At 61.6% G+C, this 57671-nt stretch carries 51 protein-coding genes and 4 pseudogenes (2 of these 55 cut by a window edge); 21 read left to right on the plus strand and 34 right to left on the minus strand.

Translation table 11 applies throughout. The features are described 5' to 3' along the window. From AC5V87_RS28485 to AC5V87_RS28530, 10 genes and pseudogenes are all read right to left on the minus strand, one after another. Positions 1 to 25, minus strand: the beginning of a protein-coding gene (locus tag AC5V87_RS28485) for a DUF7146 domain-containing protein (protein WP_495368464.1). The gene continues 1037 nt to the left of window position 1, outside the view; 25 of the gene's 1062 nt are visible here — the first part of the coding sequence; its start codon is at positions 23 to 25; its stop codon lies off the left edge, out of view. A 146-nt stretch (positions 26 to 171) separates the two neighbouring features. Then, a pseudogene (locus AC5V87_RS28490) lies at positions 172 to 1335 on the minus strand (strawberry notch-like NTP hydrolase domain-containing protein); the annotation flags it as partial. A gap of 183 nt (positions 1336 to 1518) precedes the next feature. Further along, a pseudogene (locus AC5V87_RS28495) lies at positions 1519 to 1668 on the minus strand (ArdC-like ssDNA-binding domain-containing protein); the annotation flags it as partial. A 537-nt stretch (positions 1669 to 2205) separates the two neighbouring features. After that, positions 2206 to 2388 carry a hypothetical protein gene (locus AC5V87_RS28500; RefSeq protein WP_456837106.1) on the minus strand — a complete coding sequence of 61 codons (183 nt, stop codon included), beginning with the start codon at positions 2386 to 2388 and terminating at the stop codon, positions 2206 to 2208. A gap of 134 nt (positions 2389 to 2522) precedes the next feature. Then, complete coding sequence (locus AC5V87_RS28505; protein ID WP_495371961.1) at positions 2523 to 2861, minus strand: thermonuclease family protein; 339 nt, start codon at positions 2859 to 2861, stop codon at positions 2523 to 2525. A 1533-nt stretch (positions 2862 to 4394) separates the two neighbouring features. Further along, a complete protein-coding gene (locus AC5V87_RS28510) occupies positions 4395 to 4547 on the minus strand; it encodes a hypothetical protein (protein WP_456837104.1) in 153 nt (50 codons plus the stop codon). Positions 4548 to 5142: 595 nt separating this feature from the next. Further along, positions 5143 to 5373, minus strand: coding sequence for a response regulator (locus tag AC5V87_RS28515; RefSeq protein ID WP_456837103.1), 231 nt, complete (start codon positions 5371 to 5373; stop codon positions 5143 to 5145). A 596-nt stretch (positions 5374 to 5969) separates the two neighbouring features. Further along, entirely contained in the window at positions 5970 to 6146 is a 177-nt protein-coding gene (locus AC5V87_RS28520; RefSeq protein WP_456837102.1) for an ATP-binding cassette domain-containing protein, read from the minus strand. 86 nt (positions 6147 to 6232) lie between these two features. Beyond that, positions 6233 to 6997 carry a Crp/Fnr family transcriptional regulator gene (locus tag AC5V87_RS28525; RefSeq protein ID WP_495368465.1) on the minus strand — a complete coding sequence of 255 codons (765 nt, stop codon included), beginning with the start codon at positions 6995 to 6997 and terminating at the stop codon, positions 6233 to 6235. 1370 nt (positions 6998 to 8367) lie between these two features. Continuing rightward, entirely contained in the window at positions 8368 to 10344 is a 1977-nt protein-coding gene (locus AC5V87_RS28530) for a peptidase domain-containing ABC transporter (protein WP_495368466.1), read from the minus strand. A 624-nt stretch (positions 10345 to 10968) separates the two neighbouring features. Here AC5V87_RS28530 and AC5V87_RS28535 point away from each other — a divergent pair. Beyond that, positions 10969 to 12207: a hypothetical protein gene (locus AC5V87_RS28535; protein WP_495368467.1), complete on the plus strand. Its 1239-nt coding sequence runs from the start codon at positions 10969 to 10971 to the stop codon at positions 12205 to 12207. A gap of 46 nt (positions 12208 to 12253) precedes the next feature. On the opposite strand, the gene AC5V87_RS28540 is transcribed toward AC5V87_RS28535, so the two are convergent. Continuing rightward, the gene (locus tag AC5V87_RS28540) at positions 12254 to 13036 is read right to left on the minus strand and encodes an enoyl-CoA hydratase/isomerase family protein (RefSeq protein WP_456837097.1); all 783 of its coding nucleotides are present in this window, start codon (positions 13034 to 13036) and stop codon (positions 12254 to 12256) included. A gap of 127 nt (positions 13037 to 13163) precedes the next feature. Continuing rightward, positions 13164 to 15254 carry a molybdopterin oxidoreductase family protein gene (locus AC5V87_RS28545; RefSeq protein ID WP_495368468.1) on the minus strand — a complete coding sequence of 697 codons (2091 nt, stop codon included), beginning with the start codon at positions 15252 to 15254 and terminating at the stop codon, positions 13164 to 13166. A gap of 252 nt (positions 15255 to 15506) precedes the next feature. On the opposite strand from AC5V87_RS28545, the gene AC5V87_RS28550 reads away from it, so the two are divergent. Genes AC5V87_RS28550 through AC5V87_RS28565 form a run of 4 tightly spaced genes read left to right on the plus strand, consistent with a single transcriptional unit; the run spans position 15507 to position 19765 of the window. Continuing rightward, the gene (locus tag AC5V87_RS28550; protein ID WP_456843272.1) at positions 15507 to 16463 is read left to right on the plus strand and encodes a tripartite tricarboxylate transporter substrate binding protein; all 957 of its coding nucleotides are present in this window, start codon (positions 15507 to 15509) and stop codon (positions 16461 to 16463) included. A gap of 13 nt (positions 16464 to 16476) precedes the next feature. Continuing rightward, the gene (locus AC5V87_RS28555; protein WP_456837095.1) at positions 16477 to 16947 is read left to right on the plus strand and encodes a (2Fe-2S)-binding protein; all 471 of its coding nucleotides are present in this window, start codon (positions 16477 to 16479) and stop codon (positions 16945 to 16947) included. Next, positions 16944 to 19070, plus strand: coding sequence for a xanthine dehydrogenase family protein molybdopterin-binding subunit (locus AC5V87_RS28560; protein ID WP_495368469.1), 2127 nt, complete (start codon positions 16944 to 16946; stop codon positions 19068 to 19070). The genes AC5V87_RS28555 and AC5V87_RS28560 overlap by 4 nt, the downstream gene beginning before the upstream one ends. Beyond that, complete coding sequence (locus tag AC5V87_RS28565; RefSeq protein ID WP_495368470.1) at positions 19067 to 19765, plus strand: molybdate ABC transporter substrate-binding protein; 699 nt, start codon at positions 19067 to 19069, stop codon at positions 19763 to 19765. The genes AC5V87_RS28560 and AC5V87_RS28565 overlap by 4 nt, the downstream gene beginning before the upstream one ends. 220 nt (positions 19766 to 19985) lie before the next feature. Here the strand turns inward: AC5V87_RS28565 and AC5V87_RS28570 are convergent, their stop codons facing one another. The 4 genes from AC5V87_RS28570 to AC5V87_RS28585 form a co-directional block, all read right to left on the minus strand. Next, complete coding sequence (locus AC5V87_RS28570) at positions 19986 to 20792, minus strand: SDR family NAD(P)-dependent oxidoreductase (protein WP_456837092.1); 807 nt, start codon at positions 20790 to 20792, stop codon at positions 19986 to 19988. Positions 20793 to 20870: 78 nt separating this feature from the next. After that, positions 20871 to 22163 carry a TRAP transporter large permease gene (locus AC5V87_RS28575; RefSeq protein WP_456837091.1) on the minus strand — a complete coding sequence of 431 codons (1293 nt, stop codon included), beginning with the start codon at positions 22161 to 22163 and terminating at the stop codon, positions 20871 to 20873. Next, positions 22154 to 22702, minus strand: coding sequence for a TRAP transporter small permease (locus tag AC5V87_RS28580; protein ID WP_027562513.1), 549 nt, complete (start codon positions 22700 to 22702; stop codon positions 22154 to 22156). Before AC5V87_RS28580 ends, AC5V87_RS28575 begins: the two co-directional genes overlap by 10 nt. 78 nt (positions 22703 to 22780) lie before the next feature. Next, positions 22781 to 23752 (minus strand): TRAP transporter substrate-binding protein, encoded by a 972-nt coding sequence (locus AC5V87_RS28585; RefSeq protein WP_456837090.1) that lies wholly within the window; start codon positions 23750 to 23752, stop codon positions 22781 to 22783. Positions 23753 to 24059: 307 nt separating this feature from the next. On the opposite strand from AC5V87_RS28585, the gene AC5V87_RS28590 reads away from it, so the two are divergent. Continuing rightward, the gene (locus tag AC5V87_RS28590) at positions 24060 to 24836 is read left to right on the plus strand and encodes a cyclase family protein (RefSeq protein ID WP_495368471.1); all 777 of its coding nucleotides are present in this window, start codon (positions 24060 to 24062) and stop codon (positions 24834 to 24836) included. Positions 24837 to 24846: 10 nt separating this feature from the next. Here AC5V87_RS28590 and AC5V87_RS28595 read toward each other — a convergent pair whose 3' ends face one another. From AC5V87_RS28595 to AC5V87_RS28605, 3 genes and pseudogenes are all read right to left on the minus strand, one after another. Further along, a complete protein-coding gene (locus tag AC5V87_RS28595) occupies positions 24847 to 25575 on the minus strand; it encodes a Crp/Fnr family transcriptional regulator (protein WP_495368472.1) in 729 nt (242 codons plus the stop codon). A 195-nt stretch (positions 25576 to 25770) separates the two neighbouring features. Further along, the gene (locus tag AC5V87_RS28600) at positions 25771 to 25974 is read right to left on the minus strand and encodes a hypothetical protein (protein ID WP_495368473.1); all 204 of its coding nucleotides are present in this window, start codon (positions 25972 to 25974) and stop codon (positions 25771 to 25773) included. 92 nt (positions 25975 to 26066) lie between these two features. Further along, positions 26067 to 26762 (minus strand): annotated as a pseudogene (locus tag AC5V87_RS28605) (Crp/Fnr family transcriptional regulator). 159 nt (positions 26763 to 26921) lie between these two features. Here AC5V87_RS28605 and AC5V87_RS28610 point away from each other — a divergent pair. From AC5V87_RS28610 to AC5V87_RS28625, 4 genes are all read left to right on the plus strand, one after another. After that, the gene (locus AC5V87_RS28610) at positions 26922 to 27371 is read left to right on the plus strand and encodes a hypothetical protein (RefSeq protein ID WP_495368474.1); all 450 of its coding nucleotides are present in this window, start codon (positions 26922 to 26924) and stop codon (positions 27369 to 27371) included. Beyond that, a complete protein-coding gene (locus AC5V87_RS28615) occupies positions 27372 to 28094 on the plus strand; it encodes an SOS response-associated peptidase (RefSeq protein WP_495371962.1) in 723 nt (240 codons plus the stop codon). Between the two features lie 115 nt (positions 28095 to 28209). Further along, a complete protein-coding gene (locus tag AC5V87_RS28620; protein WP_456837085.1) occupies positions 28210 to 28425 on the plus strand; it encodes a hypothetical protein in 216 nt (71 codons plus the stop codon). A gap of 69 nt (positions 28426 to 28494) precedes the next feature. Beyond that, positions 28495 to 28629, plus strand: a complete 135-nt coding sequence (locus tag AC5V87_RS28625) for a hypothetical protein (RefSeq protein ID WP_456837084.1) — start codon at positions 28495 to 28497, stop codon at positions 28627 to 28629. Between the two features lie 130 nt (positions 28630 to 28759). Here the strand turns inward: AC5V87_RS28625 and AC5V87_RS28630 are convergent, their stop codons facing one another. Then, on the minus strand, positions 28760 to 28933 hold the full coding sequence (locus tag AC5V87_RS28630) for a hypothetical protein (protein WP_456837083.1): 174 nt from the start codon (positions 28931 to 28933) through the stop codon (positions 28760 to 28762). A 574-nt stretch (positions 28934 to 29507) separates the two neighbouring features. Here AC5V87_RS28630 and AC5V87_RS28635 point away from each other — a divergent pair. Continuing rightward, positions 29508 to 30392, plus strand: a complete 885-nt coding sequence (locus AC5V87_RS28635) for an NmrA family NAD(P)-binding protein (protein ID WP_495368475.1) — start codon at positions 29508 to 29510, stop codon at positions 30390 to 30392. A gap of 133 nt (positions 30393 to 30525) precedes the next feature. On the opposite strand, the gene AC5V87_RS28640 is transcribed toward AC5V87_RS28635, so the two are convergent. The 3 genes from AC5V87_RS28640 to AC5V87_RS28650 all read right to left on the minus strand — a co-directional run bounded on the left by AC5V87_RS28640 (position 30526) and on the right by AC5V87_RS28650 (position 32678). Next, a complete protein-coding gene (locus tag AC5V87_RS28640; RefSeq protein ID WP_456837081.1) occupies positions 30526 to 30897 on the minus strand; it encodes a response regulator in 372 nt (123 codons plus the stop codon). Positions 30898 to 31086: 189 nt separating this feature from the next. Beyond that, positions 31087 to 31344, minus strand: a complete 258-nt coding sequence (locus tag AC5V87_RS28645; RefSeq protein WP_495368476.1) for a hypothetical protein — start codon at positions 31342 to 31344, stop codon at positions 31087 to 31089. 179 nt (positions 31345 to 31523) lie between these two features. Continuing rightward, positions 31524 to 32678: an adenylate/guanylate cyclase domain-containing protein gene (locus AC5V87_RS28650; protein ID WP_495368477.1), complete on the minus strand. Its 1155-nt coding sequence runs from the start codon at positions 32676 to 32678 to the stop codon at positions 31524 to 31526. Positions 32679 to 32885: 207 nt separating this feature from the next. On the opposite strand from AC5V87_RS28650, the gene AC5V87_RS28655 reads away from it, so the two are divergent. Together AC5V87_RS28655 and AC5V87_RS28660 are read left to right on the plus strand one after the other, a co-directional pair. After that, positions 32886 to 33646, plus strand: a protein-coding gene (locus tag AC5V87_RS28655) for an IS5 family transposase (protein WP_456837070.1) whose coding sequence is annotated in 2 segments (ribosomal slippage) — positions 32886 to 33105 and positions 33105 to 33646 — 762 coding nt in all. Because the reading frame shifts where the segments join, the coding sequence is not laid out codon by codon here. An 828-nt stretch (positions 33647 to 34474) separates the two neighbouring features. Then, complete coding sequence (locus AC5V87_RS28660; RefSeq protein WP_456837069.1) at positions 34475 to 34930, plus strand: YybH family protein; 456 nt, start codon at positions 34475 to 34477, stop codon at positions 34928 to 34930. 236 nt (positions 34931 to 35166) lie between these two features. Here the strand turns inward: AC5V87_RS28660 and AC5V87_RS28665 are convergent, their stop codons facing one another. The 3 genes from AC5V87_RS28665 to AC5V87_RS28675 form a co-directional block, all read right to left on the minus strand. Continuing rightward, the gene (locus AC5V87_RS28665) at positions 35167 to 35529 is read right to left on the minus strand and encodes a PRC-barrel domain-containing protein (RefSeq protein WP_495368478.1); all 363 of its coding nucleotides are present in this window, start codon (positions 35527 to 35529) and stop codon (positions 35167 to 35169) included. Positions 35530 to 36158: 629 nt separating this feature from the next. After that, positions 36159 to 36620 (minus strand): MaoC/PaaZ C-terminal domain-containing protein, encoded by a 462-nt coding sequence (locus AC5V87_RS28670; protein ID WP_456837067.1) that lies wholly within the window; start codon positions 36618 to 36620, stop codon positions 36159 to 36161. A 321-nt stretch (positions 36621 to 36941) separates the two neighbouring features. Then, positions 36942 to 37505, minus strand: coding sequence for a hypothetical protein (locus AC5V87_RS28675; protein WP_495368479.1), 564 nt, complete (start codon positions 37503 to 37505; stop codon positions 36942 to 36944). A gap of 305 nt (positions 37506 to 37810) precedes the next feature. Between AC5V87_RS28675 and AC5V87_RS28680 the strand changes: the two genes are divergently transcribed. Beyond that, complete coding sequence (locus AC5V87_RS28680) at positions 37811 to 43117, plus strand: GAF domain-containing protein (RefSeq protein WP_495368480.1); 5307 nt, start codon at positions 37811 to 37813, stop codon at positions 43115 to 43117. Positions 43118 to 43431: 314 nt separating this feature from the next. Continuing rightward, complete coding sequence (locus AC5V87_RS28685) at positions 43432 to 44376, plus strand: DUF5996 family protein (RefSeq protein WP_495368481.1); 945 nt, start codon at positions 43432 to 43434, stop codon at positions 44374 to 44376. A gap of 133 nt (positions 44377 to 44509) precedes the next feature. Here the strand turns inward: AC5V87_RS28685 and AC5V87_RS28690 are convergent, their stop codons facing one another. The 5 genes and pseudogenes from AC5V87_RS28690 to AC5V87_RS28710 form a co-directional block, all read right to left on the minus strand. Further along, positions 44510 to 46039, minus strand: coding sequence for an MFS transporter (locus AC5V87_RS28690; RefSeq protein ID WP_495368482.1), 1530 nt, complete (start codon positions 46037 to 46039; stop codon positions 44510 to 44512). Between the two features lie 474 nt (positions 46040 to 46513). Further along, positions 46514 to 47725 (minus strand): annotated as a pseudogene (locus AC5V87_RS28695) (IS91 family transposase). An 11-nt stretch (positions 47726 to 47736) separates the two neighbouring features. Continuing rightward, a complete protein-coding gene (locus tag AC5V87_RS28700; protein ID WP_495371963.1) occupies positions 47737 to 47976 on the minus strand; it encodes a tyrosine-type recombinase/integrase in 240 nt (79 codons plus the stop codon). Next, positions 47895 to 48656, minus strand: coding sequence for a tyrosine-type recombinase/integrase (locus AC5V87_RS28705; RefSeq protein ID WP_495368483.1), 762 nt, complete (start codon positions 48654 to 48656; stop codon positions 47895 to 47897). Before AC5V87_RS28705 ends, AC5V87_RS28700 begins: the two co-directional genes overlap by 82 nt. A 254-nt stretch (positions 48657 to 48910) precedes the next feature. Further along, positions 48911 to 49657: a C13 family peptidase gene (locus AC5V87_RS28710; RefSeq protein ID WP_456837063.1), complete on the minus strand. Its 747-nt coding sequence runs from the start codon at positions 49655 to 49657 to the stop codon at positions 48911 to 48913. Between the two features lie 300 nt (positions 49658 to 49957). Between AC5V87_RS28710 and AC5V87_RS28715 the strand changes: the two genes are divergently transcribed. Next, positions 49958 to 50755, plus strand: a complete 798-nt coding sequence (locus tag AC5V87_RS28715) for an aldolase/citrate lyase family protein (protein ID WP_495368484.1) — start codon at positions 49958 to 49960, stop codon at positions 50753 to 50755. Positions 50756 to 51157: 402 nt separating this feature from the next. Here AC5V87_RS28715 and AC5V87_RS28720 read toward each other — a convergent pair whose 3' ends face one another. The 3 genes from AC5V87_RS28720 to AC5V87_RS28730 all read right to left on the minus strand — a co-directional run bounded on the left by AC5V87_RS28720 (position 51158) and on the right by AC5V87_RS28730 (position 53514). Then, positions 51158 to 51421: a helix-turn-helix domain-containing protein gene (locus AC5V87_RS28720; RefSeq protein ID WP_495368485.1), complete on the minus strand. Its 264-nt coding sequence runs from the start codon at positions 51419 to 51421 to the stop codon at positions 51158 to 51160. A gap of 189 nt (positions 51422 to 51610) precedes the next feature. Then, the gene (locus AC5V87_RS28725) at positions 51611 to 52582 is read right to left on the minus strand and encodes an MBL fold metallo-hydrolase (RefSeq protein ID WP_495368486.1); all 972 of its coding nucleotides are present in this window, start codon (positions 52580 to 52582) and stop codon (positions 51611 to 51613) included. A gap of 107 nt (positions 52583 to 52689) precedes the next feature. Continuing rightward, the gene (locus AC5V87_RS28730; RefSeq protein WP_495368487.1) at positions 52690 to 53514 is read right to left on the minus strand and encodes an alpha/beta fold hydrolase; all 825 of its coding nucleotides are present in this window, start codon (positions 53512 to 53514) and stop codon (positions 52690 to 52692) included. Positions 53515 to 54451: 937 nt separating this feature from the next. Here AC5V87_RS28730 and AC5V87_RS28735 point away from each other — a divergent pair. The 5 genes from AC5V87_RS28735 to AC5V87_RS28755 form a co-directional block, all read left to right on the plus strand. Next, positions 54452 to 55441 carry an NADP-dependent oxidoreductase gene (locus tag AC5V87_RS28735; RefSeq protein ID WP_495368488.1) on the plus strand — a complete coding sequence of 330 codons (990 nt, stop codon included), beginning with the start codon at positions 54452 to 54454 and terminating at the stop codon, positions 55439 to 55441. A gap of 70 nt (positions 55442 to 55511) precedes the next feature. Next, positions 55512 to 56183 carry an HD domain-containing protein gene (locus tag AC5V87_RS28740; RefSeq protein WP_495368489.1) on the plus strand — a complete coding sequence of 224 codons (672 nt, stop codon included), beginning with the start codon at positions 55512 to 55514 and terminating at the stop codon, positions 56181 to 56183. A 10-nt stretch (positions 56184 to 56193) separates the two neighbouring features. After that, the gene (locus AC5V87_RS28745) at positions 56194 to 56859 is read left to right on the plus strand and encodes an MFS transporter (RefSeq protein WP_495368490.1); all 666 of its coding nucleotides are present in this window, start codon (positions 56194 to 56196) and stop codon (positions 56857 to 56859) included. Next, entirely contained in the window at positions 56805 to 57383 is a 579-nt protein-coding gene (locus AC5V87_RS28750) for an MFS transporter (RefSeq protein ID WP_495368491.1), read from the plus strand. Before AC5V87_RS28745 ends, AC5V87_RS28750 begins: the two co-directional genes overlap by 55 nt. A gap of 190 nt (positions 57384 to 57573) precedes the next feature. Next, positions 57574 to 57671, plus strand: the 5' end (the start) of a protein-coding gene (locus AC5V87_RS28755) for a cupin domain-containing protein (RefSeq protein WP_495371964.1). It continues 316 nt past the right edge of the window; 98 of the gene's 414 nt are visible here — the first part of the coding sequence; it begins with the start codon at positions 57574 to 57576; its stop codon lies off the right edge, out of view.

A 57671-nucleotide genomic window follows, 5' to 3' on the forward strand; every position in this document is an offset into this window, starting at 1 on the left:
CCAGTTCGGGAGGCTCGCGGGACATCACGCCGCCTCCCGCTCACTGATGCGGGCGACGGATAAGTGTCGAGCACCTTCGAAAGGGTCTCGACGCCGCCGGCATCCGTGGCCACGAACATGCGCAGTGATCTCCCCGAAGAGGCCGTAAGGCCGGAGACGGTCGCGCATCGTGAGGTCGCGCGCCAGCACCTCCATGGCCGCGACGCCGCCCTGCTCGATCGCTTCGACGAACTCGACGCCTGTGGCGAACGGGAAGTCGGCGCCGCCCCAAAGACCGAGGCGTTGGGTATAAGCGAGGTTATAAACCGTGTTGAGCCCCGTCGCCGACACATAAACCACGCGTGCATTCGGCAAGCCGTGCTGAAGCCTCAAGCCCGCGCGCCCCTGCTGAGAGGCCGCTTGGTCGCCGCGCTCGCCCCCGCCTCCGACCGCATTCTGCATGGCGTGGCTCTCGTCGAAGACGATCACTCCGCCGAAGTCCGAGCCCAACCATTCAACGATCTGTCTGACACGCGAAAGCGTTTCGCCACGCTCGTCGGTCCGTAGCGTGGCGTAGGTGGTAAATAGGATGCCTTCCGAAAGCCGGATCGGAGTGCCCTTGCGAAACCGGGACAGAGGTGTGACCAGCAACCGCTCCATTCCGAGCGCGGACCAGTCGCGCTGCGCATTCGCCACCGCGGAGAACGGCGGGTTCATCAGGACGACGCTCCGCACATCGCTGGCCTCGAGGTGATCGTTGATCTGCGCGGCGTCGAACCGCGTAACCTCGACGTTGACAAACAAATGATCCAGCAACGCCGCGCGGCTTTCGGCCAACTCGTTCAACATCAGAGAGCCGCCCGCGAGCTCGGCTAAGATGGCGAGCAAGCCGGTCCCCACGGAGGGCTCCAGAACGCCGTCGGCAGTCGTAGTATCGGCTGCGGTGCATGCGGCCAGTCCAAGCGAGATCGGCGTCGAGAATTGCTGAAACGCCTGGATGTCCTCGGAAGGCCGCGTATGCGTCGGCAGACAGGTTCCGATTCTCGCGAGCAACGGCAGCATGGCGGCCGTCGAGCTTGCCTTGGCGCGCTTGGCTGGGCCGAACTTGCGAAGAAAGAGAACGGTTGCCGCCTCGCAGACGTCATAGGCGGTCTTCCAATTCCAGCCGCCTGCCGCGTCGGAGGCACCAAATGCAGCTTCCATGGCGCCGCGCAGGACGGCGGCATCGATGCGGCAGCCGTGTTCGATATCGATCAAAAGCTGTCGGGCGGCCCTGACGGCGGCAGAGGTGAGACTTGCAGCGGCACGCATCGAAAGCGGCGCGGCGGCGGCGCCGCACGCGAGAGATTCGGTCATGACAGGATTTCTCGGGAGAGCAGGAGCAGGTCGAACCGCGCGGCGCTCTCCTTAAGACCACGGCGATTCAAACCCTTCCCGCCCACCCTCTCCCTCTCAGCACTCGCCCATAAAAATGGGGCCCGGCGTTACGCCGGTCCCCCAGCAACTGCGGGACGGCCGGAAGCGATCCCGCCCTGTGTCACTCAACGACGTCTTCACCGTCGCGGTGCCCCAGGGCTGCACCCACGGCACTCGGCCGTCCTCAAGTTCAGCGATGATCTTGTTGGTGATTTCGTGGTAAAGGCTTGTCCGGTCCCCACCGGTGCGCGCCCGAGCATAGTGTCTGGACATCGCGGGTGTCCGCGACGGGCGCCACGAGCCTCTCTCGCAGCCTGCAACCCGTTGCGGCAACATCCTGCCGAACCTCTTACTCTCAGCCTCTTCAGGGCTAGTCGACGCCGCGTGATTTGCGAGAGCGCTGCACGCACACAATTGACAGAATGCAGAATCTGCGACGCGCTCCGTCTTCGATTCGCCGCGACTTGGCCTTAAGGTGCCTTAGGACCGCAGGCCCGACCAGGCGTGCGCCAAAGGCGCATCGCCTCAACGCGAAATGGCACCCGCAGGAGCGTGAGCATAGCGACGCCGAAGGCGGCACGCGGGACCGAGTGCAGCGACGAGACCGGTTAAGAGGGCGCCCGGGAACGGGGCAGTGATAGCGATCGCTGCAGGCGAGCCCCTTTCCCGAGTGCCCCCGGCGAGGAGCTCCGCATCTCCTTGCGCGAGGGATCGAAGCCGTATGGCCGAGACGCAAAGCGGCTCGGTTCACGAGAGCCCGGTGCGGCGGAAGCGGCACGCGCGAAACGGAAAATCCGCCAGTCCGACGATCTAGATTTCCTCGCGCGCATGCGTCTGCGCGTCATAAATCCTGATTTGAAGCATGGGAAAACGCTTCTTTAGTTCTTCTCCACCTGCCCTGGCGCCGTCTCTGGTTGCAAATTCGGCTTTGAATCGGCCGTCCACTTCAAGTGCGTAGCCAGAGGCCGGCAGTTCACGATTGGCTGCAACCATTTCATTCCCATTGTGCAGTGTGGCGGTTGGGGATGATGGGTACCGTGAGTCGCCCAAACCGCGCCAGACCCACCTGGCCGAGTGCGGTACTCGGCCATCGCGCGTTGTGGATTGACACCCCGCAGTGGGGCGCTTCAGGGATGGGCATTTGCATCGTCCGAACATGCGGACGGATTTCCGCTGGCGCGGATGCATGCTCGATAGAGCCACGGTTCGACGAAGCTGCCCTTCCAGAGCCCTTGGCCCGCGCGCTCAGCTTCGCGCTGGGCTTCGTGATATCTGCCCTTCGAGTATTGAGGCCAATCCAGCGCGAGATCATTGCGCACAAGCCATTCCGCCAGATCCTTGCCCGCGACCGAACAGGTCGCGACCGTGCGGCCATAGCGGTCGAGGCTGAGCGGGACACAGTTGACGGGGCGACCGGCAATGTAAGCGTCCGCCTTTGGGGTGTCGATGCTCCAGAAGGCACTCAGCTGTGTCGCGGTGAGGACAGTCTACAGTACCGCCGGATCCGCGCTCCACGGATTTCCAATGTGTCGCCATCGATGATGCTGGCCTGACCGACAAAAGTGTCGGCAAGCGCCACGTTCGATAGCAGCAGCGTCAATATAAGGACTCGGCGTTCGCTCATGGCGTTGAGTAACAGAATTAGCGAAGACTGCGGGAGTTGAATTTCGGCCAGTTCTCAAGCAGCTTCAGCACCGGCAGGTCTCTTGCCGCTCGCGATAGTGAAACTCCGTGCCACGAAGCCATCTGCCCTCGAAACTGTTCCAGAACAGGATCGCATCCATTCGCCAGGTAAACTCATAGACCTTCCAAACGCCGTCGCCTGACTTCACAGTTGCATTAAAGGGCGGGCTGTTGAGCCTGCAGAGAGCGTAGATCTCATCCCAGTGCTCGCGGCATAGCGATCCTCCAGAGCTACGCGCCAGCGCGGCCCGCCCCCACGCCGATAAAAGCCTTGGCGCGGCATCATCAATTGGGGGATGCGCGCGGTCGTCTTGCCGATCCGGCGCGCCTCTTCCGACGAAAACTTGCCGACGCCGAAGCTGTAGCGCTGCGCATCATCGCAATAGAGCCACGCAGGGGCTACACCGTTGGAGTCCCTGACCACGTAGCACTCAGAATTTTCCCGGACTAAGGTCCAGGGCGGCTCGAAACGGCGGCTTGACTCCATAAGAACACAATAAGAACACACGTCATCGACGGTCAACCTCGAACAGGACCGTGTCCTCCACCTCTGAGCCGAGCGAACAGGACGACGGGCTGGGCGCCGCTGTCGGACAGGCGGTTGCCGTTTGCGGCAATATGCGTGCGGCTATTTGCGCGCTGATCGTTGCGAACAAGCGGTTTCGCAGAGCGCGGCGTCGTCGCCGCCGCGAGCCATGTAGCCCGCAAATTCGGCGTTCGGTCTGCCATGGCGTCGGTCTCAGCCAAGCGGTAATGTTCCGACCTGATCTTCGTCAAGCCGCACTTCGCATAGCGGCCCGACGGGCACGCGGGTCCGAGTGCAGCGACGAGACCGGTTCAATAGGTACCCAGCAACGGAGCAGTGATAACGATCGCCGCCGGCGAGCCCCTTTCCCCAGTACCTCCGGCGCGGAGCACCGCAAGGTCCTTGCACGAGAGATCGAAGCCGCATGGTCGAGGCGCAAAGCGAGGCCGTTCACGAGAGCGCACCATCGCGAAGCGCACGTGCGAAAATGACAAATTCCACATTTGGAGCAACCGAGTTTCCCTCGCATGCACTCGGCTGTCGCCATAAGTCACGGGTTCGAAAACGGCGCGCTTACGGCGCCCTTCAAATCGACCACGTCATTCCGACAATCGAAGCTCCATAACCGTACCGTTCATGCGGGTTGAGTGACGGTTTGTCGGAATAAGCGCTCTTAGCTAAAGGAAATCACGTGACTCTTAATCAGCGGGTCCCAGGTTCGAGCCCTGGTGCGCCCACCATATGAATCAAGCACTTAGCAGCAGGCGCAACGCGGTAAGGCGGCCTCATTTTACAGTTTTGTTCTCGCTTTGAGTTTCAGCACCGCAGCTTCGGCGAGCTGAACATCGCCACCCAAGTAATGCGCGTCGAGAATGGCTTCGACGTCCTTCGAGTGGCCGGTGACTGCAGCGATCTGCGGTACGCTTGCGTCAGCAATCGCCAACCGAACCACGGCCGTGCCACGCAGGTCATAAAACGTGAGACGGCTGATGCCGGCGCGCTCGCAGGCCTTTGACTACGACGTGCGAAAGCCGTCGGACGTCCACGGCCGGCCTAGCGTGTTCGTCAGGATGGGACCCCGACGGTCGGTCGCGTCGAGCAGTGCTCTCAACGGGGCGCCGGTCGGCATCGCGAGGCGCCGGCCGCCTTTCGATTGACGCAGCCGGATGTACGGACTCTCGTACGCCGAGCAGGCAGGCGCAAGAGGTCGCCCTGCCGTTGACCGCTCCACAACGCCAGCATCAAGGCGAGTTGGATCTCGGCCGACGCGACCGACAGGACCGCAGCGATGTCCTGCTCCGACCATATCTTGTCTTTGCGCTCGGCTGCATAGAGGCGACCGCCTCTCTCGCAGAGGTCGCTAGAGATGATGCCGCGGTCTTTTGCGAACGACATGAGCCGCGCCAATATTGTCCAGACGTAGTCGGCTTTGCGCGACCGGCAGGGCGTCACATTCAAGTGGAAGGACTACCGCGTCGAGGGTCGGCAATCGATACAAGCATCAAACTTCGTCGAGGATGAATTCGGTGACTTGCCAATTATGCGAATGGGCTATTGCGATTTGCGAGAGCCTTCGCCACAGGCTTAATGCTGTCACGGCCTAGCATTGCATCTAGCACAGCCACGTCGAAAACCGCGCTATTGGCGTGCTCCAATGCCGAAGACAAGTCTCCAGCTTCGGCCGCGACCGTATGGCCAAGATCGATCACCATGTCGGCAACCATCATACGGATGAGTACTTCATCCTCCACCAAAAACACCAAAGCCATACGCGCCCCGCTCAATTACTGCCGCGTGATTTTGCTGCGGGTCCGCTGGCGGAACGAGGCTTTCATCGATTTCATAGATCTGCGGGAGGATCTTCGATCGCCATAGGCTGGCGATAGCGTGCAACTTTTGTCAGTTTCTCCGAAGAGCTCCACATGGAACGTCGTGCAGACGCAGCCTCCGAAATAAGTGTCTGATGAGCCAAACGCAGTTTCTCAATGTTTTCGAAGAGGGCGTTCCTCGGCCGGCGCAGCTTTGCGATAGCTGCCCGACTTTCGGCTCGCTGCCGGCGAGCCTCTGATATAATCGTTGCGGCGCGATCAAAGAGGTTATGTCCTTCATCCCGCGCTTCGAAACGATGGGGTGCACTAGAACAAAGGAGCAAGAAGAGCGCGCGATCCGCTTTGTAACGTGCTCCCGCTCGAGTATGCTCCGAGCCTGACATAAGAATTTGTCCCGCTGCTGCGTTAACGGCCCATTTCCAGCGGCTTCGCCCGCACTTCTTCAGCACGACCGAGAAATGTGCGAACGACGGATATTCTCGCATGGCATCGCCCCCAAGGACTGTTCAGGAGAGCAGTTTATCGGACCGATCTGATCAGGCAAGGTCGACCCTTGCAGACGTCACCTTGTGGCCGCGACGGTGGACCGAGCCGCGCGTCGGAAACAGCACGCCGGCAGCCATTTGAAGCAACGTGCTCTTGCCACAGGCGCTGGGCCCGATCACCGCAATGAACTTACCCCGATCGGCCTTGAAGCTGATCCCGTCCAGCACTCTGACCGGCGTGCGCTGCGCCGGCGACGAGAAGTCCTGCCAACGCCGTCAAACACAAGCACGCGATCGTTCATGCCCGCTAACCCTCAGACAGACGGCACAGTCACGCACGATCGGGTCGTATTCAGGGAGAAGACCTCCTCAAGTTCAAGACGCATGGTGCCGTGACATTCGCACGCTGCCGCCACGAGCTTCAATCGGTCGATCTCTATGTGGCCTCGTCGATCAGATCTGATCGCTCCAGAGGCGCGCAGATTGCGCATCAGTAACGTCACCGTTGTCCGCCGCACACCGAGTATTTGCGACAGCGCCTCCTGGGTGAGCGGGAGGACATCGCCGTCCATGCGATCGCGAATGTGGAGAAGCCAGCGAGCCATCCGAGCCTGCACCGGATGCAGAGCATTGCAGGCTCCTCCGCGTTGAAGCTGTACCAGCATTGCCCTAACGTGAATCTGGATCGCGTGCCGGATCGCGGAGCTCTGGCAAAATGCGGCGTGAAATCGCGGTGCCGGGATTCGCGAGGCGAGGCCTCCCGCACGGACGATCGCAGTGAGCGCCGAAGGTGCCGGTCCAAACACGGATAGAGTACCTATTGCTCCCTCCCGCCCGACTACGGCGGTAGCAGCAGTCTGACCGTCGGCAAAGCCGACCATCAGCGAGATGGCGCCGCTATGAGGGAATAAGACGTGGCCGACTCGGTCACCCTCCCGCGAAATCACCGCATCCTGATCGAGCGCGACCGTCTCCAGCGCGGGCGCCAGCAAATCGAAGTCAGTTGGCGGCAGCGTTGCCAAAAGGCAGTTGCCGATTCCGCCGGCGCGCGTCACTTCGAGTGGTCCGCCGTGATGCATCCGCCTTCTTCATTTCGCACGGTGCGGAATGGGGACAGCCTTAGCATGCGATTAGATTCGCGACGAAACGATGATCCACTTCCCTGACAAGTACTCTCACCTGACAACGATAATCTCCTGGCAAGACGACATTTTCCGTCCGCGTCAAATCAAGAGTTAGATGCAAGCCCGCGGCCGAGTACACAAATGCAAAATAGGTATTGGTAACACCGTACGCTGCGACGCGCGCGCGCAGGGAACTCCAGATGGGGTTCATTCGAGGCCAATATGAAACAGGAAACGAAAGCGAGCGCAATGCACGCTGGACCGCGCTGCTGTCGGAATGGATATAAACACGACGCTTGCAACCCATCGCAGCGACGAGCGGGGGCAATGTAACCATTTCCTTGGTTCCATACTCTGCCCGCTGCCTCCTTGAATTATCCAGCCCCGTTATCCGCAAACAGCGAAATTGGGACCGAGATGACGCTCATACGCTGGGAGCATGCCACCGCCGCAGCGCACAGGCTGGACCGCCAGTCACCAATATTCGCAATCCGTCAACGCCGCATTGGCGCGGCTGGCTGGGCCTGAGAACCAATGTCTCGTATGCCGTGCACGGGCGCGCTGGAGTAACTGCGCTAGACGCGCGCCCAGTCGATGGTTCGAGCTGCATCGCTTCGTTCCCAACCCGGAACGCAGCGAAGCAAAGGGCGCGGGCGTTTGCAGATTACAACCCGCACAGCCATTCCAGATACTGCTAGTCCGTTGAGAAGACCGAAAACTCTTTCATATTTGCCTCATACGAGCAGCGGGGACGCAAAGTGTTTGATGTCTATCGCAATGACAAGCGCGAGTTGCTCGTTCTAACCAATGGCTCTGCAATACCGGCTGTTTGCTCTCGGAATAAGTGGCGCAAGAGCAGAAAAGGAGTTCTCAAAGTCAGCGACGAGATCAAGTCAGCCGTTCAGAGACAGGGCTATTACGTCCGCAGCTTGCGGGTCATCAAGGCGGATGATCTAGTTGTGGAGCTAGGTCGGCGGCTTTGGTCGCCCAGCCCGTCGCCGATTGGATCATCGATTATCTTTTCATGCACGTCCATCGCTTCAACCTAAGAAAGAGAACCCAGGCATAGCCGCTCGCGCTTGCTTCCCGGCATCCGGCGCAGGCCAATTGCTGTAGTAGCTGTCATGTTGTGTCTAGTCGAAAGCCGACGATCTGGATGCACCCTCGCGCAGCTTTGGCCCTGCGCAACCGCATGCTGAATTGTTGCGAGGCCGTTTTTGCTCCGACCGAGTAACCCGACCGTGCCAATGAGATGGCGTTTCGCGCGCAGAAATGGAGCGCGCCCCGTAGGTCAACCGAGTGATCCAGGACAATGCGGGCCGAGATCAATATCGCGAGAAGTCGATCTTGGCTAGCGCTTCACCCGGATTACGAATGGCGCCGCCGTTGCCGCGGTGGTCGGATGGCTCGGTGGTGCAATCGTGCTTCTTTAGCTGGCTGCCGTCTTGGTGCGGCTGGCACTCGTCGCCACCAACATGCTTGGAGTGGTCCAACCGGCTGTCCGTCGAGTAGTTGTCCGTCCCGGCATGATGCGCGTTATCGCGCGTGCGGCCGTGATCGGAGCAGGCATCGTGGCCCTCGCCGGCCGATGCGGCCTCGGCCGATCTTGCACCCTCTACGGCAAGCCTGGCGGAACCAGCATCGCACGCGGGAGCCGCCGCTGGGCTGGGGCTTGCAATCCTGACTTGGGACGGCTCACTCGCCGAGGTAAGATGGATGATCATATCCGCTCCCTCGGTAATTTCGGGCCGGTGCGCTACGCTCACCCGCGTCATGTTCAGCTGCCGTAGATTCGCATTGATTTCTTTTTCCTTCTCGATGTCGAGATGTGCCGTGCCCTCATCCAGAAACAGGATCTTTGGTCGGCGATAAAGCGCGCGCGCAAGCAGTACTCTCTGCTTCTGCCCGCTAGACAACGAGCTCCCCATGTCACCGATGAGGCTGTTGTAGCTCATCGGCATTGCCATGATGTCGTCGTGAATGCCGGCAATCCGCGCGCACTCGATCATCTCTTGCAGATCGAATGTTGTGTCAAAAAAGCAGATATTGTCGGCAATCGATCCTGATAGCAATTGATCCTCCTGCATCACCGCGCCAATTTGCTCGCGATAAGCCCGCGGTCCGATCTGGCCCAGCGGAAGGCCGTCGATCAGAACTTCTCCGCTCGTTGGCTCGAGCAGTCCAAGCATAATCTTGACAAGAGTTGACTTGCCGCAGCCCGACGGTCCCATGATCGTCACGAATTGTCCGGGAGCAACGCACAGATTGACATTACTAAGAATCAGAGACTCTCCTTCTGCATAGCGGAAGCACACGCTGCGCAGTTCGATCGCGCCGCGAATCTGTCGGAGATACGACAGGTCCCGATCGTGCCCACGCTCCAGCGGAGTGAGCGCAATGTCTGCGAGACGCTCCAAATGCAATCCGAGAATGCGGACATCCACCAGCTTCTCTATCAGCAGCGCTGTCCGCTCAGCGAACTGCAGCTTGTAGCTGACAAACGCGAATATCATCCCAACCGTGATGAGGTTGTCCAGTGCGAGGCGAGCCGCGAGGTAGATTGTGATGACGTTTTCCAGGCCGAAGATCGTGTCGTTCATCGCTTTGAAGCTGATCCTCGCGCGACCAAGCCGCACGACGGCATTTATATACGCAGCATAGCGGTTCAGCCATTGGCTTTCCCGTTCGTTCTCTCGGTTGAGCAACTTTAGGCTTTGTACCGCACGCACGGTTTCGATGAAGGTGGAATTCTCGTCTGCCTTACTGTGAATGGCCGCTTCGCTTCTTTGTCGGAACATTTTGAAAAGTGCGAGCCGCAAGGCGGCATACAGCGCGAACGCGAGCAGGACGACAAGTCCGCGCTGGACGCTGTAGGTGAACATCAAGGCCAGCATCAACACCGACATGAGACCGTCGATCAAGCCCGTGATCAGTCCCTCCGCGAGCACGTTGCGGGTCGGCTCGATCGAGTTGAAGCGAGAAAGGATGTCGCCGATGTGCCGCTTTTCGAAGAATGAGAGTGGCAAACGCACCAGATGATGAAACAGGCGGGCGCCGATTTGAAAGCTCAAGGTGTTCTGCAGAATTAGAATAATGAACGAGCGTGTCGCGGCTGACGCGACCCGTATCAGGAGAAGGAACGCGAATCCTAGCCTGAGTACGACCAGGAGATCGACGTCCCCTCTGGCATCAAACATCTGACTCTTGAGCGGCGGGCAAACACCACCCTGCCGAACGATCACCCAGAGCGGATGCCCCGCTCTTGAACTGATTTGCGATCGATCTCGATCACCTTTTTTCAAGCAGCTCTGTGTTCCACTCTCCTGCGCTAGTCCCGATCTAGTCGCGCGCGCATTCCAGCCCAATTTCCCTCAAGGCCACGCGATTGCCGCACGAGCTATCGCTCCGGCTTGTTTCTCAATTGGTTTTAGCGTTCGGATTCGAGCAGCTGGTCAACTAGAGCTAGACGGAGCCCCGAATGGCGGATACCGAGACAAACAATTTGGCATCCTTATGCGCGCGGCAGCGAGAGAGGACGGCGAAGAAGCGTGAAAGCTTAAATCTGTGGCGAACTATCCGTGCGGATAGAGCCTAATGGGATCTCGCACAGCACTTGCTGCTCGTTACCCGCCAGTTGGCGCATGGCCAGCCATCATGCGGGCGGATATGGTCGCAGCCTATTTAGATTACCGCAATACAGTCGAACTTGTGGGCGCGATAGTCCGCGGGGAAGCTCCCCCGCCGACGCATTATCATGGAACTGGTCGCTCCCGCGAGCCAGCTTGGTCGAAGGCAGCTATTGATGACTTCGCGGCAGCGTGCAGCGTTACAAACCCCAATAAGCTAGACCGACAAGACCTGACCTCGCTCGTATGAATTTGTCCAACACTACACCTGGACTTCCTCGTTACTGTCGGCGGAAGGCATTGAAGCATGGCGGTTGGGCCTATTTTTTCGAGCCGCCGACCTGGGCACGCAGACAAGGCTGTACCATCGAACCTGAGGCACTCGGCGAAGATTGTGACGCGGCTGTAGACCGGGTCAAGAAAGTCTTGTTACCCGCTTTTGACAGCTGGCGTTCTGGCGGGCTAACAGACCTGTCTCCTACTACGCCTGCACCTGGCACTTTCGATTGGCTCGTATGGGTCTTCAAGACGCACCAGAAGTGGAGAGAAGTCGATCACAAAACGCAGCGACTTTACGATCAGGGCTTAGCGCTATTTGCTAATCACGAGCTAAAGGACGGCAGTCGGGCGGGCTCGAAACGGATCACAGCCTTTACCAGAGGATTTGTCGATGCCATCTATGCGAAGTTGCTGGTCGTAGAACGCAAGGAAGCGGACGGCAACACCGTCAAATACGAACGCCGGCGCTTCGCAAATGCTGCCATGACGGCTTGCAGGCGCGCTTGGTTTGTTGGCCAGCGCACTCACGAAAAAGAGGTACCCGAAATAAACCCGTTCTCTCGGATGGGGCTAAGGTCTCGAGCCCCTGGTCAAGCGAAGCGCGAGACGCCCACTGCAACCTGGGACGAGCTTGTCGCGTTCAGGCGCAGCGCCAAGAAACTCGGGTTTTACTCCATCGCTACAGCCGCTTTGTTGAGCTGGGAATGGCTGCAGCGCGAAGAGCATGTCTTCGGCATTTTCGAACTTGCGCACTACCGCCCCGAGGAACGATCAGATAGCGTAAGGATTATACATCCGAAAAATGGGGAGGAAGCATGGTGGCCTCTCTTTGACGAAAGTGGCATGGCGCTTTTTCCCGAGCTAATGACAGAACTGGACGCTATCAAAGCAAGGGATAGTTCCGGATTGGTTTTCCGCCGCGACCATCCTCATAGACGATCAAGCGTGCCAGTCCCGTGGATCACCCAACGCAAAGACCTGCGCTACCTCCGATTTGTCGTAAAGAAGATCATCGCCGTAGCCGGGCTTCGCAACGAACTTTCATTCACATCATTCCGCCATGGCGGCTTCACGGAAGGCGCGGACAGCGATCTCACGGATGCTGAACTGCGCACCGCCGGCCGTCATCGCTCAAAATACCAATTGCCAACTTATGCCAAGCGCACGCGGAAGCAGCTAATTGCGGCTACCAAAAAGCGCCGATTGCAGCGCTCTGGAACAGTCTACTTAGACGATCAGCTCGTGCCCCGAACGAGATAGACGTCGTTTGGCCGGCTGCCTCTCTGAGCTTGTTCCGACATCGTGCCTACCGCCCGGTCCAGACCGGCTTGCGCTTTTCGCCGAACGCCTTCAGCCCCTCCTTGGCGTCCTCGGTCATTGCGAGCAGCGCGATCTGGCTTTCGGTGTAGGCGATGCTCTCGTCGAACGACATCGCGGCGATGGCGCGCATGGCGTATTTGCCGCGGCGGATCGCGGTCGGCGACTTGTCGACGATGCGGCCAATCAGCCAGTCGATCTTGGCATCGAGCTCGGCGGCCGGCACGGCATAGTTGAGCAGGCCCGCAGCCTGCGCGGCTTTGGCGTCGAACGGCTCGCCGGTGAGCGCCCATTCGTTGACGAGGCGTCGCGGTGCCATCTCCTGCAACAGGCTCAGCACCTGCATCGGAAACACGCCGACCTTCACCTCCGGCAGGCCGAAGATCACGTGATCGGCCGCAACCGCCATGTCGGTCATGCACAGGAGGCCCATGCCGCCGGCCATGCAGACGCCACCGACGCGCGCGATCGCAGGTTTCGTCGCGTTCTGCGACAGGCGCAGCAGATCGGCATAGTCGACATTCGGCCTGGAATGATCCATCGCGAACGCCGCGCCGGAGTTCTGCAAGTCGGCGCCGGCGCAGAACGCCTTGTCGCCCGCACCGGTCAGCACGATGACGCGGACGTCCTTGTCCTCATGAGCGTCGCGATAACCCTTGCTGATGCCGGCAATGACCTCGCCGTTCAGCGCGTTGCGCTTGTCCGGCCGGTTGATGGTGATCCAGAACGCCTGCCCGCGCTTCTCGGTGATGACGGCTGTGGTGTCGGTCATGGCGTCGCTTCCTTGCTGTCCCTTTTTGCAGCCATTTGCGGCAGGGCGGGCGGCAGGTGCAAGGGCAATCTGCAGCGCGGCGTCGCTTTAGCGCCTCGACACAATTGCTAGCGACGGAGCCGCGCGCTCAGGCCGCGGCGGCTTTCCTGATCCAGACCTTGTTGTCGTGGAACGCGGCGCCGCCGATCGGCGCGACGGCCTCGGCACCGGTCAGCATGTTGATACCGCGGCCGCCGATATGGTTCTTGTTGGGATGAACGGACTCCGCGATCAGCACGCCGCGCTGCACGCCGTCGAACAGCGTTGCGATCAGCGTGGTCTCGCCGCGTGCATTGCCGAGCGTCACCGCATCACCATCGGCGATGTCGAGGGAGGCTGCATCCAGCGGATGGATCATCACGCTCGCCCTACCCTCGCGGGCCTGCGAGGACGGCGTCTCGTTGAAGGTGGTGTTGAGAAAGCTGCGCGACGGGCTGGTCGCGAGCCGGAACGGATGAGCCTGGTCGGCCTGCTCGATCACCGCCCAATGGTCCGGCAGATCGGGCATGTTATCGATATCGCCCATGGTCTGGCCGAACGGCGGATGCGCCCAGTCCGCCCTGAAATGGAATTTCTTGTCGGGATGAGCGAAGCCGTCGAGAAAATGCGAGGTGCGGAAATCCGGCTGCAGATCGCGCCAGATGTCGGCTTCGAGACCGGCGATGTCGCCGTGGTTGCTGAGCTTAAGCGTCGCATCGATCAATTCGCGCGGCGACATCTCGAAACCGCGGTGCTTCGCACCAAGGCGCGATGCCAGCGCCTGCAACACCTCATGGTTGGAACGGCATTCGCCGGGCGGGTCGATCAGCTTCGGCCCGACCGAGATGTGCTGATGGCCGCCGCCGTAATAGAGATCGTCATGCTCCATGAACATGGTCGCCGGCAGCACGATGTCGGCCATCTGCGCCGTCTCGGTCATGAACTGCTCGTGGACCGCGACGAACAGATCCTCGCGCGCAAAGCCCTGACGGACCAGCGCCTGTTCCGGCGCCACCGTCATCGGGTTGGTGTTCTGGATCAGCATCGCCTTGACCGGGCCCTTGCCGCGCAAGGCCTCGGCATCGCCGGTGAGGATGCGGCCGATCTTGGACTGGTCGAGCGCGCGGACGCTTTGATCGATCGCGTCGTGGCCTTCGATGATGGATTCGTTGAAGTGCCACAGTGCATAATTGTTGAAGAAGGCACCGCCGCCTTCGTATTGCCAGGCACCCGTCACCGCGGGAATGCAGGTCGCCGCATGCATCTGTGTCGCGCCGTTGCGCGAACGCGTGAAGCCGTAGCCGAGGCGGATGAAAGTCCGTTTCGTCTCGCCGACCGCCTTGGCAAAGGCCTCGATCTCCGCCACCGGCACGCCACAAATCGCAGACGCCCATTCCGGCGTGCGCGTCTTCAGGTGCGCCTCGAGCTCGGCGGGGCAATCGGTGTATTTGTCCATGTAGGTGCGGTCAGCATAGCCGTCGCGGAACAGGACATGCATCACGCCGCAGGCGAACGCGCCGTCGGTCCCGGGCCGCAGGATGATCTTGATGTCAGCCTGCTTCATGGTCTCGTTGTCGTAGATGTCGACCGCCGCGATTCTGGCGCCGCGCTCCTTGCGGGCACGCGCGGCGTGCGTCATCACGTTGACTTGGGTGTTGACGGGATTGGTGCCCCAGATCACGACGAGATCGGACAGCGCCATCTCGCGCGGGTCGACGCCAGCGATCTTGCCGGTACCGATCGCATAGCCGATGCGTGCGACATTGGCGCAGATGGTCTGATAGAAGCGCGAATATTTTTTCACATGCGTCAGGCGGTTGAGGCCGTCGCGCATCACAATGCCCATCGTGCCGGCGTAGTAATAGGGCCAGATCGATTCCGCGCCGAACTCTCGTTCGGCCTGATTGAAGCGCTCCGCGATCTCGTCGAGCGCCTCGTCCCAGGAGATCCGCGCAAACTGGCCCGAGCCTTTCGCACCCGTGCGGCGCATCGGATACATCAGCCTTTCGGGGTGATGGATGCGTTCGGCATAGCGGGCGACCTTGGCGCAGACGACGCCGGCCGTGTAGGTCTGCTTCTTCGAACCGCGTACGCGGCCGATGCTGCGGCCTTCGACCACCTCGATGTCGAGCGCGCAGGCCGACGGGCAATCATGCGGGCAGGTCGAATGGCGGATTTCGATCTTGGCGTGCTGGTTCATGTTCCAGTTCGTAACATCAAAATTCCGGCCCGCCGAGCGCATTTGCCGGCATTGCCCATGCGATTTGCTCAAACCGCGCGCGCTGTCGGTTCCTATCGCGCCTGCGAAATGGGGAGGGGCGACAACGAAAACCGCCCGATATTCCCTAATACTATCGGCTTTGTGAGGCGTCGACAGCCCGCCTCCCCTGCCGCTAGAGTGCCGGCCAACAAAGACGGTATCAGGGAGGTGGGCGTGACGGCCCGACAATCCATGCTGGCGCTGGCCGCCGGCCTGCTCGGCGCATTCGCCGCAGCCGCCTCATTGGCGCAAGATTATCCCAATCACGCGGTCCGGATCGTCGTGCCCTTCGGCGCCGGCGGGCCGGCCGACGTCGCGGCGCGGCTGATCGGCAACGTATTCCAGGAGAGCTTCGGCCAGCCCTTCGTGATCGAGAACCGCACCGGCGCCGGCGGCGTCATCGGCACGGTCGAGGCGGCGAAGTCGCCCGCCGACGGCTACACGCTGCTGATGATGTCAAACACCCAGACCGCGAATGAATCGCTGCTGACACAAGCGCAGCGCAAATACGAGCTGATGCGCGATCTCGCGCCGATCGCGCCGGTGAACTATTCCGACCTCGTCATCGTGGTGAACCCACAGGTCCCGGTGAAGACGCTGGCCGAGTTCATCGCGCTCGCCAAGGCGCAGCCGGGCAAGCTGAACTACGCCTCCTCAGGCCAGGGCACGCCCTATCACATGGCCGGCGAGCTGTTCAAAGCCATGGCCGGCATCGACGTCGTCCACGTCCCCTATCGCAACAGCGGCGAGGCGCGCAGCGGCGTGATCGGGGGGCAGGTGCAGATGATGATCGACGCGGTGCCGGCGATGGCGCCGAACATCGCCGAGAACCAAGTCCGCGCGCTCGCGACCACCGGCAAGCAGCGCTCCGCGGTGCTGCCGAACGTGCCGACCGCCGTCGAATCCGGCCTCGCCGGCTATGAGGCGACGATCTGGCTCGGACTGATGGCGCCGGCCGGCACGCCAAAGCCTGTCGTCGACAAGCTCAACGCTGCCGTCAACGCAACGGTGAAGCGGCCGGACATCGTAAAGCTCTGGACCGAGCAGGGCGCCGTACCCATGTCAATGACACCGCAGGAATTCGAAAAATTCCTGCGCGGCGACATCGAGAAATGGGCCGACGTTGTCAAGAAATTCGACAAGTCCTGAGGCGGTACCGCTCATGCCCACGGTTCAATTCCGACTCAATGGCGCAGCGATCGCCGTGGATGCCGATCCGGACCAGATGCTGCTCGATGTGCTGCGCAGCCGGCTCGGCATCACCGGTGCGCATTTTGGCTGTGGAGCCGGTGAGTGCGGCGCCTGTCACGTCATGGTCGACGGCAGCGCGATGACCTCGTGCGACATGCCGATAGGGTCCGTCGCGAACAAGGACGTCGTCACGGTGGAAGGCCTCGGGACAGTGGAGCAACCCCATCCACTGCAGCGTTCCTTCATTTCCGAGCAGGCGATGCAATGCGGCTATTGCGTTTCGGGAATCCTGATCAGCGCGGCGGCGCTGCTCAAGCGTAATCCGTCACCGACGGAGGCCGAGGTCAGAGCGGCGCTGGATCGCAATCTGTGCCGGTGCGGATCGCATAACCGCATGGTGCGCGCGGTGCTGCGGGCAGCTTCGGAGATGGCCGCGCCATGACGTCCCCTGCCCCAAAGCTGCCGGTCAGCCTGGCATCCAATCCAAGGCTGTCGTCCTGGGTGCGGTTCACCGATGAGGGCCGCGTGGCGATCTCGCCCGGCAAGGTCGAGATCGGCCAGGGCATCGTCACCGCGCTGGCGCAGATCGCGGCAGATGAGCTGGATGTCGAGATCTGGCGCATCGAGATGATCCGCACCTCGACGGCGACGAGCCCGAATGAGGGCGTCACTTCGGGCAGCCTCTCGATCCAGCAATCCGGCCGCGCGCTGCGCCACGCCTGCGCCGAGGTTCGCCAGCGCTTCCTTTCTGCTGCATCGGAACGTCTCGGTGTCGATGCGGCGTTGCTCAATGTCGACGACGGCACGATCTCGGGTCCCGGCAATATCAGGACCAGCTATTGGGAGCTGGCCGGCGACGTCTCGCTCGACCACGACGCCACACCAGGTGCGACAGCGAAGATCGCGACCAAGCGCGCTGTCGCCGGACATTCCATCCAGCGCCTGGACGTTCCCGACAAGGTGTTTGCCCAGCCGCGCTTCATTCACGACCGGGCATTGCCCGGCTTGCTGCACGGACGCGTGCTGCGGCCGGACGTCTCGGGCGCCAAGCTGATCGCGCTCGACGAAGCGGCCGCACGCATTGTCCCCGGCCTCATCACCATCGCCCGTGACGGAGGATTTGCAGGCGTGGTTGCCGACAGCGAAGCAGCGGCGGAAGCGGCACTGACGGCCTTGCGCACGGGCGCGACATGGTCGGCCGGCGAGGCGCTGCCCGACGAAGATGATCTCGCGGGCTTCCTGAAGACCCAGCCGGTCGAGACGACCGTCATCGACACCAGAGCGGCGGCGAGGACAGCGAAAGCTGCGCACACGCTTCGGCGGCAATACACCCGCCCCTACATCGCCCATGCCTCGATCGCACCGTCCTGCGCGATGGCGCGATGGGATGGCGATCGTATCCACGTCTGGACCCACAGCCAGGGTGTCTATCTGCTGCGCGCCGATCTCGCGATCGTGCTCAAGCTGCCCGCCGACAACATCGTGGTCGAGCACATGGAGGGCGCGGGCTGTTACGGCCACAACGCGGCCGACGACGTCGCGCTCGATGCCGTGCTCCTCGCCAAGGCCGGCGGCGGCCGTCCGGTCCGGGTGCAGTGGTCGCGCCACGACGAAATGTCCCACGCGCCGTTTGGCGCGGCGATGGCCATCGAGATCGAAGCCGACCTCGACGCGGATAACGAGATCGTCGGCTGGCGCCATGCGATCTGGAGCAACGGCCACGCCGCGCGGCCGGGGCGCGCGACGCAGCCTGCGCTGCTCGCTGCCACCGAGATCGCAAGTCCCTACCCGCGCATGATCTCGACCAATCCGCCGACAGCCAATGGCGGCGGTGGCGATCGCAACTCCGTTCCGCTCTACGACCTTCCGGCCTGGACGATCACGAGCCACCGGCTCTTGACCATGCCGATTCGCACCTCGGCGCTGCGGACGCTGGGCGGACAAGGCAATGTGTTCGCCATCGAATCCCTGCTCGACGAGATCGCGACCTTGCGGGGAGAGGACCCGATCGCGTTCCGCCTGCGGCACCTACGAGATGAGCGGGCGAAGGACGTCATCCGCGCCGCGGCGCGACGCGCGCAGTGGAAGCCGCAGAAGCAGCAAAGTGTCGGCCACGGCATCGGCTTTGCCCGCTACAAGAACACAGGCGCCTATTGCGCCGCGATTGCCGAGATCGAAGGCGACGACGACATCCGCGTCAAACGGTTAACGCTCGCGGTCGATGTCGGCGAGACTATCAATCCGGACGGCCTCATCAACCAGATCGAGGGCGGCGCGATCCAGGCGACGAGCTGGGTGGTGAAGGAGCGCGTTCGCTTCGACCGGACCCGCATCACCTCGCCCTCATGGACGGACTATCCGATCCTGACCTTCAGCGAGGTGCCGCCCGTCGAGGTCGAGATCATCCAGCGGCCGGAGATCGAGCCGGTCGGCGCCGGCGAGGCCGCGCACGGCCCGGTAACTGCGGCGATCGCGAATGCGGTGTTCGATTGCCTCGGCGTGCGCGTGCGCGATCTGCCGATCACGCGCGACCGGATCATCGCAGCCATGGAGCTTGCATCGTGACGACCTTGACCATTTTGAGCGGCGGCGCGGCGCAAGGCCTGGTGCGAGGTCTCGCCGACGCTTTCAAGACAATGACCGGCCTCCGTATCGACGGTGAGTTCGGCGCGGTCGGTATCATGGCTGACAAGCTGCGCGCGGGAGCACCAGCCGATCTCGTGATCCTGACGCAGGCCCTCCTCGCAAAGCTTGCCGAGGAGAAACTCGTCATCCCCTCCTCGATCGCGGATGTCGGCCGGGTCGAGACCGCACTCGCAGTCCGCAGCCGCGATCCGAAACTTGCGGCGAAGACCGAAGCCGAATTGCGCGAGCTGCTGCGTTCCGCGGATGCGATCTACGTCCCTGATATCAAGGCGTCCACGGCGGGACAGCACGTCGCAAAAGTGCTGGATCAGCTCGGCATCGCCTATGAGGTCGCTTCGCGCCTCAAGATATTTCCCAACGGCGCGACCGCGATGCGGGAGCTTGCAAGCTCCACCGCGCAAAGGCCGATCGGTTGCACGCAGTCCACCGAGATCATCGCCACCGAAGGCATCGCGCTATCTGGCTCGCTGCCTCCCGGCTGCGAGCTCGTGACCATGTACACGGCGAGCGTGACCGCAAGGGCATCGCATCCAAACGAAGCAGCCGCGCTGGTCGCGCTGCTGACTGGCGCAGATCACAAGGAGCTACGCCAGCGCGTGGGCTTTACCGGCTAAAACGGATGAAATGAGGCTCGATAGCTGTGGTGGCGGCGGCAGGCTCCCTCTCCCGCCTGCAGGAGGGGGTCGGGAGAGGGTCTCTCGGCAGCCCAAGACGAGAAAACCCTCACCCGTATCGCATTTTCGACGCGATACGACCTCTCCCGCAAACGGGAGAGGTGACCGAGCCTGCGGCAATCGATTCAACCCAAAGCCATTCCGCTTTAAGACGCTCCCTCTATTTGTGCAGCTGGGTGAGGCCGGTCGGTGGACCATCCACCGCGGTCCAGCCGCCATCGACGAACAGCGTACTGCCGCTGACATAGCTTGCGGCATCCGAAGCGAGATAGGCCACGGCGGTCGCGACCTCGTCGGCGCTGCTCCAGCGGTTGAATACGGTGTGGCCGGCATAGAGATTGTAGATGTCGGGCCGCTGCTTGAACGGACCGGTCAGGGCGGTCTCGGCGATGCTCGGCGCGATCGCGTTGACGCGCACGCCGGCATGGCCGACTTCGGAGGCAAAACCCTTCACCAAGAGGCCGATCGCCGCCTTGGTGGAGCCGTAGACGCCGAGGCCCGGCTCGATGGTCACCGCGCGGACCGAGGAGCAGGCGATGATGCTGCCCCCCTTCTGCGCGACCATGATGCGGCCGAAGGCCTGAAAGAACCAGACCGTGCCCTTGACGTTGAGGTTGAGGACGCGGTCGAGATCGTCCTCGGTGTAGTCGAGGATCGTCTTGCGGATGTTGAGCCCGGGCGTCGTCACGGCGATATCGAGCCGCGGGAATTTCTCCATCACGGTTTTTGCGAGCGCGTTGACGTCCGCAGCGCTGGCGGCATCGCAGCTGGCAGCTTCCGCCCAGCCGCCCTTGTCGCGAATGCCGGCGGCGGCCGCTTCCGCCGCGTCAAGCGCACGATCGGCGCAGATGACGCGGGCCCCTAATCCGGCCAGCGCCTCGGCCGACGATTTGCCGATCCCTGAGGCGGCGCCGAGCACCACGGCCGTCTTGCCGGTGAGATCGAAGAGCTTGCGATAGTCGGTCACGGACACATTCTCCCTGTTGCTGTGGCGCAAGCTACGCAAGCGCGATGCGCCGGCCAAGTGCCGGCGCACGCACGGCTACTATCCCTTGTATCCCATCAAGAGGCGCGGCAGCCACAGCGAGAAGGCGGGAACGTAGGTGACGAACATCAGCGCTGCGATCAGCGCGGCGTAGAACGGCAGGATGGTGCGCATCACCGCGCCGACCGAGATGCCGCCGATGGCGCAGCCGACAAACTGGGTCGTTCCGACCGGCGGGGTATTCAGTCCGAGCGCGCAGTTGATCAGCATCAGCATGCCGAACTGCACCGGATCCATGCCCGCCTTCATCGCTATCGGCAGGAAGATGGGCGTGCAGATCAGGATGGTCGCCGCCATGTCCATGAAGGTGCCGAGCACGAACAGGATGACGTTGATGAGCAGGAAGATCATCCAGGGCTGCGTCGAGACCTTGCTCATCAGGTCGCCGGCGAAGTCGGCCACCTCATAGAGACCCATCAGGTACTGGAACATGGTGGAGACGCCGATCAGCAGCAACACCACGCCCGTCGTCTTCACCGCCTTGGCCGCCGCCCGCAGGAAGTTCTGCAGGGTCATGGTACGATAGATCAAGAACGTCAGCAGGATCGTGTACGTGACCGCGACCGCTGCGGATTCCGTGGCGGTGAAGACGCCTGAGAGGATGCCCGCCAGGATGATGCCGACGATCAGAAGGCCGGGCAGCGCGGCGGCGAGCGATCGGAACACCTCGGCCCAGCCCGGGAACTTGCCTGCGGGATAACCGCGCTTCACCGCGACCGCGTAGGCAGCGACCAGCATGCAGACCATCAGCACCAGGGCTGGCAGGAGACCCGCGGCGATCAGCGCGCCGATCGAGACCTTGCCGCCGGCGGCCAGCGCATAGATGATCATGTTGTGGCTGGTCGGCATCAGGGCGCCGACCAGCGAGGCATGGGTGGTGACGTTGACGGCGTAGTCGGTGTCGAACCCTTCCTTTTTCATCATGGGGATCATCACCGCGCCCATGGCCGACACGTCGGCCACGGGCGAGCCGGAGACACCGCCGAACAGCGTGCAGGCGACCACGTTCGACATGCCGAGCCCGCCGCGGATATGCCCGACCAGATTCTTGGCGAGCTTCACGATCTTATCGGCGACGCCGCCATGCAGCATCAATTCACCGCTAAAGACGAAGAACGGGATGGCGAGGAACGAGAAGATGTTCATCCCCGACATCATCTGCTGGAAGATGACGGCGACCGGCAGACCTTCGTAGAGGATGGTGCAAATCGCCGAAAGGCCGATCGCGAAAGCGACGGGAACGCCGAGGATCAGGAAGCCGAAGAAACTGGCGCCGAGGATGATCAGTTCCATGAGGGGACGACCTCTTCGCCGCGCAGGAGAGCAATGATGTGCTCGATGGAAAACGACACGATCAGGATGCCGGAGGCGATCAGCGGCACGTAACGGATCACCTCGGGCAGTCCGAGATTGGGAATCTTGACGGTTCCGACCGACGCACCGAGGATCCAGCCGTTATAGGCCATCGCAATGCCGAACACGGCCACGAGAACGTGGATCACGATCTCGATCTTCTCGCGCAGATGATCGGGAAGCATGACCAGCAGACTGTCCATGCCGATGTGTCCGGCATCGCGCACGCCGACGGCGGCGCCGATCAGCGTGACGTAGAGGATCAGGACCAGCGCGAGGTTTTCGGTCCAGGTCGGGCTGGAATTGAGCACGTAACGCCCGAACACCTGGTAGAACACGATGGTGACGATGACGAGCAGCCCGGTCACCGACAGATACATGCCCAGGCGAGCGACGGGAGCATTGATCCGCGACAGCAGCCCGGTCGATGGACGTCCGGCGACCTCCTGCTCGTGGCTTGCGACGTGTGGGTCTGTCATTCCCGCGTCTCCTTCGCGCGTCTGCTCGCGAGGGTGCGGTGTCACCTCGCAGGCAGCACCGGACCCGATGCCCTGGCCTTACTTCGTGTCCTGGATGCGCTTGACGAGGCCCTTCAGCTTCTCGTCGCCGGCGAACTTGTCGTAGACCGGCTTCATCGCGTCGACGAACTCCTGCTTGTTGGCGATCGTCACGACCTGGACGCCGGCCGCTTCGACGGTCTTGCGGGAGGCCTGCTCACGGTCGTCCCAGAGCTTGCGCATGACCGGCACCGACTCCTTGGCCGCCTTGCGGATCATCGCCTGATCCTCCTTGCTCAGCGTATCCCAGACCTTCTTGGACATCACGAGAACTTCGGGCGCCAGCGAGTGCTCGGTGACATTGTAGAACTTGGCTGCCTCGAAATGGCGCGAGGACTCATAAGAGGGCCAGTTGTTCTCGGCTGCGTCCACGAGGCCGGTCTTGAGCGCGGTGTAGACCTCGCCATATGGCATTGGCGTGGGGTTGGCGCCGAGGCTCTGGATCATGCCGACCCAGAGGTCGGATTGCTGCACGCGGATCTTCAGGCCCTTCACGTCGGCGAGGGACTTGACCGGCGCCTTCACAGTGTAGATGGAGCGGGCGCCGCTGTCGTAATAGGCAAGACCGACGAGGCCCGCGGGCTCCATGGCCGCCAGGATCTCGTCGCCGATCGGCCCGTCGAGCACGGTGCGCATGTGCTGCGTGTCGCGGAAGACGAAGGGCAGGCACAGCGCAATGGTCTCAGGCACGAAATTGTTGAGCGGCGATGCGTTGATCCGCATCATATCGAGCGCGCCGATCTTCAGCTGCTCGATGGTGTCCTTCTCGGAGCCCAGGGCGCCGTTGGGAAACACCTTCACGCCGAGCTTGCCGCCGCTCGCCGTCGCGAGCTGCTTGCCCATGAACTTCACGGCCTCGACAGTCGGATAGTCGGCGGGGTGGATGTCGGCGGAACGGAAATCGCGTGCGGTCGCCAGCGGCGCTGAGATCGCCAGCACGGCGGCTGCGATGATACCGGTCAGTGTCTTCATCTGGGCTTTCCTCCTGGGGTGATTATGTCGTTGTCGGGCAGGTTGCGGGCCGCTTTGGGTCGCTCCACTTCAGGTGCGAAGTCAAGCGCCATTGTCGTCCCTAGGGCGGGCGGCATTCTCTGTCCAAGCCAAATCCGGCATCGATCAATGCTGGAGTTGCATCGATCGGTCGCGGTGCTCCCGGGGGCCGGTCGGCGGGGGGGCACCGTTTCTCCGAAGCGTCCGCACCGCTCTCGTTACTTGACGCCGCAGCAAGAGCCCGCTCAAGATGCTGCGCAGCAGAACGGAGCATTTCGGGGACATGCCAATGCCGCGCAAGCTGATCGATATTTCGGTGCCGCTCGGGAACGACGTGACGGCCGACCCGCCCGGCAATCACCCGACGATCCAGTATATCGATCACCAGCAGGGCTTGCCCCGCATGCTGCAATTTTTCGACGGCTTGAAGGCCCAGGATTTGCCTGACGGACAGGGCTGGGCCGTCGAGCAGGTTTCGTTGTCCACCCATAACGGCACGCATCTCGACGCCCCCTGGCACTTCCATCCGACCATGAACCGCGGCGAGCGGTCGTGGACCATCGACGAGGTGCCGCTGGAATGGTGCCTTCAGCCCGGCGTGAAGCTGGACTTCCGGCACCTGCCTGACGGCTACGTGGCGACCGCCGCCGACGTCGAGACCGAGCTGAAGCGGATCGGCCACACGCTGTCACGGCTGGAGATCGTCGTCGTCAACACCAGCGCCGGCGCCAAGTTTGGCCAGACCGACTACGTCAATTCCGGCTGCGGCATGGGCTATGAAGCAACCATGTACCTGCTCGAGCGCGGGGTGCGGCTGACCGGGACCGACGGCTGGAGCTGGGACGCGCCGTTCGTCTACACCGCGAAGAAATATGCCGAAACAAAAGATGCCGGCCTGATCTGGGAGGGCCACAAGGCGGGACGGCACATCGGTTACTGCCATCTCGAGAAGCTGCACAATCTCGATCAATTGCCGTCGACCGGATTCACGGTTTCGTGCTTCCCGGTGAAGATCGAGCGCGCCTCGGCAGGCTGGACCCGCGCGGTCGCCATTATCGACAATTAGGTCGAGGTTGTCACTCGCCGTCGAGGCCGCTCTCGGCGAGCTCGCGCAGCGCGTCGGTGTCGAGCACAACGATGGCGCCATGCTCGAGGCGGACCCAGTTGCGACCGGCCCAGGCGCGCAATTGCTTGTTGATGCTCTCGCGCGTCATCCCGACCATCTCGCTGATCTCCTGCTGCGTGATGGCGAGCGTGCCGCTGCCGGAATCGAGCTTGCGCTCTTCGGTGAGACCGAGCAGCGCGCTGGCAAGCCGGCCCGGAAGGTTCTGCAGGATCACCTGCTCGACCTGCTGGCTGGTCCAGCGCAGCCGCGCGCAGAGCAGCTCGATGAATTTCATCGCCAGGGCCGGTTGGCTCTTCACGAACGGTAGGAAGTCCCTGCGGTCGATGATGTAGAGCTCGCAATGGGTGTTGGCGGTCGCGTCGGCCGATCGCGGCGCACCATCGAGAACGGCGATCTCGCCAAAGATCTCTCCAGGACCGATCAGATTGAGAATGGCATTCCGTCCGTCAGGCGACGAAGAGGAAATCTTCACTGTCCCCGAGATCACCGCGAACAGATTGTTGCCGGGATCGCCCTTGGCGGCGATGGTCGCACCGCGCTTCACGGTGGTGTGCTTGGCGTAACGGCAGAGCTGATCGAGCGCGTCCGGCTCCAGATCCGCGAAGATCGGGTGCTTGCGCAGGACCGATAATTTGTTGCCCGCCGACTGTCGGGGGTCGCCGGTCTTGTCCTGAGGCACGCCGCGGGGCTCCTAAGACTGCGAGGCACTGGGGTTCCTGCGTAGTCAACGTTATCAGGCTTTTCAACCGGAAAGCACTCGCTTGGTTTGAGGCAAATGCCGTAAAAATGCCGGAAGCCCGCATCCGAAGGATGCTCGATGCGTTCGGATCGATGCAGAGTTGCAAGCCGCGCAAGCCGCTGTTGCGTTGAGGCGCTATCGGCCAGCCGAGAGCCGGCCGTTGAGCATCGGCCGTCGGTCCATCCGCTGTGACGACGATCTCAGGAGCTTTGGCGCCTTGGACTCCCGGCCGAGCCGGCCTGCACTGGTCTGCCGGTCCGCCCAGGCCAGAGCTGCGGCGAACGCGACGAAGATCGCGATGACGACGATGGTCATCAGCAGCGCGTCAGTCGGCATCATGCTTCTCCCGGGATTGTCGGAGGCATTATTTGCCACCGGCGGCCGGCGTCATTGATCGGGATCAAAAATCCGAGAGCATCGTGAAAGCGAAATCAGGCGGCGGCCAGAGCCTGGACGCGCGCCGGGTCGCGCAGGCCGATCCCCCCTGAATGATCTCGATCGCGCCGTGGCGCTGCAGCCTGGTGAAAGTGCGGCTGACGGTTTCGATGGTCAGGCCGAGATAGTCTGCGATTTCCTGGCGGCGCATCGAAAAGGGAATCGTGCCGGATGTCCCCTTGAGCGCGAACAGCCGCTCGCGCCAGCCGAGCAGAAATGTCGCGACCTTCTCGTCCGCAGAGCGGCGGCCGAGCAGGACCATGTGGTCGCGGGCCTGGCTCAGCTCGCGAATCGCCAGCTCGTTGATCCGCCTGAGCAGGTACGGCCGGTCCTCGATGAAACGGCCGAAGGGCGTCTTCGCGAACTGGCACACGGTCACCGCACCGACATCGGCTGAAAAATTGTGGCGGCCGGAGATGTTCATCCCCAGGAAATCGCCAGGCAAGGGAAAGCCCACGATCTGCCGCCGGCCGTCCGGCAGCAGCTTGTAGAGCCGCATGACGCCTTCGAGGACGTTGTAGAACTCGCGATGTCCTCCTTGGAAAACACGGTCGCGCCCGCGGCGAAGTGGACGCGGCGGCCGAGATGCTCGAATTCCCGGAGCTCAGCCGTATCCAGCGACGAGCACACCGCCGCTCACGTACGGCACAGTCGCTGCAGAAATGCCCGTTCGGTGTGTCGCGGCTCCGAATATTGACCCCTTTCAGCTTCCAACATTGCCCCTGGCTCACTGCTCCAATTCGAAATGGATCCAGGCGTTTACTGCATATCAGGTGGGGTCAATGTTGGGCGCCGGTCGGGGGTCAAAAGCCGCGCCGATCGACAGGCCAGACTACAGATAGGCGCCAACGGTGGCGCCAAAGCATCATCCGACGCCACTGTCCGGCGGAGACCGCAAGGCGCTCGCCAAGGAGCTCGGCCGCGCCCGCGCCATGACTACGATTCTCGCCGCCCAGTCGGCCGATGCCCGCGCCAAGGGCGAGGCGCTCCTTCGCCAGGCCGACAAGCTGCTCTGCGAGTCATGGAACGAGCGCATGTGGACCGATGGCGGCCCGATCGACCCGTCGCCAACCGTCGACCAGGCCATCGACGGCGCATACGCCTGGCTTGAGATCGAGTGCTCGCGGTGCAAGGCCCGCCGGGACGTCCATTTGACGTCGTTGCGCCACCCGCCGACCACGTTCGTCCACGACCTGGCGAGCCGCCTCCGCTGCAGCAAGTGCGCCAAGGCAGGTCGCCGACCGCCGGCGACGCTGCTACAGCTGTCGCAGCGAGCCCGCCATCCGGATTCGGAAGCCTGAATCTGTAACCTCTACTCGATCACCACCAATCAGGCCGCGATCAGCGCGCTGTTCCGTGTCGTCAACCGCTACGTCGGCAACTTGGCGCCGATCCCCGGGGTCTTTCCCGACTACAAGGCGCCTATCGTACGCAATGGCGCCGATGGCCGGGAGCTCGCGACCGCACGCTGGGGCATGCCGTCGTCCCAGCAAGCTCTCCTGCAGGCAACCAAAAAACGCGCCGAGAAGCTGCAGGCCAAGGGCAAGACCGTCGATTTCAAGCAGCTGCTCCGGATGGAGCCAGACGGCGGCACGACAAACATCCGCAACGTGAAGAGCAAGCACTGGACGCGCTGGTTGGGACTTGAGAACCGCTGCGTCGTGCCGTTCAACTCGTTCAGCGAGTTCAACAAGGCCGAAGGCGGCGACATCTGGTTCGCTCTCGACGAGAGCCGTCCCCTCGCCTGCTTTGCCGGCATCTGGGCCAACTGGACCTCGGTAAGGAAGGTCAAGGAAGGCGAGACCACCAACGACCTCTATGCGTTCCTGACGACGGAGGCGAACGCCGAAATCTTCGCCATCCATCCGAAGGCGATGCCCGTGATCCTGACGACGCCCGAAGAGGTCGAGACCTGGATGACCGCGCCGGCCGACGAGGCGCTGAGGCTGCAGCGGCCGCTTCCAGACGGGGCGCTGCGGATCGTCGCCCGCGGCGTGAAGGAAGATCCCGCGCCGTCCTCCTAGGAAAGAAGCGAGTCCTTTCTCACAAAATTCGGCGCGCGTGCCTTACTGGACTCAAGGAATTCAGTCCTCACCAAATACCTAGTGATCGACATCCGTTGGCCGTATGGTCCCATGCATGGACCTGCGGCTGATCCGAGAACACCTTGCTCAAGCTGAGCGCCACGTTGCGCTCAGCGATAAGCATATCGCCCGTCAGATCGAGATCATTGATGGGCTGGAACGTTCCGGCCGCCCGACCGGCTTGGCCCTGGACCTGCTCGCCACGTTTCGGCTGCTTCGGGCTTCTCATGTCGACCACAGAGATACGATCCGCAGAGAATTCGGGATCTAGGTCTACTCGGTTGGCGTTGCGAAATGATCTGCGTCAAGTGCAACGAAATTGCACGGCAGACCGTAAGGCATGCCCGACTCCGACCAACAGACCGATAACAGGGATGTCAGACCCTCGCGCTTGACCGAGGCGCGCCGGGTAATCGAGCAGTACGCCGCCGAGCTGCGTGAGATCATCAAGAAGCTCGGCGGCAAGTTGCACTAGGGCCACGGTGAGCGGATTCCTTCATCCAATCCAAGAGGCTTCCCTTCAGGCGTTGTTCGATCGTTTCTGGCGATCGCGCAGGCGCTGGACTCGATCGGAGACACCTGCCCCGAGTGCCTCTCCGGGTCGACTAGACGGCCTCTTCTCTCTCGATGGGCTCGCGACCAAGCGGCACCCGCAGGCGAGTGAGTTCGATCCACGCCAGTGCGGCGTTGATCCATCTCTGCCGTTCGGCTCCGCCGGCTTCGGCGGCGAGCTTCATTGCCGCAAACGCCTCGCGCTCGGGGTCGTACTCGACGTCCATGGGGCGAAATATAATCGCGGACGGTAAACGATCACGCATCGATGCGACCGTAGGAATCCGGGGCCGGCCGGGCCGACGGCGAACGCCGCGCGCGCGTCGGGCCGGTGCCGAGATATAGGCTTCTTCAGAAGATGCCGAGGAGAGCGAAAACCGCGACTTCCCCCAGGAAGGCCAACGTCATGATCGCGACCGTGAGAAGCACATCTGCATCGGCATGAGGGGCATGGGCAAGGCCTCGCGTGTCCTGCGCCGCCGTCGTGAACACATGAAGCCAGGAAAAAGTTACGGTTCCGCCTGCCGGGTTCCGGTTATAGGGTCGCCGCAGGCAGGCCCTTTCAACCGGCGCAGATTTTGCGAGTCCGCGGCAGAGTTGCCCGGCGAACGCTGTTGGGGACGACTTGCGACTTCCAGACGTCGGCCTCCCCGCGCCACGCACACGACCGGAACTCATCGCGTAGATTCTGCGGGGGAATGGGGCAACGCGCCGGGTGTCGTCCCCTTATCGATTAGCCTCGGCCACGGAACCATGGCAGACGCGCAACATTTATCCGACTCAACCCTCGGGAGAGCAGAGATGTTCATCGTGATCGGGGCAAACGGGCGTGTCGGATCGGCCGTAGCGTCGACCTTGCTCGATGCAGGTCGGCCGGTTACGGCCGTGCTTCACCGCAGCAACAGCGTTGCGGGCTGGCGCAAGCGCGGCGCACACACTGCGGTCGTTGACGTACGCGACCGCGATTCCTTGCGTGCGGTGTTCAGGACCGGCACGCGCGCTTTCCTGCTCAACCCGAGCGCCGACGTCTCGACCGACACCGATCGCGAGGAACGTGCAACTGTTCGGAGCATCGTCGCGGCGCTTGAAGGATCCGGGCTCGAGAAGGTCGTGGCCGCATCCACCTATGGCGCCCAGCCGGGCGAGCGCTGCGGCGATCTCAGTGTCCTCCACGATTTCGAGCAGGCGCTTGCCGCGCAGCCGATACCGGCGACCATGCAGCGAGGCGCCTACTACATGAGCAACTGGGACGGACTGCTCGATGCGGCGAAGGGCGGCGTGTTGCCGAGCATGCTGCCGGCGGGCATGAAGATCCCGATGGTCGCGCCCGCCGATCTCGGCAAAGCGGCCGCGCGCCATCTGCTGGAGCCGACCCGCGATCGGGATGTCCATTACGTCGAAGGACCCGAGCGGTATTCGCCGCAGGATGTCGCTGACGCCTTCGCGGCCGAACTCGGCAATCCGGTGAGAGTCGAGATCATACCGCGCGACCAATGGATCGCGGCCTACAGGAAGCTGGGCTTCTCCGCCGCGGCGGCCGAGTCCTATGCGCGAATGACCGCGGTCAGCGTCGATAGCGGCTTCGCCATGTCGGAGCCGTTCGAACGCGGAGAGACCACGCTCGAAGACTATGTCGGAGCACTCGTTGCGAGGTCGCGCGGCTCGCGCGATCTGCAAGGCGCGTAGCGTCACGCGAAAGTCGGTTGGCGACTGTACAGGATGCGGTTGGCGCGGTCACGAAAGTGCCGAACGGCTTCGGCGACACCGGCCGGAGTGCCCGTCCGATAAGAGCTAACGCTTCGCGATTATTGTTCGGATCCTATCTGCCTGCCCGTTTGTCGCGCGAGCTTTGCCGTTGCCGATGCAATCGGATGATGTGTTTCGCGATGGCTGGCGCATCGTAAGGTTTTTCAAATCGTTTCACTTCCCAAAAGCGGCTAGGCAGAGCCTCTCGGCTGTAGCCGGTGGCGAAAACGAACGGAATGCGCTGCTGCATGAGCTTGTCGGCGATCGGATATGCGGATTGGCCGTGCACGTTGATGTCGATCACGGCCGCGTCGAAGCCGTCTTTCTCGACCTGCGCCAGCGCTTGCGAGAATTCGCAGATCGGACCGACGATCTCCGCGCCTTCCGACCGGAGCGCCTCTTCCAGATCGGCCGCAAGGAAATACTCGTCCTCGACGATCAACACGCGACAGGAACCACTCATCACGCCACCTCGTGGACGGGGATGATGGTCCGAAACAGGCTGTTTCGCAATCGAGCAGCTCGGGCAGTCTTCAGCCGGCGGGACGAAGACGCGCGCCCCCGGGATTTGCGGCCCGTTCACGGAAACCACCGCAGCAGCCGTGGTTCGCGCCGGCCGTCGGACGCACATCCGTCAAAGGCGTGACCACCATCGGGTGGTCTGCACGGGAGAATGTGACGTCCGCGCTGCCGCGGGCTTACTGCTCTCGTCGCCCGGGAGATCGGGAACGGTCGAAGGCGCCTCTCCATCCAATTCACGAAGCTGATCGATCTGACGTCTGAGGCCGTCCGGCAGTTCTCCGTCCTGGCCGAGGCACGCTTGCAGTCTTTCGCCGATTTCTCGGACGATTGCACGGCTGTGCGTGTGGTCGATATCGATGCGGTCTCGCATGGCGAACCTCCTTGCGAAACCCCCCACGAACGAGGTCCCCGGCGCGACAGGCCTGGCAGACCGCGCAGAGACCGCCGCCTTTGGCTATCAGTCGCAAGCGCTTGTGGAACAGCGGGCCCAAGGGGCCTTTGGCTACCCTAGGGCGCTGCAACATCGACTTAAATGCGGTTCCGCCTATGTCAAAGGTTGGGATACCTCCTCGCCTCTGCTAGGGACTTACCCTTTCTCGCTTGCAAATCGTCGTGATGCGCGAATCCAGCAGCACGCTCCATCTGGCCGATAATCGGGTAGAGGGCGCTATGCGTGTGCTGGGGCGAACAGAAGTACCGCAAACGGGTGTGCGGTTCGGCGGCGAGGCCGTCCAGGAGCGCGGCCGTGAGCCGCGATTTTCCGATGCCCGCCTCGCCCGAGAGCAGCACCACCTGGCCTTCGCCAGTCTTTGCAGTGCTCCACCTCCGAAGCAGCAATTCGAGCTCTTCTTGGCGGCCGATAAGTTCAGTGAGCCCGCCTGCGTGTAGAGCCTCGAAGCGGCCTTCGATCAAAGAAGGCCGCAGTGCTACCCAGGCTCTGATGCTGCTCGGGATGCCCTTGAGTTCTTGGGGTCCAAGGTCCTTTAGGTCAAACAGATTGCCCAGGAGCCTTCGCGTGCTCTCAGCGATGAGCACCGCGTTGGGCTCAGCCACGCCTTGCAGACGTGCGGCAATGTTGGGTGTTTCCCCGACGATGCCTCGCTCCTGTGCCTCCCCTGATCCGATCAGATCGCCAACCACGACAAGCCCCGTCGCAATACCAACGCGCGCTTGCAGCGTAACGGACAATTTGAGCGCTCCAACTGCCGCAATCGCCTCCAGTGCTGCGCGCACAGCTCGCTCAGCGTCATCTTCGTGCGCCTGCGGATAGCCAAAGTAAACGAGCACCCCGTCGCCCATGTATTTCGCGACGAAGCCACCAAAGCGCCTGACGGTGTCATCGACGCATCTCTGATAGGCCGATATGATCTCGCGTAGGTCCTCCGGGTCCATACGTGCGGAGAGCGTCGTCGAACCGACGAGGTCCGAGAACACTACAGTGACGTGGCGGCGCTCGGCGGTGTCCTCGGCAGCTTTGTCGGTCGCCAGAGGCCCATCGGATAGTGGCGCTGGTGCATCCGCTTCGACCCGCAAGTTGGCGATGGCATTGAGCAGCTTACGACGATGGCCGACAATTGCGACGCCAAGATCCTTCAAGTCCTCCGCCGTCAAGCTCGGGAGAACAAACTCGTCGATCTCGTTCTCGCGGAATGCCGCCTCATACTGTTCGAGGCCGAGCCTCCGCAACCAATCTCCGACGTCCATGGTGGCGCCTCTAGTTCGGCGACGGCTGCATGATTCCCCAGGCGAGATTGTCTGTCTAGGCAACTGCTAAAGACCGGTTTGGGTCATTTTCGACGGTCTCAGGGCTGATGTCCGCTTCTACCCGTAAGGGTCCCACCGGGGCCTGCCCAAAAGCGTTGCGTCTGGCCAATCCCTGTGATTCAAGCTTCCAAACCGGGGGCTCGAACCATGCGCTACGAACTCGCCGATCATCAATGGATTGCCATCAAACCCATGCTGCCGAACAAGCCGCGTGGCGTTCCTCGGGTGAACGACCGTCGTGTCCTCAATGGCATCTTCTGGGTCTTGCGCTCTGGAGCACCTTGGCGTGATCTGCCGGACATCTTTGGTCCGTACACCACTTGCTACAACCGCTTCGTCCGTTGGCGGCGGGCTGGTGTCTGGGGGGCATCATGGACGCCCTTGCTGCTGCCCATGATGCCGCTGTTCAGATGATAGACACCTCCATCGTCCGCGTGCATCAGCATGGGGCCTGCATCACAAGCAACCAGGGCCAATCGATGGGACGGTCACGCGGTGGCCTAACGAGCAAAATTCATGCCGTAGTCGATAGCAATGGTCTGCCCGTGCGGCTGGCGCTGAGCCCCGGTGAGGCCCACGACGTCCGACTTGCCGGAAAACTGCTCTCTCGCCTGAAATCCGGGTCAATGGTGCTTGCCGACCGTGGCTATGACGCCGACTGGATCAGAGAGCTCGCCATGAAGAAGGGCGCATGGGCCAACATCCCGCCGAAAAGCAATCGCAGCGATCCGATCTGCTTCAGCCCCTATCTCTACCGCGCTCGTAACCAGGTTGAGCGGTTCTTCAACAAGATCAAACAATGTCGTCGGGTGGCGACGCGCTACGACAGGCTCGCCGCCAACTATCTTGCCTTCGTTCAACTCGCGTCGATCAGGCTATGGCTGCGCCTTAATGAGTCCGCGTCCTAGCTCGTCAATGATCTGGACCTGGCGGGCAATATGCCGCTCACCGAGTGCAACGTGCCGCTCGGCTTCCGCTAAGTGCTGTCGCACCATGGGAAGGTCCATAGCGGGAGCTTCGCACAAGGAAGGAGCCAGACCTAATTACAAAGTGGCGTCATCAGCTGCCTCGACGCGAGAGGGCCGGGCCAGATGGGACGGAACCAGCGCGAGATCGCGGATGGAGCTCATGCCCCGTGCTGGCTGGCGGCCGCCCACGTGGGAGCAGTTTGATCCGCCTACGCCGCGGCGTCGGCACATCAGTCTGGAAACCTGAATGTGCTCACTGCGAATGCGGCGATGCCGAGCACCAGGAGCACAAATGCGAATCGATTGATCTGCTTTAATGCCCGGTTCAGTAGGGTTGCCGGAGTGATTATCCGCGCTCAGGCGGAGCGCGGGAAACGCTAGCAGCGCGAGGCTCGGCGTCCGCATCAGCGGATATCGGCGGCGTGCGCCGTGCGAACGGCGGGCGACGGTCTTCCCACCACAACCCCCTCGCTGAACAAAAGTTCACGTAAGTTAATCGCAGGATACCGGCTATGCCGGCGGTCACGTGGGACTGGACCTACCTCGAGTCGCTGATCCGCGAGGATTTCGAGCGATGCCATCCCGGCGAGACGCTGGAGCCTCAAGCACCGCGCCTCCTTTTCGAGAGAGACAGAGGCTTGCTGCGGGACTGGATGGCGGTTGCGGCAAGGGATAGCACTAGGCCACGCGCTCATATTCGGCCGCTTGTGCGCGGCGGCGTCCCGGGTCAATCTGCGGAGATTGCCGCTCGCAATGGAGCCACCGCACATGAACCCTTTCAGTCGCTCGCTCATACCCATTTTCTTGGTGGCATGTGGAGCGGTCTCAGCACACGCGGATGATAAGGCCGACGTGCTTGCCGCGAACGCGCAGGTCGAACAGGCGTTCTCCAAGCTGGACGTCCAGGCTATCGAGGCGACTTGGGCCCAGGACGGATCTGTTTCCGTCATCCACCCCGCAAGTAAAGCACCGCTGCAGGGCTGGGAGGCCGTCCAAAAAAGTTATGCGGACCATCCGGTCAGGTACAAGGACTTCTCCGTTGTGATGGACAATCCGCAAATAGCGATCAACGGCAACATCGCGTGGGTCGTAGGTGTTGAAAAGGTGTACGCCCATCGAGCGAACGGCGACGTGCTCGACATTTCGGCGCTTGCGACGAACATATTCGAAAAGCGTAACGACAAGTGGCTGCTGGTGCACCATCACGCCAGCCGCATGCCTTAAGCGCTGAACACGCGGTGGTAGCGCCGTTGCCGCGTCAGCCAGGCCGTGGCTGCGCTCCAACTGCATCCCGGCACTCGACGATCCACTGCCAGCTTTGCGGGCTTGTTCGAAGGATCGGAAACCAGCTCAAGCCGGTGAGGCTCACAGCGGCAGCCAATTGCGGCGGCGCAAACGGCTTCTGAAATCGGCCGGACGGCGGTGTGTCGAGCAGTCAGACGCCAGAGTTTCGTCCCGCCTCAGCCCACCGGCACGCCGTAGTAGGCGTTCACGGAGCGCGTGGTCGCCGGGTCGCTCCAGTTCCAACTGCTCTCGTCGGCGTATTTGGGGGCGCCGCGGAGCTGGTCCTGGGTGATACCGGTGACGTAGCCGCCGAGATTGGTGTCGTATTTCAACGCCTGCCAAGGCAGCGGATAGTGATCGTCGCCGATACCGAGCAGGCCGCCGAAGCTGAGCACCGCGTAGGCCACCTTGCCGCTGATCTTGTCGATTATGACGCGCTCGATGTAGCCGACCTTCTCCCCGCCGGCCCCGTACACGTTCGTGCCCTCCACCTTGTCGCTGCCGATCAGGCTGAACGTCTCGCGATCTTCCATGGTCATGTTGACCTCCCTGATATTGTCTTCCGGAATCAACGGGACGACGATGGCTCCGTTCCTGGCAGAAGCTGCGGGCAAACGTTGATCTCAGGGCACCGGATGAGGTGGTCGCGATAACAGTCCGGAGAAGATCGCAGAGGAGCGCGAACATGGAGCTGACCGATCTGGAGCGCGATTTTTCTGAGGAAGCTCCTCGGCGAATCCTGGGTCAGGCCGCCGACGTTCGACCACGAAATCGTGGCGCGGCTCGTGGAGCTGGGTCTCGTGGAAACCGAACCACTTCCATCCGGTGATATCGAATATCGCATCACCGAGGCTGGGCGGACCACGGCTACCGGGTAAACATCGGCCGGTCCGGAAAACTGCTAAGAGTGCTTATCCGGGCTGGAGCTTGATCAATCGGGAGAGGTGCAATGATTGATCACGCCGGCATTGGAGTGGCGGACGTCGCATGCAGGCAGTCTTCCGCGGCGCCCCGGCGACGAGGTGATCGAACCCGTTGCCAGCTCACCGGCGAAGTAGCGCGTCATCTGACGGGGTCAGTTCATTGAGGTATATCGGACTAGATTGGCTCACTACGAGTTCTTCGCAGTTTGAACCCATTGCAGACGACCCACCAAGCCGACATTGGATTACGTTGATGCCGTCGCATCCGGTCGCCTCGCAACGAGGCCGTTGCCGATGCACTGTAGGACCGTATCGCCTTTTTGATTGCGCAAGCGGAACTGGCCGCGAACGACTCCACAATCGGGCCTCGACTTCGACTCGCGTTTTTCCAATGTGATCGCTTCCAGATAGAGGTCGTCGCCAGGACGCACTGCATTGGGCAGCCGCAGCTCATCATAGCCCAACCCGGCGTTCGCACGAACCGGAGGCTGTAATTGGTTGGTTAGCGAGATGAAGATAGCAAACGTGTGGGCAGCAGATGCCGACAGTCCTCCAAAAACGGAACGAGCAGCGGCTGCCTCGTCGATATGGAAGGGCCTTGGGTCATATCGCTTGGCGAATTGAATGATTTCTTCCTTGGAGACAGAATAGGGCCCGGCCTTCTGGCTGTCTCCGACCTCGACGTCTTCAAAATATCCGCTGGTCATTGGTCAATCCTCAACGCACGGGCTGACGAAAGGACGGCATAAGCTGACCGTAGAGGCTATAGCCCAAGCGGCGGTCAATATCACCCCCGTCCCCTCTGGCCTTGAGCGGTCATGGACGGGCCGAAGAAGTGCAGATTAGCATGCAGGTCCGGTTGTGGCCCGAATGCAAAGTAGACGACCACCGCGAAGGTCGGCTTGTCAGGGGAGAACGGAAGCGCCGATCCTTCTCCGGACCGCCGCGAATGACCCCAACCGGTCGCGGATGGCGCGTCGCCGCGTGCGCCATCCGCTCTGCATTCGATCTCTTGCGAAAAACCAGCGTTAAGCCTTCAGATCCGTGATTCGCATAATCGCGACCACATTCCCATCGTTGTACGCCTGTTCTTTTGTCTCCTTGTTGCAGGTCCAGACAAAATTCTTCTTGCCCGTGAAGGTCTTTCCATCCTGCTCAAGCCGAAGCTCCCCTTCGGTGATATGGCAGACCATAGCATTCATCATGGGAGGACCCATGGTCTTCGATCCCGCCTGCATAATGACATCGCGCATGGAGACGGTCTTAAAACCTGGGATCAGGGATGGTGTCTCCCCTTCATATTCACGCACCACGACGCCTGGCCAAGGCGTCGTATCCTTGTAGCCTGTGGCTTGTGCGGCGGCTGGCTTGATCATGGCAGCCGAAGTCGCTGCCAATCCGATACCCAGTGCGGACCTTCGATCGACCCTGCTCATGGCTCTTCTCCCGACATTACTGAACGTGCGGTCGTAGATGCGGCACGCAAAGTTCGTTGAGACGGTGGCGCGAAACCGAAAAAGAACGGTCTCCAGAGAGCGTGCCTGCCGATAGCACCAATACTGCTCGTTTGCCCGGGCGGTGATTTTCGGCACGTCCCGCTTCAAGGGGCAGTATCATTCTACGCCACCTGACGCAGCCGGGAAATAGATGGCGTCGTTCGAGGACTACGCGGCCGGTTAGGAAAGGCCGGAATTGGGCCCATCGCCGCCGCATCCCACTGCCGAGGATATGCCGGCTATCAGGGGCAGACTGGACCTAACTTAAACCGGGTCAACCGTCGCGATTGACCCTTCTCGGACATCAGCCTAGCCCGGTAAGATGCGGTTCAGGCTAACCCGGCCCTTCCTGAATGATGGTCCAGACCGATATAATACCCTTTTAGACCCACGGGGCGTATATGGCGCGGCGTTCAAGGACGGGCGGGAAGACGAGCCAGTCGAAGACCCGCAAAGGCCGCAAGACCACCAAGAGCAAGCGCCTCATTGCGCCAGCGGCCAGCCGAGCGAAGCGTCGTTCGGTCGCCGGTTCGAGCAACGACCTAAGAGAAGCCCGCGAGCAGCAGGCGGCGACGGCCCAAATATTGAAGATCATGGCAAGTTCGCCTGACGATGTGCAGCCGGTATTCGAGGCGATTGCGATCAGCGCCAACAGGTTGATTGGCGGTTTCTCTACGGCAGTATTTCGGTATATCGACGGCATGCAACACCTGGAGGCGTTCACACCGACCAATCCGGTCGCTGACGAAGCATTGCGAGCTTCGTTTCCGCGGCCTCTCACAACGTCTTCGACGCTCTTCGAGTTGCTGCGTGATGGCAAACCAATGCAGATTGTCGATACCGACTCCTCGCCAAACATACTGGCCATGGATTTGGCCCGATTGCGCTTTCGCAGCATGTTGTTCACGCCGTTGATGAGAAATGGGGTGCCTATCGGCTTGATCACCGTGACACGAGGCGAGACCGGTTCATTCGCCGACCATCACGTGCAATTGCTACAGACCTTCGCCGATCAGGCCGTGATCGCCATAGAGAACGCGCGATTATTCAATGAGACCAACGAGGCGTTGGAGCGGCAGACGGCGACGTCGGAAGTACTGCGAGTCATATCCAGTTCGCCTGGTGGGCTTGGGCCGGTGTTCGAGGCAATGCTGGAAAATGCCGTGCGCATCTGCAGCGCCAGTTTTGGAACGCTGCTCCTATATGAAGGCGACAGGTTGCGGCGGGTGGCGCGAATGGCCGCGCAAAACGTGCCGCAATCGTATGCGCCCGACCAGGAAACGCCGCCACACTTCATCGCGCCATTTGACGGGGCGCCTTCGCTGGGGCGCCTCGTCGAGACCAAGGCGCTGGTTCACATTGCCGATATTGCCGCCGAGCATCCCGACGATCTGATCTACAAGGTCGCCGCAGCCCGCACCGTTCTGATTGTGCCGATGCTCAAGGAGGGCGAGCTTGTCGGCGCCTTTGCCGTCTACCGCAAGGAGGTGCAAGAGTTCAGCGACAAGCAGGTCGAGTTGCTGGAAAATTTTGCGGCACAAGCGGTTATTGCTATCGAGAACACGCGCCTGCTGCGCGAGTTGCGCGAACGTACCAGCGACCTCAGCGAATCCTTGCAGCAGCAGACCGCGACCGCCGACGTGCTCAAGGTGATCAGCCGCTCCGCGTTCGACTTGCAAACCGTCCTCGACACGCTGGTCGAATCGGCAGCCCGCCTGTGCGAAGCCGATATGGCGGCGATCACCAGGAAGTCGGGTGACGTGTATTTCAGAGCCGGCTCGTTCGGCTTTCCGTCCGAATTCGCCGAATACGTGAAGGACCTTCCGGTTGTGCCGGACAAGCGTAACATCACCGGCCGGACCTTGCTTTTCGGTCAGGTGATCCACGTCACGGACGTGCTCGAAGATCCCGACTACGAGTTCGAGGGCCAGGAGCTGAGCGGCAACCCCCGAACTTTCCTCGGCGTACCGCTGCTGCGCGAAGGCAATCCGGTCGGCGCCATCGTGTTGGCACGCCGAACAATTCAGCCGTTCAGCGAAAAGCAGATCAAACTGGTCGCGACCTTCGCGGACCAGGCCGTGATCGCGATCGAAAACGCCCGCCTGTTCGACGAGGTGCAGGCCAAAACGCGCGATCTGGAGGAAGCCCTCACCTACCAGACCGCGAGCAGCAACATTCTGGGCGTCATCGCCTCTTCGCCCACCGCGGTCACGCCGGCGCTGCAAGCAATTGTCGAGAGCGCCTGCAAGCTGTGCGATGCCTACGACGCCGGCCTGCTGTTGAAGATCGGCGGCGACCTGCATTACAGCGCCCATCACGGACCTATCCCGATCGGCCTGGACAAGTGGCCGATCAGTCGAAATTGGGTCACCGGCCGCTGCGTGGTCGACAAGATGCCGCTGCAAATCGCCGATCTTCAGGGCCCCGAAGCCGCCGAGTTCCCTGAGGGGCAGGAACACTCCCGTCGACAAGGCCACCGAAGCATCCTGGCGGTTCCTCTGCTGCGCGAAGGCGAAGCCATTGGCGCGATTGTGCTCCGCCGCCTGGAGCCGGTCGCCTTCAATGATAAGCAGATCAGCCAGCTGCAGACCTTCGCCGACCAGGCGGTGATCGCCATCGGCAATGTCCGCCTGTTCGAGGAAGTGCAGGCCAGGACACGCGAGCTCACGGAGTCACTTCAGCAGCAAACCGCGACTTCCGAGGTGCTTCAGGTCATCTCCAGCTCGCCGGGCGAACTCGAGCCGGTATTTGAAGCGATGCTCGAGAATGCCACACGGATCTGCGGCGCCAATTTCGGTACCATGTACCGCTACGATGGCGCCTTTCACCTCATGGCCTCGCACAATGCGCCGCCGGCACTCGTGGAAGCGCGCACGAGAACGCCGGTCCGTCTGCCTCCGCCGGATACGGGCCTGGGCCGATTGGAGAGAACCAGGCAGGTGGTCCACATTCACGACATCACGACGGAACCCGGCTATGCGGCCGACCATGCCTATGTTGCGGGAAGCAAGCTGTCCGGCGCCCGAACGATACTCCTTGTCCCGATGCTCAGGGATGCGCAGCTGGTAGGAAGTATCAATATATTCCGCCAGGAAGTGCATCCGTTCACGGACAAGCAGGTCGAGCTGCTCGGCAATTTCGCCAAGCAGGCGGTGATCGCGATCGAGAATGCACGGCTCTTGAAGGAACTGCACCAGCGTACCGATGACTTGTCGGAGGCGCTCGAATATCAAACCGCGATGGGCGAGGTGCTGAACGTTATCAGTCGCTCGCCGAATAATCTGCAGCCGGTGATGGACACGATCGTCGAGACGGCGCAGCGACTTTGCAGCTCGGAATACGCCCTCATGCTGCAGCAGTGGGACGACGGGACCTACCGGGTGGTCGCCCACGCCAACGCCAGCGACGAACTGGTGCACTGGGTTCACGACAATCCCGTCACAGCCGGCGACGGCTCCGCCGTCGGCATCGTTGCAGTCGAGAAGGAGACCGTTCACATCCACGATGCGCTGGCGGACCCTCGATTTAGCGACCTGCGCCGCCAGAAGATCTCCAGGGCCCGGACCATGCTTGGTGTTCCCTTGATGCGAAAGGACCAGGTCATCGGCGTGATCTTCCTGGCGCGATCCGAGGTGAAGCCGTTCACCGAGAAGCAGGTCGAGCTGGTGACGAGCTTCGCCGACCAGGCCATCATCGCCATTTCCAACGTCAACCTGTTCGAAGAAGTGCAGGCCAAGACGAGGGATCTGGAGGAGTCGCTGCAGCAGCAAACTGCCACCGCCGATGTTCTCAGGGCAATCAGCGCCTCGCCCGGCGATCTGGCTCCGGTGTTTCAGGCCATGTTGGAAAACGCCGGGCGCCTCTGCGAGGCGAAGTTTGCCATGCTGCGCCTGTTCGACGGCAGCAAATTTCACGGCGTCGCCTCGTGGAATGTGCCTCCCGCCTTCAGCGAATTTCATTCGCAAACTCCCATCGCGCTCGACCCCAAGCTTCCGCTGGGCCGCGCCGCGACGACCAAGCAGCCGGTTCACGTCCATGATGTGCTGCAGCATGAAGCCTATCTCGAGGGCTATCCAGGCATGATCGCTCTCGCGGAGATCGGAGGAGGCCGCACCCTGCTGCAGGTGCCGATGCTCAAAGAGGACCAACTCGTCGGAGGGATCGGCCTCTATCGCCAGGAGGTCCGGCCGTTCACCGAAAAGCAGATTGCCCTAGTGCAGAACTTTGCCGCTCAAGCCGTGATCGCGATCGAAAACGCGCGGCTGCTCAACGAACTTCGCCAGCGCACCGACGACCTGAGCGAATCCCTGCAGCAGCAAACAGCGACCTCCGACGTGCTCCAGATCATCAGCTCGTCGCCCGGCGATCTGGCGCCCGTGTTCGAAAAAATGCTGGTGAACGCAACGCGCGTCTGCGGTGCAAAATTTGGGTCGATGCTCCTGACCGAAAACGGCTCGATGCGGCCGGCCGCACAATACAATGTGCCCGCTGCGTTTGCCGCCGCTCGGGGCGACCGCCTCTTGACCCCGCATCCGAAGAGCGCCCTCGCCAAGGCGATCAGCACCAAGGAGGTCGTCCATGTTGCCGACATGCGAACCACCGAGGCCTATCTTGAGCGCTCCCCTGCATCGATTGAAATCGTCGAACTGGGCGGCGCCCGCACGGTCGCTATTGTGCCGATGCTTCGAGACGACGAGGTGATCGGCGCAATAACAGTCTATCGCGACGAAGTGCAGCTCTTCAGCGACAAGCAGATCGAGCTGTTGAGCAATTTTGCCAAGCAGGCCGTCATCGCCATCGAGAATGCGCGGCTGCTGAAGGAATTGCGCCAGCGCACCGAGGACCTCACGAAGTCCCTCGACGACCTCCGCACCGCGCAGGACCGCCTGGTGCAGACCGAAAAGCTGGCTTCGCTCGGCCAGCTCACCGCGGGTATCGCCCACGAGATCAAGAACCCGCTCAACTTCGTCAATAATTTCGCAGCGCTTTCCGCTGAACTGACCGAAGAGTTGAACGACGTCCTGAGGCCGGCGGCCATTGGCGACAAGATGCGCGCGCAAGTCGACGAACTGACCGGGCTTTTGAAGGACAATCTCGAAAAGGTCGTACAGCACGGCAAACGCGCCGACTCTATCGTCAAGAACATGCTGCTGCACTCACGCGAGGGACCGGGCGAGCGCCGCCTCGCCGATATCAATGCCCTGGTCCAAGAGAGTATAAATCTAGCCTACCATGGCGCGCGCGCAGAGAAGTCCGGCTTCAACATCAAGCTTAAGCAGGACCTTGACCCCTACGCGGGCGAAATCGAGGTGTACCCGCAGGAGATCACACGCGCGCTGCTCAACGTGATCTCCAACGGCTTCTATGCTGCCACTAGGCGCAGGTCCGAAGCGGGAGACGAGACCTTTGAGCCAGTGCTGAGTGCGACCACGAAGAATCTTGGCAATAAGGTCGAAATCCGCATCCGCGACAACGGCACCGGCATTCCGGTCGAGGTGAAGGAGAAGATGTTCAATCCTTTCTTCACTACCAAGCCAGCCGGCGAAGGCACGGGGCTCGGTCTGTCGATGACCCATGACATCATTGTCAAACAGCACGGCGGAACCCTCGATGTCGAGAGCGAGCTGGGTGTGTTTACAGAGTTCATTGTTATGCTGCCACGCGACACGACGGCACCGCTTCACGCTGACGTCCCCAATGACCGCTAGTTGCCCGCCAGCGAAGTTGCGCCTCGGCTGTCGGAAGTCCGCTCATGGAGCCAGAGCGGACCAGATTTGCTCAACCTGAGTCCTTCGCCTTTTGGAACCAAACCGGCTATTTCGCGCGACCGCCTGGTCAAAGATAGCCTTGGAAAAATGGTCGACCTCAACGAACTTGGCGACGCTGATCCTAGGAGTCTTCGAACTTGCAGCTTTGTTTTTCGCTGCAAACGTTCTCAAATGCCTGGCCACCGTCAAGCCTCATATGTGAAACAACGATACCAGCGCCTCGTCCGGGCGACCAACACAAAGGAGGAAACGCCGTGAGCGCGATCTGGCCGGAAATCCACTTCGAGACATGGCGCGAAACCTGTTCCGCGCTTCATTTGTATTGCCAAGTTGCCGGCAAGTATCGGCTCGCGAGGACTCCGTGGGTCAACCATTCATGGCACGCCACTTTCTACGTGAATGCTCGCGGGCTCACGACTTCACTGGTTCCAGACGGCTCAGGTATCGAGATCACCTTCGATCTCTCCCGGCATGTCGTGATCGGGGAGGCCTCTGACGGGCGCCGGGTTGAAATGGCGCTCGGGCCGATGTGCGTTGCCGACTTTCACGCCCGGTTCTGTGAGTTGGTGCGACGTCTCGGCGGCACACCGGAATTCGACGGCCGGCCCAATGAAGTCCCCGATCCGATTCCCTTCCAGGACGACTGTGAGATTCGCCCCTATGATGCAGATGCCGCGACGCGGTTCTTCCGGGCCCTGATTGCAATCGACCGTGTGTTTCGTCGGTTTCGGACGGGCTTCACCGGGAAGGTCAGTCCAGTCCATCTCTTTTGGGGCAGCTTCGATCTCGCGGTGACGCGCTTCTCCGGACGTCCCGCTCCGCTTCATCCAGGGGGCGTACCAGGTTTACCGGATGAAGTGACGCGCGAGGCCTACAGTGATGAAGTCTCATCCGCTGGCTTCTGGCCAGGCGGAGGCGGCACAGACTTTGCGGCTTTCTACTCCTATGCCTATCCCACTCCGAACGGCTTTGCTGACGAACAGATTTTGCCGACGGGCGCATATTTCGATCGGAAGCTCGGAGAATATCTCTTGGCCTACGACGTTGTGAGCAAGTCGAGCGATCCAGAGGCGACGCTCATGTCGTTTCTGGAAAGCACCTATCGGGCGGCAGCCGATCTCGGACGCTGGGATCGTGCCGCGCTCGAATGTCCGATTGGTCACCCCCTTCGGCCCCGCCCTCTGGACAGGACGAGATGAAGTTCGACGAGCCTTCCCTTGGTCAGCCAGAGCACCTTAAGCGCGACGTCGAGCCACTATGCTGTGCCGGCGGGGCTGCTCGTCCCATCGACGGTGGGCGCCGCCCGACTCGGATCTCCCTTGATGTCCGCTTTCAACGCGCCGCGTGCGATCCAATCGGTCGGATCCAGAACCGAAGTAGTATGCCGCCGAGCAAGGAGCAGAGCGCCGCCACTTGCAACACTATGCGTAGCGCGCGTTCGAACGCGGCCGTTGCGGCTTCGGTGATGCCGGCTTGTCCGGCCAGTATTGCATACAGCGCTTCGTTGGCTTGTGCCCGCGGCGCACCGGCAAGATGATACGAAAAGCTGGCAAACAAGACGGCACCAAGCGCCGCGACTGCAAAGAGACCTGCCACCCGGGCGACCGCGTTGTTCACGCCCGAAGCGAGCCCGGCGTGGGCGTCGCCTACCGACGACATTACCATCGACGTCAGCGGCGGGACTGTGATGGTCATACCGATGCCAAATACGCAGATCGCCGGAAACGCTCCGACCCAGTAGGATTGTCGGAAATCAGCAAAAGCCAGCAGCGCCAGACCGCAGCCTGCGATGACGGGTCCGAAGGTGAGCGACTGCTGCGACCCGAAACGGTCGGAAAGCATGCCGGCGAATTGCGCGCCGAAACCCATGATGAGAGCAAATGGAAGTAGCGCTGCACCGGCTTGCGTCGCGGAGTAGCCGCCGAGCCGGATCAAGCCAAACGGCAGATAATACAGCGCACCGCTTAGCGCAAAATAAAGCAACAGCGTCAATGCGTTGGCTGCGGCAAAACTGCGCGAACCGTACAGCGATAGCGGCATCATTGCTCGTGCGCCGAGCCGGGCTTCCATTCCGAGAAATAACAAGAGCAATAGAAATCCCGCCCCGAGCGCGCCGACTACGGTTCTGTCAGAAAATCCCGAGGCCGGAATGGCGTTAAGCCCCCAGGTGATCGCGGCGAGACCGGCGGCGACCGTGGCCGCTCCGGCCCAGTCCAACGATTTGGCGTTGTCATCTCGGGTTTCGCCTGCGAAGCTCGCAAGTCCCGCCGCGACGGCTGCGAGCGGCACAATGAGCAGAAAGATCGCGCGCCACGACACCTGATCGACGAGCCAGCCGCCCAATACTGGGCCGACGGCGACGGTCAGCGCGCCGACACCAGCCCATACTCCGATCGCATGGTTGCGCTCGTGCTCGTCAAAAGTCGCCCCCAACATCGCGAGGCTCGCCGGGATGAGGAGCGCGGCGCCACCCCCTTGGATGGCGCGACTTGCGACTAGCGCCGTGATGCTCGGTGAAAGGCCGCATGTAATGGAGGCGATGGTGAATATCGCAATACCGAAAACAAAGATGCGTCGACGGCCGTAAAGATCGGCAGCCGCCCCTCCAATCAGTACCGTAGCGCTTAGCAGCAGCAGGTAGGCACTAACGATCCATTGGGTCGCAGCAACGCTTGCATGCAGGAAGTGCTGAATCGTCGGCAGGGCGATATTCACGACCGAACCATCGACCAATGCCATGCTCGACCCGAGTATGGTCGCCGCCAGCGTCAGCCGCTTGCGTCTTTGCGACGGTGCCGCGTCAAAGGCTGGTGTCGCCCGGATAATGTTAGCCTCGCAGGGAGGTTGGGTGAAACCAATCATTTTGGGGACTCAAGAAGCGTGGCTGTCAGCGTGCGCCTCGCGGGCACTGTTGGCAACCGACGGATACGCCCGTTCCTCCGACGTCGGTTTGTTGCTCGCTCAGGCCGAGGTCGGCTCCTGTGCAGGTTTTTGGACGCCGGCAACGAGAGACGCTCCGCACGCTCAACTAACCGGCGTCCAAAAAGCGCCAAGGCACGAAGTCGCGGGAAGTTGGGCACTGGCCGGGCAGCGAGTGCTAAGCGGATTTGACGGCGGCGCTGACCTCGATGGTGGACGCGACGGAGGCAGGATGTGACCTGCGGATAGGGTCGCGGGCGAGATTGGGAGCATGCAATGGGCATCTCGGCGGCTGCTCGGAGTGCATCAACGCAGGATCCGGGCACTGCTGGATGCCATTGGGTTGAGCGAGAGCGCTACCGGCGTGGAGCCGGCATATCGGGCCAGGAAAACTGCAAGGCTTACACGCGGTGTTGGTCATGACGTGTCGATCCTGATCGGTGTTGGTCGCCAGCTCGGCGCGCAGCCGGGTGCGAAGGTCTCGATGACGATCATGCGCGCGCCACAGCGGGGACATGGGCGCGGCAGCACCCGCGGTGCATCCGGCGCACCATCCGGCTCTTATTGGGGATCGGCGGCAGACGGGACGACATTGAGGAGTGCGCGGGCGGTTGCGATGCTCTCGGCACGGTTGGTTGAGGCAAAGAGCCCGTAGTGGCGGATGCGGTGGAAACCCTTGGGCAGCACGTGCAGCAGGAAGCGCCTGATGAACTCGTGCGGGTGAAGCCGCATGGTCTTCCAACGGTCGGGGCCGCTGACGCGATAGTCCTTCCAGCGGAACGCAATCGCCTCCTCGTCGGCTGCAACGAGGCGGCGGTTGGAGATGGCGACACGATGGGTGTAACGGGAGAGATAGCGCAGCACCTGCGCGGGCCCCGCGAACGGGGCCTTGCAGTAGACCACCCACTTGATGCTGCGCAGCGGGGCGATGAAGCGCTTGAACGTTGTCTTGTCGGCAAGTCCGGCATGGGTGTTGAAGAACTTCAACTCGCCGGCGTCATGCGCATCCATGAGCATCGCCAGTATCTTGCCCCGGAACAGGCGCGCCAGCACGTTGACATGGACGAGGAAGTTGGAGCGCGCGGCGATCCATCGCGTGGTATCGAGCGAGAGCCCTCCACCCGGCACGATCATATGCACGTGCGGATGGTGGGTGAGCGCCGAGCCCCAGGTGTGCAGCACGGCCGTGATACCGATCCGCGCACCGAGGCGCTTGGGATCGCTTGCGATGGCGAGCGTCGTCTCGGCCGCTGCCTTCATCAGCAGGTTACAGATCACGCGTTTGTTCTGGTAGGCGATGTCACGCAACTCGCTCGGCAGCGTGTAGACGACGTGAAAATACGGCACCGGCAATAGCTCCGCTTCGCGGTCGGCCAGCCGTCGGCGTGACGCCGCACCCTGGCACTTCGGACAATGCCGGTTGCCGCAGGAGTTGTACGCGATCTCGGTATAGCCGCACGCTGTGTTCTCGCAGCGTGCGACGTGGCCGCCGAGTGCTGCCGTACGACAGCGCTCGATCGCACTCATCACCTTCAATTGCCCGAGGCTCACATGCCCCTGATTGGCGTCACGCCAAGCAGAGCCGTGATCGCGGAGGATGTCCGCGACCTCCAGAACTGGCCGAGCCACCGCCGGCGGCGCTACGGCGCTGGCGGCTCCTCACTGTCTCGCTGTCGCCGGCGGCGGCGCGAGGCGCTTAGGCCCTCGAGCGGGCTCTCGATCTTGGCAATCAGTCCGATCGCGACGCGACTGTAGCGGGCTGTCGTCTCAAGCTTGGAATGTCCGAGCAACGCCTGGATCACGCGAATGTCCCTGCCGCGCTCGAGCAGGTGGGTCGCGAAGCTGTGGCGAAGCGAATGCAGCGGGACCGTCTTGCGCAGCCCCGCCGGCTTTGGCGGCCTCCTTGAACAACCGGCTGAACTGACGCGTGGTCAGTGGCTGACGTTGCGGGAAACAGCCAGCGCTGTTCGGGCGCGACGCCGTTGTTGGACGCGGTCGGCCCCGCCTTCCCCCATTGCCGTAACAGCTTCAGGACCTCCGGCGGCAGCATCACGTGCCGGTCCTTGCGGCCCTTCGACTGCACAACGCGGATGATCTTCTGCTCGCTGTCGATGTCGCCCGCCCGCAGCCGCACCACCTCGCCGGCGCGCAATCCGCAACCATAGGCCAGCGTTAGCATCGCTCGCGCTTTCAGGCTCGTCGCCATGGTCAGGACACGCTTGACCTCCTCAGGGCTTAGCACCGGCGGCAACCTCTCGGGCTCCTTGATGTGCCAGACCTCGGCCGCCAGATCGTGACGACGTAGCGTGAAGCGGAACAGAAACCGCACCCCGGTCATGATCCGATTGCGGTTGCAGATGCTCATCCCGCTCTCGATCAGGTGCAGCTGAAATTGGCGCACCTCGTCGGGGGTTGCCGTATCGGGCGAACGTTTGAGCCAGGCGGCGAACCGCTTGCAACTGTAAATGTGGCCACGCCGCGTGTGCGGGTTGAGCTTGCGCGCAGCCATGTCTTCGATCATACGCTGACGCAGCGGACTGACTGTGTTGGTATCGCTCATGGAGAGCTCCTTCCTGAGTGAGGGTTGCAACACCTCGATTCTCAGGACGGGGGCTCTCTAGTGCTACCACTATCCTCTCAACTGGCTACCGGCCTCTCGGCTCTTGCTCCCGCGCAGCGGGCTGGAGCGCAGCGACTTTGTGCTTTGACCCGAATGCGAAGTCTAAGCGGGCAGTCAAATAGTCTGCTTATCGGGGGTGACCGGAAAAGGCGATGCGCCCGCGAGCAATAACCTTTCCGCTCACGGCCGGTTGTTCAAGGGCGTCCGACGAGCAATGGCAGCACGTGCGCACCGCCCGCCATGAGCGGATTCGACGGCTCAAAATGTTCCCGCAATTCTCGCTTCCGGACGAGTGAGCGCGCAGCGAGAAACGCATCCTTCAGGCTGACGGCTTTCCGGAGCGCGACGTTGAAAAAAGCGTCCCCAAAATAGGTCCACTTGGCCTCGTCCTGGCAGCCGAACGACGGATGCTTGTCATCGGCAGCGGTGATGACCAGCACATCGGGAGTCGCCAGGCGCGCGATAAAAACCCCGGAATAACAAGCCGAGATGACCACCACCTTGTGTCGCACACCTGTCTTCGCGAGCATGTCGCGGAGACGAGATGGTGTAAGCGTTTCTGTCAGGCGCCCCGCCTTGATTGCAAGGCCATCAGGAGAGCCATGGGAGGTGAGAATCAAAAAGAGAACATCTTTCTCGGGATCCAAGCGGTTGGCTGCCGTCTGCAACGACTTGGTCAGAGCTTCGATCGTTGCACTTCCTCCTTTCTTGGAATTGTACTCCACGTTGATTGGTCCAGTCTCGAAACGGCCGGCCACGACCTGAGCCGCGCCGGTCGCCTCGGATCTAAACACGCCTTGATCCCCATACAGGCCAAAGGACACCACGCCAACCTTTGCAGCGTTCTCAATAGCACGTACCGGAGGAACCAATGGCCAGATGGTCAGAAAAAAAGCGACGAGTGGCGCGCCGAGCCGCCCGATCGAGGACCTGGAGGTCATCGCGAACCTCGTTTCGAGATCGCCGCTTCAGAACTGCGGCTCAACACAAAATAGCGGAAAGCCAGTGGATTTTCATCCTTCCAAATGGAAGTGCAAGGGTCCGGACACGGCCGACGGAGACGATCGATGCGCGTTGAAAAAGGTCAGCTTGTCAGGGAGGACGGGAAGCCGCGATCCGGCAGATTGAGGGCCGAGTCTGACGCCCAGCGGACGTGGTAGGCCGCTCGTGCTTTTCGCGGCCCGCCGACCGCCTATTGCTTGGACGGCCGCGCTCCCACGGGCGCCCGGCGATTATGTGTCTTGACTTCGTTGATCTATCGCAATGGTCGACTTGCGGCGGAACGGATGATCGGCCTCAGCGAGATTGCGATGACCACGGATAACATGGCGGAAGCCGCCCGGCATCCGCATGTAGCCGAGGAGTACCGAACGATAGCGTCATGCACATCGGGTGAGGGACTGCGTGGGGTTACCTTAGACTTGCAGACGATTACGACTTGCTCGCCGCAAACCAAGATAGGGTCGCCGGTAATCGCACAGCTGCGAACTAGAGGTCGCGGTGGCGAACTTAGTTTTCGTATGCAAGTAAGCCCGATCCGTAGCCTTTGGTTTAGTTGCCGAACGTCAACTTTTCCGCTCAGGGGGCTTTTAGATCTCGGTACCAACTCCCAAAATACGTGTCTCCTTTATTTGCACAATTCCATCGGCAGTGGTTACGCAGGCATCGGCACAAACCGGTGCGGCGCCGTTGTCATCGACCAAGAGCACGGCGCGATTGGTCCCGAAAACCTCCATGCGAAGATCGCGTCAACGGCAGGCACCAACTGTCGTCCGGTTGTCAGGGTCGGCAAGCGCGACGAAGCAATGGTGAAGCTGGTGCTCGACATGGGCGCTGCTGGTATTGTGTTTCCGCAGGTGAATACCGCCCAACTGGCTACCGAGTGTGTCGCGACGACGCGCTATCCTCCTCGCGGTAAGGCGCGGCTTCGGTCCTTTCATCGGGCATTCCCGGTGGGGCGTATCCTTTCAAGATTATCCACCCAAGCTCGGGGACACTGTCGTCTGCAACATTCTAATCGAAACAAAAGCCGCGATTGACAATATAGAGGCTATCTGCGCCGTCGAAGCATCAGCGTCTTGGTTCTCGCGCAGCTCGACCTTTCGGTCGAGCTAGGCTGCCCTGGCCAGTTTGACAATCCCCTCTTTTTAGAAGCGGTGGAGCGGTTCGAGCGAGCCACAACCGCTGCCCAAGTGCCAAAGAGCACACTCGCTGCGACGGAGCAGCAGGTCCAGTCCGCTATAGAGCGCGGTTACGCGACCGTGGGGCTGGCTTCGACGTTCTGTTACTCAAGAATGACGCCGCAACGGCGATCGGCTGGGCAAGGCAATCTGCAATTTGAAACGGCCGGGAGGGACAAACTAGGACGCAAATGTCGCGCATGCCTAGGTCCGCATTGACCAGACGTGCTTGGGCCGGAGTGGCGGCTTCGCGCCGTGGATCTACACTCGATGCTCAAGGAGGCTCTCATCTCGAAAGGCAAGCGATGTTCCGGAGTCGATCGACGTCTCGAATCTCAATTCGCCACCGAACAACACCTTATCGGCCTGCAGCCGGCGGAGAACCGCGTTGATGGTCTTGCGTGTTAGCCCTGTCAGTTCACCGAGCGCTTGCTGGCTCAGTGGCAACGCGTCAAGTCCGGCGGTTACCTCCGCAATGTCTGAAAGTCGCGCGGCGACTCTCTGGGTAGGAGGCAACGTTAACATGTCCGCGCCGAACCTCAAGGCGTAGCGGAGCTGGCCGTAGAGTAATTTGGCGACGGCGCCAGATTTCGGGCTTTGATCTGCAACTCGGCTTAGGTCACCGCAATATCGATGTGAAGCGGCTTCTCGGAGGCAGGCATATCAGTGCTCCTTTCACTGGAAGAACGGGTGATGGCCATGATCCGGCAGACGTCAGACGCCCTCGTAAACCAGTCGGGTGAAAAACGCCGGCGTGATAAGGAATTGGCCCCACTTTGCATCGAACGCCGCGGTCGGCTTGGCGGCAATCGTGTCATCGAGCGAGCGGCCCTGCTGCTTGAGCTTGCCGATATTGTCTCGGATTGCGACAAGCATGTCGCGATAGGCCGAAAGTTCAGCTTTGTTGCTAACCGGATTGCCGTGCCCCGGGATCACGATCGTGTTGTCGGTTACGGCAACAACATTCGCCTCGGCCGCCTTGATCATTCCGTCGATGTTTCCGCCGGTTGAATAGTCGATGAACGGATAGATGCCATTCCAGTAGGTGTCGCCGCAGTGAAGAATGTCCGCTTCGGGGATCATCACCGATAGGTCGCTATCGGTGTGCGCAGGACCGTAATATTTGAGGAGAAGCGTAGACTGGTTGAGCTTCAGAGCTTTCTCAGACGAGACGATTTCGGTCGGAACGGCCGATAGCGGAGGAGACGGGAAGTTGAAATCCCAGTCCTCAACTCTCTGGGCGACCAGCAGATGCTTGTGGGTGTTCTCATGGGCGATGATAGCTGCCCCTTCCGCATTCAGCCATTGATTGCCGTCCGTGTGATCGAAGTGCCAGTGCGTGTTGATGAGGTGCGAAACCGGGTCGCGGCTCAGCCCATTCGCAGCCTCTAGGATGCGCGGACGGGATGCTGTGATGCCGGCATCAATGAACACCTTGCCGTCCGCGCCTGTCATGACAGCGATATTGCCGCCAGACCCCTCGAGGATGCTGATATTGTCGCGCAGCTTATGGACTTTGATGGTTGCTTTGGCGGCGTCGTCACGGATGAGGTCCACGATATTGCGCGCCTCTGCGAAAGCCTCTCGCGGCGAGAGCCAGCCTCCGGTTGCCGATACTGTGGTGGCCGCCATGCAGCACAGGCAGAACCCGCGTCGCGACATGATATGCTGGTTGAGGGTCGCCATGGATCTCTCCTATATGTCCGCAAAGGTCCTGGCGCCACGCGTGCTGTTTGCCATGTGAACGATGATCATGGCCTGCCCGTCGGTCGCGGCCGACGATTCGCGATCCGCTAACTTTTAATGAACGCCAAGAGGTCCGCGTTGATGGTCTCGGCCTCTGTCGTCGGCATGCCATGCGGAAATCCCTTGTAGGTCCTTAGCGTACCGTTTGTCAGACGCTTTGCGGACAGCGGCGCGGAATCAGCATACGGCACGATCTGGTCGTCGTCGCCGTGCATCACCAGCACCGGCAGATTGATCTTCTTCAGGTCCTCAGTGAAGTCGGTTTGCGAGAACGCGACGATGCCGTCGTAATGCGCTTTTGCTCCACCCATCATACCCTGACGCCACCAGTTCAGGATCACGGGCTGGGACGGCTTCCTGTCGGGCCGGTTGAAGCCATAGAAGGGCCCCGAAGCGATGTCGAAGTAGAACTGCGACCGGTTGACAGCCAATTGTCGCTGCAAATCGTCGAACACAGCCTTCGGCAGCCCAGCCTGATTGCTCGGCGTCTGGACCATCAAGGGCGGCACGGCGGAAAGGATCGCCGCCTTGGCCACGCGGCTTTCGCCATGCCGAGCGATGTAGTGCACGACCTCGCCGCCGCCGGTGGAATGTCCGACATGGACGGCGTTCTTCAGATCGAGATACTCGGTGACCGCCGCGAGATCGTCGGCATAACGATCCATGTCGTGTCCGGCCCCACCTTGGCTCGAGCGCCCATGACCGCGGCGGTCATGTGCGATGACGCGAAAGCCGCGGTTGAGGAAGAACAGCATCTGTGTGTCCCAGTCGTCCGCGGACAACGGCCAACCATGGCTGAAGACGATGGGCTGCCCCGAACCCCAGTCTTTGTAGAATATCTCTGTACCGTCTTTGGTGGTGATCGTGGGCATCGCGAACCTCCTGCGTCGCAGAACTGCGTGGACCGAGCCAGAACAGAATTAAGGGCTCGGCAGGTGCTTCGGTGCAGTGAAGTATGCGCGCAAAGCTCGCGCAGCTGCTAGTTAGCTGTTGTTAGAGATCGTTAGAGAGCAGCGGCCCTTCGATACGACAGTACGATTTCTCCAATTCTAAGTTCTTACGGAGCTTCTCGATAAAGTTCCTGGGGCGTTCGCTCTACTCCTCGATAATCGGCGCACTTCCACCGCAGGCCTTTCGTCGGGGCAGTTTCCGTTCCCCGCGTAAGCTGTCGGGCTCAATGCCTCGGGGCGCGATACTGCTTGAGCCGGGCGGTCAGCGTGACAAGGCACTTTCGGTCTTGGTCATTTGCTGCTCTCTCTGCCGCGTTCATGGTGACCGCACATCATTGCATCGACACGGTCTCGTTGCCGTTTGTTAAAGAGGCGCTCGACGTGATGGTCGAGCATAAAATTGCGTCTGGCCTCGATACCAGGCGGTATCGACACCGTCTCGACCATTTGCCAGGGTCAGTGAGGGCCTCGCCCTCTGAAGGATCGGCTGTTACCGTCAGAATATCGAACGCCGGAGCCGCAGGTCCGGCCGCGACCGGCCGCAAGACGACCCACAGGATGAGCACCCCCTGGCGTTACCCTTGTCCAACCTCGCGGGCAGCTTTGGCAGGGTGGATTCAGAATAGATCGAGAATCATCTGACGAGGCTTCTACTGCCGTGAAGGCTCCGACGGTCCTTGTCAGGAAACGACGTACGGCTGTCCTGATCCGCAGGATCGTGTTCGTTGTCGGGGGCACGACTGGTTGCGATATACGGGTAAGCGAGGTCTCGCCTTCGGATTGGCCGGCGAAGGCAACTTCGGCACAACCGACCAATGGTCGTCGGCAATGACGACGAGCTGAGCGCAAGGAGAATGTGATGACCCCCAGCAGCATCGTTTCTCAGGTTGGTGAAGAGCGAACTCATTCAACAATGATGGCCTGGCGCGTGCACGAGTTTGGGCCGCCACAGGTCATGAAGTTCGAGCCCGTGCCACGACCCAAGCCCGGTCCTGGCGAGGTCCTGGTCAAAGTTGAAGCCGCTGGGGTCGGGCCATGGGATAGCTGGATCAGGGCCGGGAAGAGCGCCTTGCCGCAACCGCTTCCTCTCACTCTGGGCTCGGATCTGTCCGGCGAAATCGTCGCCATCGGCCCTGATGTTGCCGAGTTAGCTGTGGGAGATCAGGTTTATGGTGTTACGAATCCGCAGTTTGTCGGGACCTACGCCGAGTACGCTCTCGCTTCCGCGGGCATGGTCTCGAAGAAGCCAAGCTCGCTGACCTACGTTGAAGCCGCCTCCGTTCCTGTCGTTGCAGTCACCGCATGGCAGGCGTTGTTTGATCACGCCCAGCTCAAAGCAGGTCAAACGGTGGTCATTCACGGGGCGGCCGGCAACGTTGGATCCTATGCGGTTCAATTGGCCCGTCACGCAGGTGTGCAAACCATCGCAACCGTATCGACGGGCGATATTTCCGTCGTGCGCAACCTCGGCGCAAACAGCGTGATCGACTACCGGACCCAGCGCTTTGAGAAAGAAGTACGGGACGCGGACGCTGTGATTGATCTGGTCGGCGGTGAAACCCAAGAGCGCTCATTCCAGGTCATTCGTCGCGGCGGCAAGCTGATCTCGGCAGTGTCCCGCCCGGATCAGGATCTTGCAAAGCGCTACGGTGTTGAAGCCGTCTTCTTTTTGGTCAACGTTACGAGCCAATATCTGACGGAGATCGGTCGCTTGATCGATGCTGGAAAACTGCGAACAAATGTGGGGGCAGTCTTACCCCTCGCGGATGCGCGCGAGGCTCATTTGATGCTGGAACGCTTGCGGCCACAGCCGAAAGGAAAGATCGTGCTCAAGATCGGAGCGAGTTGATCAACTGAATTTTCGTAGTTGCGCTCACGCGCAACGCGCAGCCCACCGTAATTCTTGAAAGGACGCAACGATGACAACCCCAACTCTCGCCCATGCTCTCGTCATTCCCGATTCCGTACTCGCGAAAGAGGCGACAGACATCCTGCGCCAACATTCCACCGATCTGCTCTTTAATCACTCGATTCGCGTCTACCTGTTCGCGGCTGAGCAGGGTCGTCAGAGGAATCTGCGCTTCGACCGTGAGCTCCTTTACGTCGCTGCCGCATTTCACGATCTCGGTCTGATCAAGAAGTTCTCGAGCCCAGACGAGCGCTTCGAGGTCGATGGCGCAAATGCCGCCAGACAGTTTCTTAGCACCCACAACATCGCTGAAGATCAGGTGCAGACCGTCTGGGAAGCAATTGCGCTGCATACCACCCCCGGCATCCCGAAGCATATGGGGCCCGAAGTGGCGCTCCTCAACTCCGGTGTGCTTCTCGATGTTATCGGGGTGGGGTTCGATCAGTTCCCAGCGGAGCTGCGCGAGGAAATCGTCGCCAAGTACCCGCGCACAAATTTCAAAGAAGGCTTCATTCAGGAGTATTTCGCTGGTTTTGCGCACAAGCCGGCGACCACGTACGGCACCGTCAACGCTGCCATCTGCGAACGTTTCATCCCGGGATTCAAGAGTCCCAACGCCTGCGACCTGATCGCTGCTTCGCCCTTCCCCGATTCCCAGCACGAGGCTCACCATCATAACTAGGACCTATCCTGTGCTCCAGGAGCTCAATCCCGATCGCGCGCATGCTATCAGCGCCGACTCGCTGGCCTCTCTCATTTGCCTGACGCTCGGCGCTTTTGCCATCGGCAGCGAGGGGTTCATGATCGCCGGACTGCTCCCGGCCTTGGCGCGAGATCTGAACGTCGGTTTGCCCGCCGCCGGTCACCTGGTCACCGCCTTCTCCCTCGCTTATGCCATCGGCGCGCCGGCCATGGCCGCGTTGACGGCCGGGCTGGAACGGCGTCGCCTGCTGGTCGTCGCCATGGGCGGCTTCGCCCTGGGCAATCTGCTCGCCGCGCTGGCGCCAGGCTATGCCGCGCTGTTGGCCGCGCGGCTGCTGTTGGCCCTGTCCGCAGCAAGCTTCATGCCGGCGGCCAGTGGATATGCCGCCGCACTGGGCGGTCTGGAGCGGCGTGGCCGCGCCCTGTCCGCTGTCACCACCGGGCTGACCCTGGCAGTTATCGGCGGCGTGCCGCTGGGCGTACTGGTGGGGCAGGAGTTCGGCTGGCGCGCCACCTTCTTCGGTGTGGCGGGGCTGGCGGTGTTCTCGTCTTTGGGATTCTCACCCGGCTGCCGTGCCAACGGCCTGGCGTCACGGCCGGCTTGGGTGAGCGTCTGGCGCTGGCCAAGCGTCGCGATATCCTGGGCGTGCTGGTGACCAACGTGCTGACCGTCGCCGGCACCTTTACGGTCTACACTTATCTCAGTGTCTTCACAGCCAGCGTCGCTGGCCTTGGCTCGCAGGCGCTGGCGCCGGTCCTGCTGGGCTTTGGCCTGGCCGGCGCGGTCAGCGCGGCGGACCGTTGGGGCGCGCGCATGATCGTGATCGTTGCTGGTTGGCTTGCCCTGGTGGCCTATCTTGCGTTCTCGCTCAGCGCGGCACTCGGGCCGGCGCGGGCAATGCCGGTCCTGCTGCCAGCCATCCTGATTTGGGGTTTGGCCAGCTGGGGGCTCATAACGGCGCAGCAAGCGCGGCTGGTGGGGATGGCTCCGGCACTGGCGCCGATCAGTCTCTCCATGAATTCCTCGGCGATCGACCTCGGCAGCGCGGGTGCCGCAGCGGGAGCTGTGGTCATTGCCAATGGCGCGATGGAGCGGCTCGGCTGGGCGGCTGCGGGATTCGGTCTGGCCGCGCTGTTATCGGTGCTGCTCAGCGGCGGCAGCACATCAGGCCGAAGCTGATGGCGACGGCGATGGCTTCTCATCGGAAGCGTCACCATCACTCATCAGCTCGGCCCTGCATCTTGGTTCCAACTAGTTTGCGCGAGCTCGTTAGAAGAGGAGTGCGACAATGTCGATCAGTGGATTTTCCTATCGGATTGGTGCGCTGTCAAACCCTCGAGATATGACAGCAAAAGTAGTGAGGAGAGCAATGCGAACGGCCTTCGTGCCGCTCATAGCGTTAGCGATCGCCTTGGGAGCTTCACCCGCGATCGCGCAGGAGCGGGAGCAGGTGAAAGTCGCGTTCGA

The sequence above is a fragment of the Bradyrhizobium sp. SOJA106 genome (assembly GCF_059448745.1).

What these genes read in the sequence shown, in the direction of transcription:
- AC5V87_RS28500 (WP_456837106.1), bottom strand. Translation starts at nt 2,388, where the DNA reads ATGGTTGCAGCCAATCGTGAACTGCCGGCCTCTGGCTACGCACTTGAA.
- AC5V87_RS28515 (WP_456837103.1), bottom strand. Translation starts at nt 5,373, where the DNA reads ATGGCTTTGGTGTTTTTGGTGGAGGATGAAGTACTCATCCGTATGATG.
- AC5V87_RS28525 (WP_495368465.1), bottom strand. Translation starts at nt 6,997, where the DNA reads ATGCATCACGGCGGACCACTCGAAGTGACGCGCGCCGGCGGAATCGGC.
- AC5V87_RS28540 (WP_456837097.1), bottom strand. Translation starts at nt 13,036, where the DNA reads ATGACCGACACCACAGCCGTCATCACCGAGAAGCGCGGGCAGGCGTTC.
- AC5V87_RS28545 (WP_495368468.1), bottom strand. Translation starts at nt 15,254, where the DNA reads ATGAACCAGCACGCCAAGATCGAAATCCGCCATTCGACCTGCCCGCAT.
- AC5V87_RS28550 (WP_456843272.1), top strand. Translation starts at nt 15,507, where the DNA reads ATGCTGGCGCTGGCCGCCGGCCTGCTCGGCGCATTCGCCGCAGCCGCC.
- AC5V87_RS28555 (WP_456837095.1), top strand. Translation starts at nt 16,477, where the DNA reads ATGCCCACGGTTCAATTCCGACTCAATGGCGCAGCGATCGCCGTGGAT.
- AC5V87_RS28560 (WP_495368469.1), top strand. Translation starts at nt 16,944, where the DNA reads ATGACGTCCCCTGCCCCAAAGCTGCCGGTCAGCCTGGCATCCAATCCA.
- AC5V87_RS28575 (WP_456837091.1), bottom strand. Translation starts at nt 22,163, where the DNA reads ATGGAACTGATCATCCTCGGCGCCAGTTTCTTCGGCTTCCTGATCCTC.
- AC5V87_RS28580 (WP_027562513.1), bottom strand. Translation starts at nt 22,702, where the DNA reads ATGACAGACCCACACGTCGCAAGCCACGAGCAGGAGGTCGCCGGACGT.
- AC5V87_RS28585 (WP_456837090.1), bottom strand. Translation starts at nt 23,752, where the DNA reads ATGAAGACACTGACCGGTATCATCGCAGCCGCCGTGCTGGCGATCTCA.
- AC5V87_RS28590 (WP_495368471.1), top strand. Translation starts at nt 24,060, where the DNA reads ATGCCGCGCAAGCTGATCGATATTTCGGTGCCGCTCGGGAACGACGTG.
- AC5V87_RS28600 (WP_495368473.1), bottom strand. Translation starts at nt 25,974, where the DNA reads ATGATGCCGACTGACGCGCTGCTGATGACCATCGTCGTCATCGCGATC.
- AC5V87_RS28620 (WP_456837085.1), top strand. Translation starts at nt 28,210, where the DNA reads ATGGACCTGCGGCTGATCCGAGAACACCTTGCTCAAGCTGAGCGCCAC.
- AC5V87_RS28625 (WP_456837084.1), top strand. Translation starts at nt 28,495, where the DNA reads ATGCCCGACTCCGACCAACAGACCGATAACAGGGATGTCAGACCCTCG.
- AC5V87_RS28630 (WP_456837083.1), bottom strand. Translation starts at nt 28,933, where the DNA reads ATGGACGTCGAGTACGACCCCGAGCGCGAGGCGTTTGCGGCAATGAAG.
- AC5V87_RS28635 (WP_495368475.1), top strand. Translation starts at nt 29,508, where the DNA reads ATGTTCATCGTGATCGGGGCAAACGGGCGTGTCGGATCGGCCGTAGCG.
- AC5V87_RS28645 (WP_495368476.1), bottom strand. Translation starts at nt 31,344, where the DNA reads ATGCGAGACCGCATCGATATCGACCACACGCACAGCCGTGCAATCGTC.
- AC5V87_RS28650 (WP_495368477.1), bottom strand. Translation starts at nt 32,678, where the DNA reads ATGGACGTCGGAGATTGGTTGCGGAGGCTCGGCCTCGAACAGTATGAG.
- AC5V87_RS28660 (WP_456837069.1), top strand. Translation starts at nt 34,475, where the DNA reads ATGAACCCTTTCAGTCGCTCGCTCATACCCATTTTCTTGGTGGCATGT.
- AC5V87_RS28665 (WP_495368478.1), bottom strand. Translation starts at nt 35,529, where the DNA reads ATGACCATGGAAGATCGCGAGACGTTCAGCCTGATCGGCAGCGACAAG.
- AC5V87_RS28670 (WP_456837067.1), bottom strand. Translation starts at nt 36,620, where the DNA reads ATGACCAGCGGATATTTTGAAGACGTCGAGGTCGGAGACAGCCAGAAG.
- AC5V87_RS28680 (WP_495368480.1), top strand. Translation starts at nt 37,811, where the DNA reads ATGGCGCGGCGTTCAAGGACGGGCGGGAAGACGAGCCAGTCGAAGACC.
- AC5V87_RS28690 (WP_495368482.1), bottom strand. Translation starts at nt 46,039, where the DNA reads ATGATTGGTTTCACCCAACCTCCCTGCGAGGCTAACATTATCCGGGCG.
- AC5V87_RS28705 (WP_495368483.1), bottom strand. Translation starts at nt 48,656, where the DNA reads ATGAGCGATACCAACACAGTCAGTCCGCTGCGTCAGCGTATGATCGAA.
- AC5V87_RS28710 (WP_456837063.1), bottom strand. Translation starts at nt 49,657, where the DNA reads ATGACCTCCAGGTCCTCGATCGGGCGGCTCGGCGCGCCACTCGTCGCT.
- AC5V87_RS28720 (WP_495368485.1), bottom strand. Translation starts at nt 51,421, where the DNA reads ATGTTAACGTTGCCTCCTACCCAGAGAGTCGCCGCGCGACTTTCAGAC.
- AC5V87_RS28725 (WP_495368486.1), bottom strand. Translation starts at nt 52,582, where the DNA reads ATGGCGACCCTCAACCAGCATATCATGTCGCGACGCGGGTTCTGCCTG.
- AC5V87_RS28730 (WP_495368487.1), bottom strand. Translation starts at nt 53,514, where the DNA reads ATGCCCACGATCACCACCAAAGACGGTACAGAGATATTCTACAAAGAC.
- AC5V87_RS28735 (WP_495368488.1), top strand. Translation starts at nt 54,452, where the DNA reads ATGACCCCCAGCAGCATCGTTTCTCAGGTTGGTGAAGAGCGAACTCAT.
- AC5V87_RS28740 (WP_495368489.1), top strand. Translation starts at nt 55,512, where the DNA reads ATGACAACCCCAACTCTCGCCCATGCTCTCGTCATTCCCGATTCCGTA.